The following is a 41,438-nucleotide window of genomic DNA, read 5'->3' on the forward strand; positions in this document are numbered from 1 at the left end:
ACTTCGGCCCGCCCGATCAACGGGTGCCGGTGCCGGTGCCGGTGCCGCCGCCCGTGCCCTGCCGGCGCGGCGCTCCGCCACCGGAGCGCCCGGCGGCCGGGGAGCGGCGGCGGCCGCGCCGCGCGGAACCCGAACCGCCGGCCGACTGCGCACGGCGCGGCCGTTCCGGGGCGGGGGCCGGCGCGGGGATGACGACCGGGATGCCGGAGGGGGCCTGCGCGCCGGTGATCCGGCTCAGCTCCTCCTCGCCCGGCCGGACCCGGGTGACCTGCGGGACGATCCCGGCGGCCGACACCAGCCGGGTCATCTCCCGGCGCTGACCGGGCGTGACCAGGGTGATCACGCTGCCGGACTCGCCCGCACGGGCGGTACGGCCGCCGCGGTGCAGGTAGTCCTTGTGGTCGGCGGGCGGATCGACGTTGACGACCAGGTCGAGATTGTCGACGTGGATGCCGCGGGCCGCGACGTTGGTCGCGATCAGCGCGGTCACCTGGCCGCTCTTGAACTGGGCGAGGGTGCGGGTGCGCTGCGGCTGGGACTTGCCGCCGTGCAGGGCCGCCGCCCGGACGCCGCTCTTGAGCAGGTGCTTGGTGAGCCGGTCCACCGCGTGCTTGGTGTCCAGGAACATGATCACCGAGCCGTCGCGGGCCGCGATCTCGGTGGCCGTGCGCTGCTTGTCGTCGTCGTTCACGTGGAGCAGGTGGTGCTCCATGGTGGTGACGGCGCCCTGGGACGGGTCGACGGAGTGCACCACCGGGTCGGTCAGGTAGCGGCGCACCAGCAGGTCGACGTTGCGGTCCAGGGTGGCGGAGAACAGCAGCCGCTGCCCGTCCGGGCGTACCTGGTCGAGCAGGGCGGTGACCTGGGGCAGGAAGCCCATGTCGGTCATCTGGTCGGCCTCGTCCAGGACGGTGACGGCCACGTCGTCCAGCCGGCAGTCGCCGCGGTCGATGAGGTCCTTGAGCCGGCCCGGCGTCGCGACGACGATCTCGGCGCCGGAGCGCAGCGCCCCGGCCTGCCGGCCGATGGACATGCCGCCGACCACGGTGGCCAGCCGCAGCCCGACCGAGCGGGCGAACGGCGTCAGCGCGTCGGTGACCTGCTGGGCCAGTTCCCGGGTGGGGACCAGGACGAGGGCCAGCGGGCGCTTCGTCTCGGCGCGCAGCCCCTGGGTGCGGGCGACCACCGCGAGCCCGAAGGCCAGGGTCTTGCCCGAGCCGGTCCGGCCGCGGCCGAGGACGTCCCGGCCGGCCAGCGAGTTCGGCAGGGTCGCCGCCTGGATGGGGAACGGGACGCTCATGCCCTCGGCGGTGAGGGTGGCCAGCACCCGCGGCGGCAGTTCGAGTTCGGCGAACGAGTCGACGGCGGGCAGCGCGGGCGTGATCGTCTTCGGCAGGGCGAACTCGCCGCCCTGGGCCGCGGCCGGGCGGCGGCCGCCGCCCTGGGAGGACTGCGGACGGCGCCGGGGACCGCCGCCGGAGCGGCGGGCGGAACCGCCGGAGCCACCGGAGCGGTCGTACGGGCGATCGGCACGTGCACGGTTCATACGGGAACCTTCCTTGACGCGGCGCGTGTCAAGGAATTCCCGCAGCGGTGAAACGGCGCAGAGAATCGCGAGAACGAGCCGGAATGACGGGGCGGGGAGGCAGGGTGAATTCCGGTGGAATTCACGTCTGTTCTTCTCCGGAATGCAATGAGCTGGGGCCCGCACCCCACGGTGCGGGCCCCAGCTGTGAAGTACGCGTCAGCTGACTGACGGCGTCGTCAGTTGGAGGGAACGATGTTCTCCGCCGTCGGGCCCTTCTGGCCCTGGGCGATGTCGAACGTCACCTTCTGACCTTCCAGGAGCTCACGGAAGCCCTGGGCGTTGATGTTGGAGTAGTGGGCGAAGACGTCGGGGCCGCCGCCGTCCTGCTCGATGAAGCCGAAGCCCTTTTCGGCGTTGAACCACTTCACGGTACCGGAAGCCATAAGAATCTCCTTAGGAGGACGGTGCACGAAGCACACCCTGTGTGTACTTCGGTCGCCGCGATGATCACCCCGTCGGAAAGACTGGCAACCAACTGCAACTGACGTCGACACTAGCACGGTGCGTTCGGCGAGTGGAGTGGGGATTTCCGCACGTGGGCGCGGTTCGGCGGGCCGCGCGCGGCGTTTTCGGGAATATTCCCCGGAGGTCGCGAAAATTTCTTACCTCGCCACCACAGATATTGCTCCGCTCGCGATGCAGGCTCTCCGGACCGGGGCCGGGACACCGCGGCCCCGTACCGCTGTGACCTCCCACGACGCCCGCGCGCCCCGGGCCGCCGGGGAAACAACCGAGCGCGTCCGGGAACCACCGCGGGGCTGCCGTGGAGCCACCGGAGAGACAAACGCCACAGACACCCACCTGGGTGACGGGTGGCGCACAGGGACCTCTCAGCGTCCCGGGACAGAGTGTGCGTATGCCTGCCGCGCATGGAGTCCCCGAAGCCCGACCGGGCACGGTCCGGGTGCTGATCGTCGACGACGAGCCCGAGCTGACCGAACTGCTCGCCTGGGCCGTCACCGAGGCCGGCTGGCGGCCGTTCCTGGCCCACGACGGCCGCGGCGCGCTCACCCTGGCCCGCGGCTGCGCCCCGCACGCCGTCGTCCTCGACTGGATGCTGCCCGACCTCGACGGCCTCCAGGTACTGCGCCGGCTGCGCTACGAGGACGCCCGGCTGCCGGTGCTGATGCTGACCGCCCGGGACGCGCTGGAACACCGTATCGACGGGCTGTCGGCGGGCGCGGACGACTACGTGACCAAGCCGTTCTCACTCCAGGAGGTCATGCTGCGGCTGCGCGGGCTGCTGCGCCGGGCCGGCGCCGAGCGGGAGACGGCGGCCGACGGGTCCGTCCTGACCCTGGGCGACCTGGTGGTGGCCGAGCGGACCCGGCAGGTGCAGCGCGGCGGGGAGCCGATCGCGCTCACCGCCAAGGAGTTCGACCTGCTGGCCTTCCTGATCCGGCACCCGCGCCAGGTGCTCAGCAAGGCCCAGCTGCTCGCCGGGGTGTGGAGCAGCGCCTCCGACAGTTTCGACAGCGAGGGCAACCTGGTCGAGGTCTACATCTACGGGCTGCGCGCGAAGATCGACAAGGGCCGGGCGCCGATGATCCACACGGTGCGCGGCGTCGGCTATGTGCTGCGGGCCGCGGACGACGGCACATGAGGTCCCCGCGGGTCCAGGTCCGGGTCCGGGTGCGGGGTCTGTCGCTGCGGACCCGGCTGGTGCTGTTCCTCTCCGTCCTGCTGTGCGCGGTGTGCGCGGCGATGGGGATCACCACGATCCTGGTGCAGCGCGCCCATCTGCTGGCCGACCTGGACCAGCGGGTCCAGGACGCCGTGGCGCGCGGCCAGGGCGGCGCCCGGCACCGCGCCGGCGGCGCCACCGACCTGAGCTTCCTCGGCGAACAGGGGCAGAGCGCCGGCACCGTCGCCGCCCGGCTGGCCGACGCGGCCGGCGGCTCGGTGACCGCCGCCGAGGTGGTGACCGAGGACGGCGGCCGCGAGGCGCTCACCGCCGCGCAGCGCGCCGCGCTGGCCGGGCTCAGCGCGGACGGCGCCCTGCACACCCGTACCGTGCCCGGTCTCGGCACCTACCGGGTGACCGCGGTGGCCGGCGCGGGCGCGCCGGTGCTGGCCGGGCTGCCGATGGAGCACGTCCAGGACGCCGTGCACCGGATGGCGGTCACCGAGGCGGTGATCGCCGGCGCCGGTCTGCTGGTCGCGGGCTGCGGCTGCGCGGTGGTCGTCCGCCGTGAGCTGCGCCCGCTGGGCCGGGTGGCCGCGACCGCCGCCGAGGTGGCCGGCGCCCCGCTGGAGTGCCCGGAGGGCGTCCGGCTCACCCGGCTCCCGGCCCGGGACACCGACCCGCGCACCGAGGCCGGGCAGGTGGGCGCCGCGCTCAACCACCTCATCGACCGCGTCGAGTCCGCGCTGGCCGGGCGGCGGCGCGGCGAGGAGCGGATGCGGCGCAGCGAGGAACGGATGCGCCGGTTCCTCGCCGACGCCGGCCATGAACTGCGTACCCCGCTCGCCTCGATCGCCGGGTACGCCGAGCTGATGGACCGGGGCGCGGCGGACCTCGAACCGGGGCTGGCCTGGCGCCGGGTGCTGGCCCAGTCGGCGCGGATGACCGGCCTGGTGGAGGACCTGCTGCTGCTCGCCCGGCTGGACGAGGGCCGCCCGCTGGAGGCGACGGAGGTCGACCTCGCCACGCTGGTCGCGGAGGCGGTGTGGGACGCGCGGGCGGCGGGCGCGGAGCACGAGTGGCGCCTCGCGCTGCGGGTGGCCGAGGCGGCCACGGTGACCGGCGACCCCGCCCGGCTCACCCAGGTCGTCGCCAACCTGCTGGCCAACGCCCGTGCGCACACCCCGCCCGGCACCCGGGTCGACGTCACCGTCGAGAGCACGCCCGGCAGCCGGCTGATCCGGGTCCGGGACGACGGTCCCGGCATCCCGCCCGCGCTGCTGCCCGCCGTCTTCGAACGCTTCACCCGGGCCGACACCTCCCGCTCCCGCAAGCCGGGCGAGGGCGGCGGCAGCGGGCTGGGGCTGGCCATCGCCGCCGCGATCACCCGGGCGCACGGCGGCCGGGTCACCGTCGAGAGCGCGCCGGGGCGTACGGAGTTCACGGTGGAGCTGCCGGGTGCGACCCCGTCAGGTGCGCCGCTGTCCCGGGCCGGTGCGTCCCGCGGGGGCCCGTGAAACCCGTCGACGCCGGCCGGCCCCGGACTCTCAGCACCTTCACAGGTACGGGCATCCGGGCAGGTAGGCGCCCTGTCGTGAGTCGGCCAACCGCGCCGGAGGGTCGCCGTGGACGGCTTTTCTCAGCTCACCCTCAGCTGGGCGCACCAAGGTTGCCGCCAGGCGGCCGGCCGTCAGTGGCGGGCCGGGACGAGAGGAGCAAGCGACGATGACCGAGCTCGACGGCGGAAACAGCACGGTGCGGGAAACGGCGCCGGAGACGGGCCGACGGGCCCACGCGGACCGCCGCAGCTTCATGCGCAAGGTCTTCTTCGCGTCCGGCGCCACGGCGGTGGCCACGATGGGCGGCGTGGGCGCATGGTCGGCGCTGGCCGACGACACCACCACGGCCGACGCCTCGGCCTCGGCCTCGCCCTCCGCGGCGCCCAGCGGCGACCCCGGCGCGGGCGCGGGCGGCCCCGGCAACCAGACCATCACCGAGGACTTCTTCGGCCTGACCACCGACGGCAAGCGGATCGACGACCTGTACTCGATCCACTCCACCAAGGTCGACACGGCCCCCGTCATCGCCGCCGCCGAAGCCTTCCTGGCGGGCCTCACCGACGACCAGAAGACGGCGACGCAGTTCACGGTCCACTCCACCGAGTGGCGGCTGTGGAGCAACGTCGACGGCTACTCGCGCCAGGGCGTCTCCCTCGCCGACCTCACCGACGCGCAGAAGACCCTGGGCACCGCTCTGATGAAGGCGGCGCTGAGCGCCGACGGCCTGGAGACGACGGAGAAGATCCGCCAGATCAACCAGGCGGCCGGCGAGGCGATCAGCAGCACCGACCGCTTCAACGAGGACGCCTACTACTGGACCGTCCTCGGCACCCCCTCCGCCACCGAGCCCTGGGGCTTCCAGTTCGACGGCCACCACCTGGTCATCAACTACTTCGTGCTCGGCGACCAGGTCGTCATGAGCCCCTGCTTCTGGGGCTCGGAGCCGACCGAGATGGACATCGACGGCACGACCGTCAAGGTCTGCCAGGAGGAGGTCGCGGCCAGCCTCGCCTTCATCAACTCCCTCACCGCCGCCCAGCAGAAGACCGCCATCGCCTCCGACACCAAGTCCGCCGAGTCGATGAAGGCGGGCGCCTTCTCCGACAACGCGGTCCAGGCGTACGAGGGCCTGCGCGCCGACACCCTGAACGGTGCCCAGCGCAAGAAGCTCCTCGGCATCGCCGAGGCCTTCGTGAACCGCGCCAAGGCCGACGCCGCCAAGGTCCGGATGGCCGAGATCAGCGACCACCTCGCCGACACCTACGTCACCTGGGCGGGCGGCATCGCCGACGACTCGGCGTTCTACGTCCGGGTGCAGAGCCCGGTGGTCTGGATCGAGGTCGACTGCCAGGCCCCCGGCCCGCTGGCCGGCGCCTACGACTCGACGGCGGGTACCCCCACCCAGAAGCACGTCCACTCCATCATCCGCACCCCCAACGGCAACGACTACGGCCGGGAACTGCTGCGCCAGCACTACCTGACGTCGCCGCACCACCGCTGAGGGATGCCGGTGGCGGTCTACGGCTGTCCGTAGGCCGCCACCATCAGGGCGTAGGCCACCTCGTTCATGCCCTCGCCCTTCGCGTCGGTGGAGTTGACGCTGTAGACGAGGGTGCGGGAGCCGTCGCGGGTCGAGGCGACGGCCGCGTTGTAGCCCCAGCGGCCGCCGGTCTTGCCCCAGACCTCCCGGCCGCCGAGCTTCTTCATCGACAGACCGGCGGAGTACGCCGCCGGATCGCCGCTCCCGTGGTCCGGCACGTCGGGCAGGGTGAACATCTCCGCCAGGAGTGGGCCGCGCACGATCCGCCCCCGGAACAGGGCCTCGGTGAAGTGTTCGAGGTCGGCGGTGGTGGAGATGAGGTCCCCGGCCGCCCAGGCGTCCGTCGCACCCCACACGGACACGTCGCGCAGCCCGGTGGTGCCGTCGTCCAGGGTCATCGTCTGGTAGCCGTGGTTGTGCGGGCCGGTGATGCGCGGGTCGGCGCCGGGGAAGTACGTGTCGTCCAGGCCCAGCGGGTCCAGTATCCGGCGGGTGACCTGGTCCGCGTAGGAGTCGCCGGTGACGCGCTCGATCAGCAGGCCGGTGATGGTGTAGCCGATGTTGAGGTAGTGCTGCTCGGTGCCCGGGGCGAACTCGCGCGGCTTCGCGGTCGCCGAACGGACCAGTTCTTCGGGTGTGTGGCGCAGGAAGCGGTTCGCGTACGCCTCCTCGACCGTGTCGCCGGGCAGGTCGGGGGCCGGGATGCCGTGCGTGTGGTTCAGCAACTGCCGTACGGTCACGCCCGCGTACCCGGCCGGGATCAGGTCCGGGAGGTAGGAGCGGGCGGTGCGGTCCAGGTCGAGGCGGTGCTCCGCGGCGAGCTGGAGCGCGACGGCGGCGGTGAAGACCTTGGTGACCGAACCGGCGCGGAAGCGGCCGGCCGGGTCGGCCGGGCGGCCGCTCACCAGGTCGTGCACGCCGGCGCTGCCCCGCCAGGTGCCGTCGGTGCCGCCGACCCGGACCAGCGCGGCGGTGGTGTCCGCCGTCGGCAGTCCGGCCAGGGCGTCGGCCAGGGTGTCGGCCAGGGCGGCCGGTACGGCCGGGCCGAGCGCGGGTGCGGCCGTGGCGGGCTGGGCCGGGGCGGGCCGGGCGGTGGCCGGGGCGGCCGTCACGCCGAGCAGCAGCGCGGTGGCGAGCAGGGCGGCGCGGGTGGTGTTCCGCATGGGTCAACTCCAGGGACGCGGGCCGTCGTTCGAACGGACACCACCCTGCTGAACAGCCGCTCCCGGCGGATCGCCCGCGCGAGGGAGCGTGCCTCGCCCGGACGGGGGATCACCCGCACCGCCCGCACCGTCCGCACCGTCGGCACCGTCCGCACTGCCCGCACCGTCCGCACTGCCCGCACCGCCCGCGTCACCCGCCGTCCCCGGCCGTCACCAGGCCCGTCTCGTACGCGCGGATCACCGCCTGGACGCGGTCGCGCAGGCCGAGCTTGGCGAGCACGTTGCCGACGTGGGTCTTGACCGTGTGGTCGCTGATCACCAGTTCCGCCGCGATCTCCGCGTTGGACAGGCCGCGCGCCAGGAGCAGCAGCGTCTCGCGTTCGCGCTCGGTCAGCAGTCCCAGGCGGGGATCGGCCGGGCGGGGCCGGGTGGCCGGCCGGGTGTACTGCTCGACCAGGCGGCGGGCGACGGACGGCGCGAGCAGCGCGTCGCCCCGAGCCACCACACGGACCGCGTGCGTGAGGTCGTCCCGGCGGACGTCCTTCAGCAGGAAGCCGCTCGCGCCGGCGTGCAGCGCGTCGTACACGTACCGGTCGGAGTCGAACGTCGTCAGCATCACCGTGCGGCAGGCGCCGCCGATCGCGCCGATCGCGCGGCACGCCTCGATGCCGTCGACGCGTGGCATGCGGATGTCGAGCAGCGCCACGTCGGGCCGGTGCCGGCGGACCGCCTCGACCGCCTCGGCGCCGTCCCCCGCCTCCGCGACCACCTCGATGTCCGGCTGGACGTCGAGGATCATCGCGAAGCCGCTGCGCACCAGTTCCTGGTCGTCGGCGACGACGACCCGGATCGGCGGTGTCGTCGTCACCGGGGCACCTCCACGGGCAGCGGCAGCAGGACGTCGACCGCGAAGCCGCGGCCGTCCGGGCCCGGTCCGGCGGTGGCCGTGCCGCCGTGGGCCGCCGCCCGCTCCCGGATGCCGGTCAGCCCGTGCCCGGTGGTGGGGGCGGCCGGGCGGGCGCCGCGTCCGTCGTCGGTCACCCGGACCCGGACCTCGGTCGGCCCGTAGCCGATCCGTACCGTCGCCTCGCGGGCGCCCGCGTGCCGGACGGTGTTGGTCAGCGCCTCCTGGACGATCCGGAAGACGGTGGTGCCGGTGGCCGCCGGCAACGGGCGGGGGTCTCCGGCCGTCTCGTACCGCACGCGCGGGCCGCCGGCCCGGACCCGGTCCAGGAGGGCGGGCAGGTCGTCGACGCCGGGCTGCGGGGCGCGCGGATCGTCACCCGGCTCGTCACCCGGATCGCCCGTCGGCTCCTCCTGGTTCCGCAACACGCCCAGCAGGTGGCGGAGTTGGGTCATGGCGTCCCGTCCGGTGGCGGCGATGGCCTCGAACGCGGCCTCCGCCTTCTCCGGAGCCGTCCGCACGGCCACCGGCCCGGCCTCCGCCTGCACCAGCATCAGGCTCACCGCGTGGGAGAGGATGTCGTGCGTCTCGCGGGCGATGCGGGCCCGTTCGCGCGCGGCGGCCCGCTCGGCCTCGACCAGGGTCGCCCGGCGGCGGGCGTCGGTCAGCCGCCCGAAGGCGTAGGCGGCCACGAACACGATGAGGGAAAAGCCCAGTTCGCGCGCCGAGCGAGTGTTGAACCACACCCCCACCGGCACCGCGACCAGCACCAGCACCCCGGTGGCCAGCCGTTTGACCGGCGTGGACAGCGCGGCGACGGTGTACACGGCGACCAGCCCGGCGTACGGCAGCGGCTGCCCGGGGCCGTCCACCGTCAGCCCGTACCCAGCGGTGGCCGCCAGGACCGCGAGCAGGACGGCGACGGGCGCCCGCTGCCGCCACACCAGCGGCAGCACGCCGAGCGAACTCACCCCGTACGCCGTCCAGGTCGCCGGTTCCAGTTCCGGGGCGCGCGGGATCACGAACGGCATCGTCATCGCGGCCTGCACCAGCAGGGCGACGCCCGCGTCGGACAGCGGTCTTCTCACCTGAGCCCCCCTGGACCGGAACCGACCGGAACCGCGGGTCCACACGGTAACCGACCCCGGGGGGAGGGGAGTCAGCGGCCGAAGAGCCGGCGGCTGCGGCCCAGGTCCAGGAAGACCGTCTCGCCGGTGGAGTCGTCCAGGCCGTCGTTGTCGGTGACGGCGTAGACGCGGCCGTTGCCGGCCACGGTCAGGCCCTCCAGCTTCTCCTGGGTCCAGCCGTTCGTCGCCCGCAGGTCGGGCAGGACGTCGTGGGCGAGGGTCTTGGTGAGGACCGGGAGGGTGCCGGAGGCGGCGGCGGTCTTCGGGAGCGGGACGGTGTAGATCCGCTTGATCTTCGCCGCCGGTCCGTTGAGTTTGTCGCGCTCGATGACGGCGAGCTTGTCGCCGACGACGGTGATCTCGGACAGTCCGATCCAGTCGCCGTCCGTGGTGGTGGCGGAGAGCCGGTAGCCGTACCAGCTCCAGGTGCCGGCCGTCACGTCGTAGCGGCCCAGGCGGACGGTGCCGGACGGGTCGGTCGCCACCTCGCGCTGCAGGGCGGTCCACAGGATCTCGTGGCCGCGCGCGTCGGTGGTGGCGGTGACGCCCTCGAAGCCCTGCGAGCCGAGTCCGGCGGCGATCTCGGAGGGAAGGGCGACGGTCTGCCGGGTGACCCCGTCGCGGTCCAGGCGGACCAGCTGGTTGCCGGTGCCGGTCTTGCCCTCGACGGCCAGCCAGAAGCCGCCCTGGGGACGGGCGTACACGCCCTCGGCGTCGTAGCCGGTGGCCTTGCCGTCGGCGTCCTTGACGGTCAGCGCGCGCTTGATGACGGCGCCCTGCTTGCCGTGGGTGTCGATGGTGAGGATGCGGGTGTCGGCGTAGGCGGCGTCCGTCACCGCGTACACCTCGTCGTCCCGGCCCGGCACGGCGGACAGGCCGCTGAGCGCGCCCCAGCCGATGGGGGTGGTTCCGGCCGAGGAGAGGGTGGGGGCGGTGTTCGCGGCCGTGTCCTTGCCCAGGCGGAAGAGGCTGACGGAGGCGCGCACGCCGGCCTCCGCGTCGTCCACCTCGCTGGAGACGGCGAGCAGGCCCCGGGACGGGATGGGCAGCAGCCCCTCGGGCCCGTTGGTGGTCTCCAGGATCTGCTTGAAGACCGGCTTGGTGGGCTCGCTGAGGTCGTACACGGCGACGAAGTTGGACCGCTCGGAGCCGACGAAGGCGTACCGGACGCCGTCGTAGGTGGCGACCGCGAGGCCCTCCGGCTCGGTGCCCTTGTTCTCGGAGCGGTCCTCGTTGAGCAGGCCGTAGCGGGCGGCGAGGTGCTCGTAGCTGTTGCCGGCGTCCCAGACCACCTTCCCGGTGCGGCTGTCGAAGACGGTCCAGCCGCGGGTGCCGCCCTTCCAGTCGCCCTCGTTGGCGGTGGCGAGGTAGCGGTCGTCGATCCAGCCGACGGCGTCCGGCTCGCGCGGCACGTCGGTGATCGAGCCGGTCTGGTCGATGACGCCGTCCTCGACGGTGTCGATGCCGGTGACGGTCGCCGTGCCGGCGCTGAACGCCTTGGTGATCCGGCCGGAGGCGAGGTCGATGGTGACGATGCCGTTGTTCTCCTGGAGCGTCACGACGAGTTGGCCGCGGCTGTTGACGGAGACGTACTCGGGCTCGGGGTCGGTGGGTTCGGTGATACCGGCGGCGGTGAGGGCGGGCAGCGCCGACCCGTCGGCGTTGGTCAGCGCGACCTTGCGCAGGCCCCATGCGGTGGGGTCGGTCCCCTTGAGGTCGACGATCTGCACGAACCCGGCGGGCGCCTGCGGCAGGTCGCCCTCCGCGCCGCCGGCCGGGGTGGCCTCCTCGTCGCGCTCGTTCTCGATGGCGATGGCGGCGTACCGCTTGTCCTTGCTCAGCGCGATCGAGTCGGGCTGCCCGCCGAGGTCGTGGGAGGCCACGCGCTCGCGGGTGCGCAGCGAGATGACGTCCAGGCGGCCGGACGGCTCGGTGTAACTGGCGCTGGTGTTGACGACGACCAGTACGTACTGGCCGACCACCGTGACCGAGGTCGGCTCGTCCTCCGCGTCGCCCAGCTCGGTGAGGGAGAGGGTGCCCAGGCCCTTGGGCTTGGCCGGGTCGCTGATGTCCAGGAAGCCGATCCGCTTGGCGGCGGCGTCGGTGTAGACCTGGGTGCGGCCGTCCTCGCTGACCGCCGATATCTCGGCGACGGTCTCGGTGGCCGGGTCCTCACCGGCCGGACGGTTCTGGAACACCGGGTAGGTGGCGGTGCGCGCGAAGGCGGCGGTGCTGCGCTGCCGCGAGCTGTGTTCCGCGCCCTCGCCGGTCCCCGCGTAGGCGGTGCCCGCCAGGGCGCCGGCGGTCACGGCCAGCGTGGCGAGCGCGGCACAGGTTCTCTTCGGGAGCATCGGTCCTCCGGTACGGGTGGGTACGTCCACTGCGGCCGGATCGTCCCACCCCGGGGCCGGGTCCGGTGGACGGGACGGTGAACGGACGGCGAAGATCACGTACCTCGCCGGTCACTACAGTGCTGTAGAAACTTCCTGCTGGAACGCGTGACGGAGACAAGGCGGCAGGATGCCCGAGCCCGAGCAGTACACCCCCATGACCGCACTGGCCCGGCGGTGCGGTGCCGTCGTCGAGGCGCGGTGGTTCGCCGCCACCGTCTTCGCGCTGATCCTCGCCAACGCGGCGCTGCTGGGTGTGGAGACGTACTCCGGGCTGGTCGCGCAGTGGCGGCCCTGGTTATGGCTGGCCGAGCACGTGTGCCTGGCGGCGTTCAGCGCGGAGATCCTGCTGAGGCTGGGCGCGCACGCCGACCGGCCCCGGGACTTCTTCAAGGACCCGTGGAACCTCTTCGACCTCGCCGTCGTGGTCTGCGCCTTCCTGCCGGTGGTCCGGGAGAACACCACCGTGCTGCGGCTGCTGCGGCTGGCCCGGGTGCTGCGCACCGCGCGCTTCCTGCCCCAGCTGCGGGTCGTCCTGGTCGCGGTGGCCCGCAGCCTGCCCGGCACGCTGAGCTTTCTGCTGGTGGGGGCGTTGCTGCTGTACGTGTACGCGATGGTCGGCTGGGTCTTCTTCGGCCGGCACGACCCCGGGCACTACGGCTCCATCGGCCGCGCCGTGCTCACCCTGTTCCTGCTGATGACCCTGGACGGCATCGGCGACGCGGTCCACGCCGGCCTGGACATCTCCCGCTGGAGCCTCCTGTACTACGCCTCGTACGTGCTGCTCGCCTCGTTCGTGCTGGTCAATGTGTTGATCGGGGTGGTCATCACGTCGTTGGAGGAGGCGCGGGAGATGGATCGCCGGGAGGCCCCTCCCGGGCCGGAACGGGAACGGCGGCGGGTGCTGCTGGCGCGGGTGGCGGAGACGCGGCGGGCGTTGGGGGAGCTGGAGGAGGAGTTGGGGGAGGAGTTGGGGAGGGAGGGGGCCGGTCAGTCGGTCTCTTCGGCTTCGCGCTGAGGCGGGTCGGCGGGAGGGTCTTCCGCGCGCACGAAGGTGCCCTTGACCGGAACGGTGATCAGCAGTCCCTGGTCCCGTAGCTCGCGGATGGCTCGACGCACGGTGTTGACGGCCACGCCGTACTGTTCGGCGAGGTCGCGCTCGGCTGGGAGGCGAGCGCCCGCCGGGAGTCGTCCTGACCGGATCTGTCCGGCGATGTGATGCACGACCTGCACGTACACGTAGACGTGGCTCGCCGGGTCGGGTGTCCAGTCGTGTTCGTCAGCCATATCTGCACGCTAAGGCGGCACGCCGCAGCAGGCCACGAACGGGTGCAACCATGAGCTTCCTATTGCTACCTAATGCGTCCTGTAGCAAAGTAGGCGCAGAACGCCCCGGCGGCCTGGCAGGGCCCCGGGGCACGGCCAACGCTTGATACAGGAGCGTCGACATGCATGACCTTATCCGTCGCCTCGCCCGAAGGCTGGGCCTTCTCCTCGGTCCGGGCACCGGCATTCACCGGGCGGGCGGCCCCCGCCACCGCCGTATCCCGCCCGCCACCGCCCCCGACTGCCTCAACCTCCCCCACTCCCCGTACTGCCGCCACGTCCCCCTCGACGGTGCCGAAACGCGCCTCGTCCGTCCCTACGTGCTGGAGGCGGCCGCATGACCGGACCCGTCGAACTGCGCCTCCTGCCCTGGCTGTCCGCCGAAGGCAAACCCTGCTTCCTCGACCCCGGCGACGACGGCGGGATCGTCTCGCGGCTCGCCGACGAGACAGAGGCCCGGCAACTCGCCGTGGGAGCGGAGGTGCTCGGCGCCGCGAGCAAGGTGCTGGGCGATCCGCTGACCCCGAACGCCGAGGTGCGGTACGCCGCGATCCGGCTGTGCGAGTGTCTGGCCGACGTACTGCGGGTGGCGGAGTCGCGGGGGCGGCGGCTGCCGGTTGCCTGCGAGCCGCGCGGCGCGTGAGGGCCCGCTCAGGAGGAGAGGAGCGGCAGCAAGCTGTTGAGGATCTCCAACGCCGGTTGGGCCACCCCCGCCGTGCCGGTGAGGAGTGTGCGCAGGGACTCCAGTCGGGATCGGGCGGCGGCGTGGTCGGGTTCCGGGGCGGCCAGGCTGTCGCCGGCCTGGGTGATGGTGCGGGCCGCCTGCTCGCGGTCCGCGTCCGGCAGGTCGGAGGCCAGCACCGCGTGCAGGAGGCGGGTGAGGTGCTCCTGGTGGGGGACGGTGGCGTGGGTGTTCTGGAAGTCCCGGACGACCGTGTCGACCGGGCGGTTGATGAACGTGGTCTGGCCGTGGAACGTGAACTGGTCGGCCACGGAGCCTCCTTCGTGTCGGATGAACAGCACGTTGTGACCGTGCAGTTCGTACTGCCGGGCATGGTCCCGGTCCTGGTCCTGGTCCTGGTCCTGGTCCTGGTCCGGCAGTGGACGCAGCGCGGCGAGGATGCGTTCCTCGGCGGCCCGCACCCGGTCGAACGCCTGGTGGGCGGGGTCGGCCGGGGTGCCGGTCAGCGCGCGCACGCTCGCCACCGCGTCCTGGGCGGCGGCGTCCGGGTCGGGGTCGTGGCGGTGGCTGAAGTCGTCCCGTCGCCGCCACATGCGCGGTCCGTCGGGGCGGGGCGCGTTCGGGCCGACGGCCTCGCTGATCGCGCCGAACAGGCGGCGGAAGTAGGCCGGTGTCGCCTCCGCGAGGGGGAAGACCAGCCGGTCGCGGGGCTCGGTCGCGCGGAACAGCGCCAGGCACGGCAACCGGTCGGGCGGAATGTCCAGCTCCCGGGCGATGTCGTGACTGCGGTGCCGGTCGTACGGCTGCCAGGCCAGCCAGCGCATCGCGGAGAACACCCGGAACAGCGGGGGGTCGAGCGTCTGCCGCCAGTAGCGGCGCACGGTGGACCACTTCGCCGGCCGCTCCAGCACCATGATGCCCAGCGTCGGACCGGTCAGGGCGTTGAGTTCGTCGAAGTGGGTGCGGATGTAGGTCGCGATGCCGGTGTCCGCCTCCGTGTAGAGCAGTACGCCCCACAGGCGCGGGGTGGCGGGGCCGTACGGCTCGGCCGCGGCGGCCTGCAGCATGGCGAACATGTGCTCGGGGGTGGGGGCGCCGACCATCAGGTGGTCCACGCTGCTCTCCTCCTCGAACACGTCGGCGCGTTCCCATGAGAGGAAGAACTGGAGGGTGTCCCCGTCGGCGAGCCCGAGTTCGGCCACGGTGACCTCCTCCCGCAGCGCCAGCCCCCGCTCGTCGAGCAGCCGGATGCCCGTCAGCACTCGCTCGTCGCCCGACAGCCGCAGATCCTCCCAGCGGATCCGCTCGCCGTCCGGTCGCCGGGCGTACGGCCAGGAGAGCCGCTCGCCGCCCGGCAGCAGCACACCGTCCGTGCCCGACAGGAGACCGGACCAGGGATGCGTGCGCTCGGCCCGGAGCCGCTCCAGCACCGGGCCCGCCACCGCGGGCGACAGCCAGGACAGCCCGGCCGCGTACATCGCGGGGACCACCGCGTCGAGGAGGTCCGCCGCCGTCATGCCGGGCTCGGCGGGTACGTCCACGCCCTCCCGGAAGTACGCGTCGTCCACGGCGTACCAGCGGCGCTCCAGCCCGGCGCCGTGCGGCGGCGGCTCCCGGCGGCCGGGCCGGGGCCAACCGTCGTCCTCGCCCAGCAGGTTCAGCACCCTGCTGTCGAAGTCCTCCCGGACCGCCGGTACCACGCGTACCCGCATGAACTCCCCCTACGTGAACCGCTGTCGGTCTCTCCGCTCACGTAAGACGCCGGGGCCACCGGCCCGGTTTCGGTTCAGTGCCGGGGAGCCGGGGACGCGGGTGCGTCGCTGCCCGCGAGGTAGCGCTCCAGTGTCTCGCGGCGCTCGGCGAGCTGCCGCTCCTGGTCGGCGAGCTGGTCGCGGACCCGCTCCACCCGGGACCGCAGGAGGCCGCAGTCGCTCTGCGGTCCGGCGTCCGTCGTGCACGGCAGGATGTCGCGGATGATCTCGGAGGACAGGCCGGCGCGGTACAGGTCCTGGATGAAGGCGACCTGCTGGACGGCCCGTTCGTCGTAGTCCCGGTAGCCGTTGCCGAGCCGGCGCGCGGGCAGCAGGCCCTGTTCCTCGTAGTAGCGCAGGGAGCGGGTGCTGACCCCGGTGACCCGGGCGAGTTCGCTGATCCGCATGTCGTCTCCTGCGCGCTTCCGTGTGGCTTGACATTGACGTCAATGTCAAAGTTTACCGTCCGGGACATGGAGATCACTGGACTGCCCCTGCCCGCCACCGCCCTGGTCACCGGTGCCGCCACCGGCATCGGTGCGGCGATCGCCGACCGGCTGGCCCGGCACGGCTTGGACCTCGTGCTCGTCGCCCGGGACGCCGTACGGCTGGAGAGCGCGGCGCGGCGGCTGCGTGCCGAGCACGGCGTCGAGGTGCTGGTCGTGCCGTTGGACCTGGCGCTGCCGGACGCGCCGGCCCGGCTGTCCGGGGCGCTGGCGGAGGCGGGGCGGACGGTCGACGTGCTGGTGAACAACGCCGGCGCGGCGGCGGTCGGCGCGGTCGCCGACGCGGACCCCGCCCGGACCGGTGAGCTGATCGATGTGAACGCCCGTGCGGTGGCGGCGCTCACCGCGCTGTTCCTGCCCGCGATGGTGGACCGGGGCCGGGGTGCGATCGTCAACGTCGCGAGCACCGCCGCCTACTCCCCGGCTCCCTACAACGCGGCCTACGGGGCGTCGAAGGCGTTCGTGCTCTCCTTCACCCAGGCGGTCTGGGAGGAGACCCGGGACACCGGTGTCCGGGTGGTCGCGGTCAGTCCGGGGCCCGTGCGGACGCCGATGAATCCCCGCGCCGGCCGGGGCAAGCGCCGGCCCGAGCAGGTGGCGGACACCGTGCTGGCGGCGCTGCGGTCGCGGCGGCCGGCCCTGGTCGACGGGCGGGTGAACACGGTCCAGGCGTTCGTGTTCAGCCGGCTGCTGCCGGTGCGGGCGGCGACTCGGGTGGCGGGCGCGTTCTTCCGCAAGAGCGCCTCGCGCGCCGCGTCGGCCGCCCCGGGCGAGCGCGCGGGGTCGGCGTAGCGCGGGCCCGGGAGCGCGGTCGTTAACGTCCCCGCCGCAGTACCGGCCGCTCGATGAACCAGTAGGACAGCAGCGCCAGCACGCCGGTCAGCAGGGCCGTCGTCGCCAGCCGGCCCTCCTTCAGGCCGAGGGAGGCGAGGAGGCGGACCACCGGGTAGTGCCAGAGGTAGAGGCCGTAGCTGAGGTTGCGGCCGGTCCAGGCGAGCGGGGTCAGGGAGAGCAGGCGGGACAGGCGGCTGCCGGGGTGCAGTTCCAGGTGGGCGACGAGGGTGGCGGAGACGGCGGCCACCGCGAGGAACCCGGCGGTGTACCAGAGGGCGGTCCAGGGACCGGCGTCCTGGGTGACCGGGACCCGCCAGCCCACCAGCAGCAGCAGGGCGAGGGCGGGCCAGCACAGCCGGGCCGTCCAGGTGCGCAGCAGGGCCAGCCGGGGGTCGTCGGCGCGCAGCCGGGCCAGTACCACCGCCACCAGGGCGCCGGCCAGCAGCTGGTCGGCGCGGGTGTCGGTGCCGTTGTAGATGCGGTGCGCGGCGTCGGGCGCCCACAGGACGCAGCGCCACAGGACCGGCAGCGCGCACAGGGCGGCCGTGCACAGCAGGACGGTGCGGGCGCGCAGCCGGTGCAGCAGGGCGAGCAGGATCAGCGGCCACAGGAGGTAGAACTGCTCCTCCACACCAAGTGACCAGGTGTGCGCGAGGGGGCCGGTCAGGTCGGAGTACGGTCCCGGCTGCGCGGCGCGTACCAGGTTGACGACGAACGTCGCCGCCAGGCCCGCCGCCCGCCAGGCGCCGTCGAAGGCCCACAGGGAGGTGGCCGCGCCGAGGACGGCGCAGACCGCGCACAGGACCAGCAGCGCGGGGACCAGGCGGCGCCAGCGGCGGCGGTAGAAGGACAGCAGGGCGATCCGGCCGGTGCGGACGTACTCGGCGAGCAGCAGCCGGGTGATGACGAAGCCGCTGATGGTGAAGAACAGGTCCACGGCGACCGAACCGCCCGGCATGAGGCCCGGCTCCACGTGGTACACGAGGACCAGCGCCACGGCGACGGTACGCAGTCCGTCCAGTCCGTCGACGCGGCCGCACCGGGCGAGCGCCGAGGGGAAGCCCCGGCGGGCACCCCGGGGGCCGGTGGGGCTCCGGGGCGCCGCCGGGGCGCTCGGGTCCGCGGTCGTCGAGTCCGGTCCCTCGGCCATGAAGGAGAACGCTTCCCATCTGCCGGCTGAATGAGCGGTGACCGGGGGCGCCTGCCCGGGAAGCGGAACCGTATTCCTCCGCTCGCTCAGACGCCGACGCCGAAGCCGGCCGCGATGCCCGCCAGACCGGGGGCGCAGCCTTGCCCGACCTACGTCACCAGCCCGTGCCGGTAGGCGTACACCACCGCCTGGACGCGGTCGCGCAGGCCGAGTTTGGTGAGGATGCGGGAGACGAACGTCTTGACCGTCTCCCGGCTGATCAGCAGGGCGGCGGCGATCTCGGTGTTGGACCGGCCGTCCGCGATCAGGCGCAGGACCTCCAGTTCCCGGGGGGTGAGGGGGAGGTCCCCGGCGGGGCCGGCGTCGGTGGGGCGGATGCGGGCGGCGTACTTGCCGACCAGTTGGCGGGTGACGTCGGGGTCGAGCAGGGCGGCGCCGGAGGCGACGGTGCGGATGCCGAGCAGCAGGCGGTCCGGCGGCGCGTCCTTGAGGAGGAAGCCGCTGGCGCCGGCCCGCAGTGCCTCGTAGACGTACTCGTCGAGGTTGAAGGTGGTGACGACGAGGACCTTGACGGGGTGCGGGACGCCCGCGCCGGCCAGCAGCCGGGTGGCCTCGATGCCGTCCAGGCCGGGCATCCGGATGTCCATCACCACGACGTCCGGGTCCAGTTCGGCGCACAGGTCGACGGCGGTCCGTCCGTCGCCGCACTCGCCGGCCACCTCCATGTCGGGCTGGGCGTCGATGATCGTCACCAGGCCCGTCCGGATCAGCAGCTGGTCGTCGCAGACCAGGACCCGGGTGGGCGCCGCGCTCATGACGGGCTCCCGGAGGGGATGCGGGCCCGGACCGAGAAACCGCCGCCGGTGCGCTCGCCCGCGCTGAACTCGCCGCCCAGCACGTCGACCCGCTCGCGCAGCCCGGCCAGCCCGCGTCCGCTGCCGCCGGGCGACGCCGACCGGGAACCGGCCGCGTCCGTGCTGACCTCCACGGTGATCTCCTGCTCGCCGTGACGCACCGCGACCGAGGTGCGGATGCCGTGGGCGTACTTGAGGGCGTTGGTGAGGGCTTCCTGCACCACCCGGTAGGCCACCAGGTGGGCGCTGCCGGCCGACTCCGGGGCGGTGCCCTCCTCGGTGAACTCCACCGGCTGACCCGCCCGCCGGGTCTGTTCGACCAGGTCACCGAGGGTGCCGACGTGCGGGGCGCGGGCCTCGGCCGGGCGGCGGCCGTGGTCGGGGTTGAGCAGGTCGAGCAGGTGCCGCAGATCGCTGATGGCCTGCCGGCCGGTGTCCGAGACGGCGGTCAGGGTCTGGTCGAGGCGGTCGGGCGCGGCAGTCAGATAGCGGGCCGCCTCGGCCTGCACCACCATCGCCGTCACATGGTGGGTGACCACGTCGTGCAACTCGCGGGCGATCCGGGTGCGTTCGGCGGTGCGGGTCTCGTCGGCGATCCGGCGGCGCCGCTCGACCTCCGCGAGGCGCGCGGTGCGCAGCCACGATCCCATGGCCCACACCAGGGACGTCACCACGTAGAAGGTCACGTATCCGCTCACCGACTCGCCCGGACCGAGCCGGGCGAGGGCGACGGCCAGTGCCGCGTACGCCACGGACAGGGTGAGGACGGTGGCCCGTCGGTGGCGGTCCACCTGGGAGCCGGCCGCCAGCAGCGCGAAGGCCAGGGCGGTGCCGGCCAGCGAGTGGTAGCCGAGCAGTTGGTCGAGGGCGAAGCCCGCGACGACCAGGGCCGTACCGGCCAGCGGCCACCGCCGGAACAGGGTCAGCGGCAGGCTCTCCAGGGCGATGACCGCGACCGCCAGCGCGTCGTAGGGGCGGTCCGCGACGCCGCCGAGCCGGGTGCCGTGGCTCTGCATGGAGGGCAGCAGCGCGGTGGCCAGCAGCAGCGGGCCGAGGGGGAGGAACCAGGCCGACATGTCGAGCCGGCGCCAGCCGCCGCGCCGGACGAGGGCTGCGCGCAGGGCGGTCACCGAGGTCACCGGGCGAGCTTAGCGAGAGCGGCCTGCCGGTCGGCGTGGCGGCGGGGGACGAGGTGGCCGCGGTTGCGGGCCAGCGACAGGAACACGATCGTCACGATCACGCCGAACAGCACCGAGTAGACGCTGCCCTCCGGGCCGAAGTCGCCGCCGGTGAGCGCGACCGGGCCGTGGGTGGTGGAGTCCAGCAGGCCCTGCTGGGTGTCGTTGCCGGAGACCTCGGTGCTGAACAGGCCGGAGGCGGCGAAGTTCCAGCCGAAGTGCACGCCGATCGGCACCCACAGCCGGCGGGTGGCGACATAGGCGGCGCCGAGCATGCCGCCGGCCTCGACCGCGATGGCGACGGCGCCCCACAGGCTGGCGTCCGGGTTGAGCAGGTGCATGCCGCCGAACACCAGCGCGGTCAGGAGCAGCGCGATCCAGGTGCCGGTGAGCTTCTCGACGTAGCGGAACAGCACGCCCCGGTAGAGCAGTTCCTCGGTGACGGCGGCAGCGGCCATGAAGCCGAGCAGGCCGGCCGCGCCGGACGGCGACGCCAGTCCGTCGACCTCGTAGTAGTCGGCGACGAAGAGGTTCGCGATGACGGCCGAGAACATCGCGGCGCCGATCAGCACGCCCCGGCCGAGCGCGGCCGGCGCGCCCTCCCGGCCCACCTCGGTGGACGGGCGGTGCTCGGTGCGCCGGACCACCCAGCCGTAGAGCAGGACGGCGAGGACGGCGGAGAGGCCGCCGATGACCAGCTGGAGCCACGGATTGCCGTCCACCGCGGCGGTGGCCTGGCCGCCGATCATGGAGATGACCACGACGGCCAGCAGCTGCCATATGAATCGCATGGGGAAAACCTTCAGGTCTGGGTGGTGGTCGGTCAGCGGGCGGCGTGGGCGGTGACGTCCCGGATGGCCTGGACGGCCAGGTCGGGGCGGTCCACGTGGAGGTAGTGGCCGGTGCCCGGGGCGGTGCGCAGCGTGGCCCGGGGGGACAGCGCGCGCCACTGCCGCTGGCCGGCGGTCCACATCTCCTCCAGGGCGGGCCCGTACTCGGGGACCTCGGCGTACTGCGACTCGTGCTTCAGGATCCGTACCGGGATGCGGCCGGCCGAGCGGACCCGGGTGTCGGCGATGACGAGCCGCTCGGGGTTCTGGCCCTGGTTGGCCGCGAGGGTCTGGTCGCGCAGGTCGGCCGCCATGCCGGTGGCCGACGGGGGGATCGCCTTGTTCAGGCCCGCGTTCAGGGCGGGGATGGTGGCGTCCAGCAGCACCAGGCCCTTGATCCGGTCCCGGTGGGCGGGGGCGTAGCGGGCGGCGAGGTAGCCGCCGAGCGAGTGGCCGGCCAGGACGACGGGGCGGTGGCCGGCCAGACGGTCCAGGACGCCGGTGAGGATCCGGCCGCTGTCGTTGACGGTCTGGAGGCCGGCCGGCTGGTCGCTGGCGCCCTCGCCGAGCCGGTCGTAGGAGCAGACCCGGGACTTCGCGCTCAGCGTCTTCTGGAGGCCGGCCATGGTGTCCAGGCCGTCGCCGCCGCCGGCCATCAGCAGCACGAGCGGGCCGCGCGCCCGGGCGTCACCCGAGCAGGAGACGTTGACCGAGTACGACCCGACCCGGATCTTCCCGGTCCCCGCGGCCCCCGGGCCGTGGGTGGCCGAGGCGGGGCCCGTCGCGGCGACGAGCGCGGCCCCGGTCACTGCGGAACAGAGGGCGGCGACGGCGGCCGACCTGGTCCTGCGCTTCACTTCTGCCTCCCGGACGCGGTGTGTTCCATGGCCCTGCGGCCACGAACAGAACGCTAGGGAAGGGGAGAGGGGAAAGCGTCACCCCCAGGTGCGCACCTCGGTGTGGCTCACCTGGGGGACAAGCGGCCGGTGTTCACACCGTGACGGGCAGGAGCAGGCGGGACGGGTGGTCGTGCGGGTGGTGGTCCAGGTCGCCCTCGCGGGTGCGCTCCTCGTCCAGTTCGCGGTGCGACGCCTTGAGGTGGGCGGCGGTTCGTCGGCCACCGCGCGGCGATGTGACGTGCGTCACCGTGCAAGAAGGCTGCAAGGAAAATGCCGTGCCCGCCGGGAAATCGCCCGTCGACTGCCTGTGCGCGACGAGCGATGGGGGATCGCATGTCCTTGGCGACCACAAGACCGGCGTTGATCGAGCAAGGCCACTGGCTGACCGTGCGGGACTGCAAGCGGGTGCTGGTGGTGGTGCACACGGTGACGTTCGCCCAACGGCTGCGGGAGGTCTTCGGACTGCTCGCCGACGACCTGCGGATCCAGGTGGTCTTCACCGCCGCGCCGCACGCCTTCGGCACCGGCGTCACGCAGTACCTGCGGGAGCTGGGCATCACCACCGTGCCCTGGGCGCAGGCCCTGCGCACGGAGTTCGACCTGGCGCTCGCCGCGGGCTCCCGGGGAGTGCACGAACTGCGCTGCCCCCTGGTCCGCGTCTCGCACGGCGCCGGGCACATCAAACCGCTCACCGACACCACCGCGCGGGTCCCGGGCGAACCCCGGGCGCCCGGCATGCTCAGCCCCGCGCACCTGCTGCACGAGGGCCGGGTGGTCCCGGCGGCGATCGTCTACGCCCATGACCGCGACCTGGCCGAACTGGCCCGGACCTGCCCCGAGGCGCTGCCGGCCGCCCAGGTCGTGGGCGACCCCTGTGTCGACCGGATCACGGCCGCCCTGCCCCGGCGCGCGGACTACCGGCGCGCACTGGGACTGACGGAGGGACAGCGGCTGGTCGTCGTCACCTCCACCTGGGGTCCGACGTCGACCTTCGGGCGACTCGACGCCCTGCTGCCGCAACTGCTGGGCCAGTTGCCGGGCGACCGCTACCGGATCGCGCTGTCGGTCCATCCCAACGTGTTCGCCGGGCACGGCCCGTGGCAGGTCTACGGCTGGCTGGCGGGCTGCCGCGGCCGGGGCATCGCGATCGTGCCGCCGGCCGCCGACTGGCAGTCCCTGCTGGTCGCGGCCGACGTCATCATCGGCGACCACGGATCGCTGGCGGCGTACGGCACCCTCACCGGGGCCACGATGCTGCTCACCGCCGGTCCCCGCCGGGAGGTGTCGGCGTACTCCCCGGCCGCGCTGCTGGCCGCCGCCGCACCGGTGGTCTCGCCGCTGCACCCGCTGGCCGAGCAACTCGAGTACGCGACGCGGACCCGGCGCCCCGGGCAGTACGACCAGGTGGCCGCCGCGCTGTCCTCCGCGCCGGGGGAGTTCCACGGCCGGATGCGGACGGTCGTCTACCGGCTGCTGGGCCTGGGCGAACCCGCCCGTCCACCGGCCGTCAGCCCACTGCCGACACCCCCGCCGCTGCGCCGCTGGGAGATGACCGAGGGCGAGGGGGCGGCGGGATGAGCGGCGGGGTGAGTGGTGGGATGAGCGGCGGGGTGAGTGGTGGGATGAGCGGCGGGGTGAGTGGTGGGATGAGCGGTGGGGCGATGGGTGGGGCGAGCGGCAGGTCGTTCGGTGGGGTGAGCGGCAGGTCGTTCGGTGGGGTGAGCGGCCGGACCGAGGGTGCCCATCGGCTGCCGGGACCGGACGCCTCCTGGACCACCGTGTGCTTTCCCGGCCCCGGCCCCGGCCCCGGCCCCGGCCCCGGCCTCGGCCCCGGCCCCGGCCCCGGCCCCGGCCTCGGCCCCGGCCCCGGCCCCCGGGCCGCGGCTCCCGGTGGCGGCACCTCGGCCCGCTCCGTGTCCGTGTCCGTGTCCGTGTGCGTCCGCTGGCGCACGGACACGGATCGCGGAACGGCCCTGGTCCGGCGGGGGTACGAACCCCCGTCGCCCTGCCGCCACGCGCCCGGCCGGCTCCCGTGCGACGCACACCTGTGGGCGGACCCGGACCCCTCCCGCCGGTCCGGCCTCGTGGACTGCGCCGACGTACTGGTGAGCCGCGCCCCGCTGCCCGTTCCGGCGGCCGAGGGACGGGTGCGTGAACTGCTCGCGGGGCATCCGGGATGCCTCGTCGCGGCGGCGGCGGCGGCGGCGGCGGCCGGTTCCGGCTCCGGCTCCGGCTCCGGCGTGGCGTGTGTCGTCGTCGGGGTGCGGCGGGCCGGGGGTGGCGGTCCGTGGTCGGTACGGGTCGCGGGGCAGGGGGCTCGGGGCCGCGCCGTCCCCCGGCTGGTCGCCTCGGTCGTGCATGCCTGGGCGGCGGCCGGACGACCACCGGACGCGCTGCGTTCGGTGGCCCTTGGCGGGCCTGCGCGGGAACCCGGGCCGTACGGGCGGGAGGTGGGGGGCGGGTGGCCGGACGCGCGGCGCGGACGGAGCGCGGGGCCCGGCGGCCGGTGAGTCAGTGCCGTCGGCCCAGCCGGTCGTCCAGGCGCCGCGCGTCCAGGGGGTTCAGCCGCCGGAAGAGGTCCCGGGCCGCCCGGAAGCAGCGGGCCGCCTCGGCCGGGTCGCCGTCCGCCTCGGCGGCCAGGCCGAGCCACTCCAGGCAGCGTCCCTCCCAGTGCTCCGACCGGGTGCCGCCCGACCGGAAGCTCTCCAGACCGTCCCGCAGGAGCCGTACCCCCTCCTCCCGGTCGCCGTCGCGCACCAGGACATGGCCGAGGAGGGCATGGACCCGGGCCGCCTCGTACGCCTCGGCCAGTGACTCCAGCTCGGTGCCCGCCCGGCGCAGCTGCCGGGCGGCCGCGGTGAGGTCGCCGCCCGCCAGCGCGGTCTCGCCCAGTCGCCGCCGGGAGAGCGCGGCGCCCCGGCGGTAACCGGCCGACTCCCGCAGCCGCAGGGCCCGTTCGAAGTGGACGCGGGCGTCGTCGAGGCGGTCGGTCAGCAGGGCGAGGTGGCCCAGTCCGCTGACGGCCTGCGCCTGCTGGCGTACGTCTGCGTCCGCGACGGCCAGCTCCAGCGCCTGCCGGTACCAGTCGCCGGCCTCGGCGTACCGGCCGGCGTCGCGCAGACCGATCGCGCCGGAGGTGAGCATGCGGCCCGCGCCCGGCGCCGAGCCGCTGCGGCGGGCCGCGGCGAGTCCGAGGCGGTGCGCCTCGATCCACATGTCCGAGGGGCGAAACCGCAGGAAAAGCGGCCAGAGCCGGTCGGCCAGCCGCCAGCAGGAGGTGTCCCAGCCGGCCCCGGCGCAGTGCCGTACGGCACCCAGCAGTCCGTTGCGGTGCGTGTCCAGCCAGGCCAGCGCCTCCTCGGGGCCGGCGAGCGGGGTGGGGGAGACGGGACGTTCCGTGCCGTCGGGGCCGGGCAGCGGGTGACTGGGGGTCAGCAGGCGTTCCGCGACGGCCGCGGTGGCCAGGCACCAGTCGACGTAGCGGCGCAGCACGTCCGTCCGTGCGGCGGGGCTCTCGCGCTCCTCGCCGAGCGCCTGGGCGTGCGGCCGGACGAGGTCGTGGAAACGGTAGGTGTCCGGACCCGTCTCCTGGAGGAGGCTCATCTCCACCAGGGTGTGCACGGCCGAGTCGACCGCGTGGGCGGGCGCGCCGCCGACGCCGAGGGCGGCGAGCATGTGGAGGTCGTGGCGGTCCGTGGGGAGCAGGCCCATCCGCCGGTAGAGCGCGGCGCTCTCGGCCGGCAGCAGGGTGTACGACGTGTCCAGCGCCGTACGCATCACGGCCTCGCCGTCGGCCCGCAGCGCGTCGACGGCGCCCCGCCCCCGGTGCAGGCTCTCGGCGAGGGCGGCCACGGAGCGGTGCGGCCGGACCGCGAGCTGGGCGGCGGCCAGGCCGACGGTGAGCGGCAGCCGGCCGCACAGCCGGACCACCTCGTGCGCGGCGTCGGGCTCCCGCGCCACCCGCGGCCCGCCGCCGACGGCCAGCAGTTCGACCGCTGACTCGGCCGGGAGCCCTTCGAGGCGGTGCACGGACGCGCCGTCGACGCGCAGCCCGGTGAGACTGTTCCGGCTGGTCACCACGGTGAGCCCGGTCGGTGTGCCGAGCAGCAGCGGACGTACCTGGGCCGCGGTGAAGGCGTTGTCCAGCAGGACGGCCAGGCGCAGGTCGGCCGTCACCGTGCGCCACAGGGCGGCGCGCTGCGCGGTGCCGGCCGGTACCGTTGCCACGCCGAGCGCGACCAGGAAGGCTTCCAGCACCGCGGCGGGGGACGCGGGGTCGTGGTCCGGGCCGGTGGCGTGGCCGCCGAGGTCGGCGTAGAGCAGGCCGTCGGGGAAGCGGCGGGCGTGTTCGTGCAGCCAGTGGGTGGCGAGGGTGGTCTTCCCGGCACCGGCGAGTCCGGTGACCACCAGCACCTGGGAGGCGTGCGCGGGCTGCCCGGCCCGTAGCTCGTCCAGCGCCCGCCGGTCGGCCTCCCGGTCGGTGAACCGGGCGGTGAGCGGCGGCAGTTGGCGAGGCGCGGGCGGACTGTGCCGGGCCGGCCCGGCGGGCGGGTGGAAGTGGATGCCGCCGTGGATGTCGCGGGCCTGCACGCTGGGCCCGTGGAGCACGGAACTGCCACCGATGACGTTGGCGGACAGGGGCGCGGGCTGGCCTGCAGGGGACGCGGGCCGGCTGGCATCGGGCGCGGGCTGGCCGGCAGGGGACGCGGGCTGGCCGGCAGGGGACGCGGGCTGACCGGCAGTGGGCGCGGGCTGACTGGCATCGGGGGCGGGCTGACCGGCAGTGGGCGCGGGCCGGCTGGCATCGGGGGCGGGCTGACCGGCAGTGGGCGCGGGCCGGCTGGCATCGGGGGCGGGCTGACCGGCATCGGGGGCGGGCCGGCCGGCAGGGGACGCGGGCCGGCTGGCATCGGACGCGGGCTGACCGGCAGGGGACGCGGGCTGACCCGCATCGGACGCGGGCTGACCCGCAGCGGACGCCGACGGCCCCCCATGCCGCCGTAACCAGTCCGTCAGCAGTCGCTCGGTCTCCTCGTCGCGGCGGGCCAGTCGGTCCAGTTCCTGGGCGAGGTGCCGCCCCTGGGCCGGTGTGCCGTCCGGGGGCCAGCGGAGAGCCACCGCCTCCACCACACGGGCCGCCGCCGCCACGACCCCGGCCAGCTCGCGCCAGGCGGCCGAGTCCCGGTCGGCGCCGGCCGCGACCATGGCCGTAAACAGCGCCTCCGGCCTGCCCGGTGGAGAAGCTCGCACGTGTGTGACCCCCTTCGACGCGGTCGGTACCTCGGGAATCCCTCCCCGTTCTTCCCGAGAAATGAACGGAGGTACCTGCTTATCGGTCAAACTCGGTCGTCACTCGCTCAGATATGGCCGTGCAGAGCAGGTTCATGACACGCTCGAACACCGGGCCTTGAGGAGGCCCTGCCGGCGGGAGGACGCTGGTGGAGTTCGAGATAGGACTTTCCGGGTCGGTCGACGTGCGGGTGGCCGGCCGGCGCAGCGATCTCGGGTCGACCAAGACCCGCCTCACCCTGGCCGCCCTCGCCTGGGACGCGGGCCGCACGGTGAGCGTGGACACCCTGGTCCACCGCATCTGGGACGAGCATCCGCCCGCCAAGGCCAGGGAAGCGCTGCACGCCCACGTGTCACGGATCCGCCGCGTGCTGCGGAGCGCCGGGGACGAGGCGCCCCCGATCGTCAGCCGTACGAACTCGTACGTGATGCACGTCGACCCGGCCCGGGTGGACCTGCACCGGTACACGTGCCGCGTGCGGCAGAGCCGCGCGCTGCGGGACGGCGGCGACGAGGAGGCGGCCCTGCGCATGCTGGACTCGGCGGACCGCCTCTGGCGCGGCGAACCGCTGGCCGGCATCACCGGCTCCTGGGCCGGGCACCTGCGGTCCACTGTCGGTGAGACCAGCCTGACCGCGGCGCTGACCCGGGCCGAGATCCTCATCGGCCGGGAGCGGTACGCCGAAGCCGTCGCCGTCCTGCTGGCACCGGCGCGGGACCACCCCGAGGACGAGGCGCTGGCCGAGCGGCTGGCCGTCGCCCTGCACGGCAGCAGCCGTACCGCCGAGGCCACCCGGCTGCTCCAGCGGACCCGGCAGCGGGTGGTCCGGGACATCGGCCTCGACGCCGGCCGCCGGCTGCACCGCGTCCACCAGGGCATCCTGGCCGGCAAACCGGCGGCGGAACTGCTCGGCGACGCCCCGGCCGAGCGGCCGTCGGCCCGGCCCGCGCACCGGGTGCCGGACAACCTCCCGCGCGACGTCCCCTGGATCGGCCGGCGCGACGAACTGCGCCGGCTCGACGCGGCGGTCCGCGAGGGCGGCGCCGGGCACGGCGCGGTGGTCACCGTCGAGGCGATCGACGGCATGGGCGGCATCGGGAAGACCGCGCTGGCCGTGCACCTCGGGCACCGGCTGCGGGACCACTTCCCCGACGGCCGCCTCTTCCTGCGGCTGGGGCACGTCCCCGGCCGGGCGGCCCGGACCCCCGCGCGGGCGCTCACCGAACTGCTGCGGCTGCTCGGCGTGAGCGCCGGGGAACTCCCGCAGGACACCGACGAGTTGGTGGCCCTGTGGCGGTCGACGGTCCGGGACCGCCGGATGCTGGTCATCCTGGACGACGCCGTGGCGCCGGAGCAGGTGCGTCCGCTGCTGCCCGGCGACTCCCCGACGGCGGTCGTGGTGACCAGCCGGCGCCGCCTTTCCGGGCTGCCGGGGGTACGGCCGCTCTCCCTCGACGTGCTGCCCGCCGAGGACGCGATCGCCCTCTTCGACCAGCGGCTCGGGACCCGGGGCGGGGACCGCGGGACGGCGACCGCGGAGATCGTCCGCCGCTGCGGCCGGCTGCCCCTGGCCATCGAGATCGCCGCGAGCCGGCTGCTCGCCCGCCCCTCGTGGACCACCTCCGACCTGCTGCGACAGCTGGGCGACAGCGGCGGACGGATCGCCGAACTCCGCGACGGCGAACGGTCGATGACGCATGTGTTCGCGCTGTCCTACCGTGAGCTGACCGCCGAGCAGCAGCTCGTCTTCCGGCGGGCCGGGCTGCACTTCGGGGCGGACTTCGGCCCCGGCGCGGTGGCCGCGCTGACCGGACTGTCCGTCGCCGCGGCCGAGCGCGTGCTCGAGGAACTACTGGCGCACCACCTGATTTCCGAGCCTGCGCCACACCGTTTCACCATGCATGATCTTTTACGGGAGTTCGCCGGCGCACTCGACGAGACCGTTGCCGCCACCCCCGACGAGCGACCGCTTCGACCGCTTCCGCTTCCCCCTCCTCGGCCGATACGGGACCTCGTCGATTACTACGTCCGCTCCGCGGACCGCGCCGACCGGCTGGCCTATCCGTACCGCTCGCGGCTGGAACTCACCACCGCAACCCCTCCCGTACCGCCCGGCGCGGCGGAAATGGCCGACGCGCACGAGGCCGAGCAATGGCTCAATACCGAGGCCGCCAATCTCCTGGACACGCTGAACTGGACCGCGAACCACGGAACGGAACAGCAACTCGCCCTGACCGTCCACGTGTTGGCGGAATTCCTGGACACGGAGGGACACCTGGCCGCGGCCGAGCCGCCGTTGCGGCGCGCCGTCGCCCACTGGGCCGCCGAGGGGGACGGCGGCGCCCGCGCCCGTGCCTTGATCGACCTCAGCGCCGTACTGACCCGCGCGGCCCGTTACGAGGACGGTGTCGCGGCGGCGCGGGAGGCGCTCACGACCGCGCGGGCGCTGCGCGATCCGGAACTGGAGAGTGAGGCCCTGCACCGGATGGCGCTTCCGCTGTGGCAGACCGGACAGTATGCGACGGCCCGTACGCTCCAGCAGCGCTCCGTTCATTTACTTTCGCAATGCAAGAATGCTTTCCGGGTGGCCCGCGCCTGCAACTTGCTGGGCATAATCCACCTCCACCTCGCCGAGAACGACGAAGCGCTCTCCTGCTTCCGTTCGACCCTGGCCGGATTCACCGCCCTCGGTTATGAGCGGGGAAGATACAGCGTGCTGAACAACATGGCGGAACTCACGAAGAAAATGGGCGATCCGAAAGCTGCCGAACTGGCCTACCGGGAAGCGATCGCCATAGCCGAGAAAAAGGGCGGCCGGGGAGACCGGCCGACCCTGTACATGAACTTGGCGAGTGTGCTGCTCGTACTCGGTGACCCCGAGCAGGCCCTCGCGCTGTACGAGCGGACCCTGCCCGAGGTGCGCGCGGCGCTGGACCGGCGCGGGGAGGCGATCGCCCTCAACGGGATCGGCCGCGCCCACCGTGCGGCCGGCCGCAGCGAGCAGGCCCTGCCCCAGCATCTCGCCGCACTGGCGGTGGCCCGTGAGATCCACGCCGTGGGCGAGGAGATCGACGTGCTCCACGACTTGGCACAGGCGGAACACGACACGGGCCGGGTGCCGGAGGCGCTGGCCCACCTGAGGGAGAGCCTGCGCCTGAGCCGAGCGGCCGGCGCACCGGCCGAGGAAGCCCGCGCGGAACGGGCCCTGAGGCAGTTGAGAGCGCGCCGACCCGCGTAGATTTCGGCCGAGGGTCGTTTGTTTGCTTGATGTGGTGCGGACGGCGCCCGTGCGCCTTAGGGTGATCGCTGCGGCACGGAGGTCACCATCAACTCGGAGGTGACTTCGCCGTGCACGTGCATCTGCAATGTAAGCGAACCAGATAGGCACGATGTAAATGTCTAAGTTCATCGCTCCCGCGGTCACCCTCACCTGTATCGCCTTCTCCGTACTGGCGATATCGTCCCGCTTCCCGGGAGCCTGACCGAACCGGCGTCCGGTACCCTGTCGCGAACCCATCGCGGCCCGGTATCGGACGCCGTTGGCCGGGACGCGTGGACGCCAACTGAGGGGGAGGCTCACGCATGGACTCGATCTCGGCGGGACTGCTGGTGGCGGTGGCGACCGGAGCGGCCGGTGAGGCGGGCCGGCAACTGTGGTCCGCACTGGGCAGCTTGGTACGACGTACCCCCGACCCCGGCGAAGGCCCCCCCGACGCACCGGCGCCGACGACCGGCGAGGCCGAACTCGCTGCCCTGGACGAAGCCCCCGACGACCTGACCCGAGCCCACCGCCTGAGCGAGGCCCTCGGCCAACGCGCGCTGCGGGACCCGGAGTTCCGTACGGCACTGACCCAATGGCAGCAACAGGCCCAGATCACGCGCACCGGAGACGGCGAGACCAGCAACACCATCACCGGCGGCGTCCAGCACGGCCCGGTCCTCCAGGGACGCGACTTCTCGGGGATCACCTTCAACGGGCCACCGGACAACAACTGACCGCACTTTCCCGCCCTCGGTGTCGTCGGACCACTTGTCCCGTTCCGGCCGTCGGTCAGTCGGTCCCCAGGGCTTCCGGTGACGCCAACGCATCCCGGCCGCCGCGGGCGTGACTCATCCGCTGGGCGGGGAAGTCCTCGGGATCGCGTCGAAGTCGTACTCCAAGATGTACGAGGCGGCGTCCAGCGTCATCTCGTTGACCTCGACGGGACGGCCCTCGGCCGTGAAAGCGGTGCGGCAGATGAGGATGGCGGGGGTACCCGAGGACATGCCGAGCGCTGCCGCCTCGTCCTTCGACGGCATGCGCGAGCGGATCTCCTCCCGGAAGTGCACGGGCTCGTGGCCGAGTTCGGCGAGCCTGGCGTACGTACCGCCCGGGCCGGTGTCCTCCTGGGTGATCGCCGATCCGGCGACCAGCGCGGCGGGGAGGTAACTCGTCGCGAGGAGCACCGGTTTGCCGTCCAGCACGAAGCGTCGGCGCCGCACGCAGGTCGTCTCCTCGCCGTCCAGGTTCAGGACCGCGCCGATGCGGTCGGGCGCCGCCTCCTCGGTCACGGTGATCCGGTCGACCTCGAGCTCGCGGTCCTCGATGTCAGCCGACCAGACGGAACGTCCGTTGCCCCACTGGTCGTGGCCCAGCCGCTGGATGCCCCGGCGTCGAAGCGGGCGGAACTCCCGGACGAACACGCCGGCGCCCTTCCGGGCTTCGGCGACACCTTCGTCCCGCAGGACGCTCAGCGCCTGCCGGGCCGTCATACGGGCCACGCCGTGCGTGGCCATGAGGTCGTTCTCGCCCGGAAGCCGGTCACCGGGACCGTACTGGCCGGACTGGATCGCCTCGCGCAGGGAGTCCGCGATCCGTTGGTACTTGGGCCGACGGTCGTCGTCGGTAGTGGCCATTCCGGAACCCTCCTCGCTTCTCTAGACACCTTAGGCCATAGGTCGGGCGCCCGCTCGCTGCGTGTAGCCGCACGAGACGACCCATAAAGGCCCGGTACCGGGCAGCGTTGACATCTCTAGAGAGGCTCTGGAATTCTTAGATGTCTAGAGAGGTGCCGCCGTCTGGCGCACCGACCGAGACGTTTTGACGCCCGGAATCAGCGCTGCCGCGATCACGCCGCAGCGGCGAGGGAGTGAGCACGGATGACCTTCGTGATCGACCGGTACCCCTGTGCGGAGTCGCCGCGGCTGGGGGCGATGGCCCTGCGCCCGGCCCCGGAGTCCGTCCCCCGGGCCCGGCACTGGTTCCGGCGGTTCATCGCCCCGTACCGGCCGCTCTGCTCGGTCGACGACTGCGTGCTGATGGTCTCGGAGTTGGTGACCAACGCGGTCCTCCACGGACGGTCGGACGCGACGTGGCTCGTACGGGTCGAGTGGTACCGAGAGGGGACCGCGCTGCGTGTGGAGGTGCACAACCCGGGCCTCCCCGCGTCGGTGCGCCTGCGCCGACCGGACGCCGATGACGCACACGGACGCGGACTGCTGCTGGTCGACTCCCTCGCCGCTTGCTGGCATTGCGGCCCGAGCCATTACGGGGGGACGGTCGTCTCCTTCGCGATGGCTGATGCCTGGTCTCCCGAGCCCTGGTGTCCGGCAGCCTCCTGACCCGGACCGGACCCGGACCGTACGCACCGCCGCCCTCCACCGGGGGACCGTGGAGGGCGGCGGCCGTTCGCGGGCGGTCAGATCGCCTTGAGCTGCCTGAGCATGTGCAGGGAGTCGGAGTTCAGCCAGTACTCGGTGAACCGGCCGTTCCGGATGCGGAGTGTGTCGGTGCCGGTGAAGGTGACCGTGGTGCCGGGGGCCGCCTGGGCGCCGGGGAAGCCGCCGCCGTAGGTGCCGGTGGCCGTCCAGCGCACGGACAGGCGGTCGTCGTCGAACAGCGGCGGGACGTCGATGGCGAACGTCAGGTCCGGGAAGACCGCGCGGCCCTCGCTCACGAAGGCCACCAGGCCGGCGGCGCCCTGGATGGCGTCGCTGTCGCCGCCGGCGGCGAGGACGGTGTGGATGCGGAAGTCGTCCGCTACCAGGCCCGGGGCCAGGGTGACATCGCCGTTCCAGAGGGCGAGCCAGGTGTCGAGCATGGCGGTCGGGGTGGGCGGCCGCTCGGTGGTCCGGTCTGTGGGCATGGGAGTACCTCGTCAGTCGGTTCAGGTGGCGGGCGGGTCAGCAGGAGCTGCGGGCCTCGGCGGCGGCCTTGAGGTCCTGGAGCCAGACTTCGAGACCCGCGCCCAGTGCCTGGGTCGAGAGGTCGACGTCGGCCTCGGCCTGGTCGCCGGTCCAGGTCTCCTCGGTGCGGACGAGGGTGCCGCCCTTGACCTTGGTGAAGGTCCACACGTGGGTGCCCTCGTCGATGTTGATGGCGTCGCTGTTCGCGGGGCCGGTCCAGCGGACGCACTTGTCGCGCTGGAGCTGCTGGACGGTGGAGGTGACGGTGAGGGTGGTGGCGGGCGTCACGGGGGTCGCGGCCACCGGGGTGGTCCAGCGGAAGGCGGAACCGGGGCGCAGGCGGCCGGAGTCGAGGCGCTCGCTGGTGGCGACGGCGTCCTGCCAGGACGGCCACTGTTCCACGTCGGTCTGGGTCTTGAAGACGGTGCTCGGCGACGCGTGGATCAGGATCTCGGAGCCGTAGCGGACCAGGGCGTCCGGGTCGGTGCCCTGTCCGCGGCACTCGACGGCGGCCGCGGGGCGCCCGCTGTGCGCCTGACCGGAAGCGGTCTCGGCGGGAGCGGCCTGGGCGGGGGCGGCGGTGGCCGCGAGGACGCCGCCGGCCGCGGCGAGGGAGAGGGTGAGCGCTGCGAGGTGCGTACCGAGGCGGGGGCGGGTGGCGAGCATGGGAGGGGTTCCTTCCGGGTGGGCAGAGGGCGCGCGGGGAACTGTGGTGCCGGTGTCCCGCGCGGTCGTGCTTACGGATGTAAGGCTACGGGTGTTAGGGGAGGATGGCAAGAGGGGATTGCGGGTTGTCGTTCGAACGCGTCCCCCGGCAGAGCGGGCCGAGGTCGTAAGAGAAGCGTCAAAGGTGCTCGCGCCGCCGTAAGGGAGCCATCAACGACGGTACGAATCCGGCCAGAGAGGGGCTTTCCTCGACGTGGCAGATTCTTCTCCGGACCTCACTAGGAGCTCGCGATGGCCGACCTGGCCTTCGTCGTCACCACGATCGCGGTGTTCACGCTCGTGGCTCTCGTCGCCAAGGGGGTGACGAAGCTGTGACCGCCGAGAACATCGTCGGCCTGATCGTGGCCGTCGCCCTGCTGGGTTACCTCGCCCTCGCCCTGATCCACCCGGAGAGGTTCTGAGCAGCACATGAGCCCCGTCCTCGCCGGCGTGCTCCAGCTGCTCGCGCTCATCGCCGCGCTGGCGCTCGCCTACGTCCCCCTCGGCACCTACCTGGCCAAGGTCTACTCCTCGCCCAAGCATCTGCGGATCGAGAAGTGGATCTACCGGGGCATCGGCGCCGACCCCGACACGGAGATGCGCTGGCCCGCCTACCTGCGCGGGGTCCTCGCCTTCTCCCTCGCCGGTGTCCTCTTCCTCTACCTGCTCCAGCGGCTCCAGGGCGTGCTGCCCGGCTCGCTGGGCTTCGCCGCGATCGACCCGGACCAGGCGTTCAACACCGCCGTGTCCTTCGTGACCAACATCAACTGGCAGTCGTACTACGGCGAACAGGCGATGGGTCACATCGTGCAGACCGCCGGTCTGGCCGTGCAGAACTTCGTCTCGGCGGCCGTCGGCATCGCCGTCGCCGTCGCCCTGGTCCGGGGATTCGCCCGGTCCCGTACCGGTGAACTCGGCAACTTCTGGGCCGACCTGGTACGCGGGGTGGTCCGCGTCCTGGTGCCGATCGCGGCGATCGCGGCCGTGGTGCTGGTGGCGTGCGGAGTGATCCAGAACTTCTCCGGCATTCACGAAGTCGGGCAGTTCATGGGCGGTTCGCAGCAGTGGAACGGGGGCGCGGTCGCCTCCCAGGAGGCCATCAAGGAGCTGGGCACCAACGGCGGCGGCTACTTCAACGCCAACTCCGCCCACCCCTTCGAGAACCCGACCCCCTTCACCAACCTCTTCGAGATCTTCCTGATCCTGCTGATCCCCTTCGCCCTGACCCGCACCTTCGGGCTCATGGTCGGCTCGGTGAAGCAGGGCTACGCGATCCTCGCGACCATGGCCGGCATCTGGCTCGCGTTCACCGCCCTGATGATGTGGACCGAGTTCGCCCACCACGGCCCGGCGCTGGAACTCGCGGGCGGGTCGACGGAGGGCAAGGAGGTCCGCTTCGGCATCGGCGCCTCCTCGATCTTCGCGGTGTCGACCACCCTGACGTCGACCGGCGCGGTGGACTCCTTCCACTCCTCGTACACCGGGCTGGGCGGCGGCATCACCATGCTCGGCATGATGCTGGGCGAGATCGCACCCGGCGGGGTCGGCTCCGGCCTGTACGGCATGCTGGTCATGGCGGTCATCGCGGTGTTCATCGCCGGTCTGATGGTCGGCCGCACGCCCGAGTACCTGGGCAAGAAGATCGGCACCCGCGAGATCAAGTTCGCCGCCTGCTACATCCTGATCACGCCGGCGCTGGTCCTGGTCCTCACCGCGTGCGCGATGGCGCTGCCCACCCCGGGCGACTCGATGACCAACAGCGGGGCGCACGGGTTCTCCGAGATCCTCTACGCCTACACCTCCGCGTCGAACAACAACGGCTCGGCCTTCGCCGGTCTGAACGCCGACACCCAGTGGTTCAACACCACCCTCGGCCTCGCCATGCTGCTGGGCCGCTTCCTGCCGATGGTGTTCGTCCTGGCGCTCGCCGGTGCACTGGCCGAACAGAAGCCGGTGCCGGTCACCGCGGGCACCCTGCGCACCGAGAAACCCCTGTTCGCCGGGTTGCTGGTGGGTGCCGTACTGATCATCACCGGGCTGACCTACTTCCCCGCCCTGGCACTGGGCCCGCTCGCCGAAGGGCTGGCGGCATGACCACTGGAACCGACAAGCAAGAGGGCGCCGTGTCCACCGCCACCCAGCAAGCTCCGGCTCCCCGCCAGGAGGTCCCCGCCGGTCACGGAGAGGGCCGGGCAGGCGCCGGCCTCTTCGACCCGAAGCAGCTCGTCACGTCGCTGCCGGACGCCTTCCGCAAGCTCGACCCGCGGGTGATGGTGAAGTCGCCGGTGATGTTCGTGGTGCTGGTCGGCTCCGTGCTGACCACGGGGTTCGCCTGCACCGACCCCGGCGACTGGTTCGGCTGGACGATCAGCGGCTGGCTCTGGCTGACCGTGCTCTTCGCCAACCTGGCGGAGGCGGTCGCCGAGGGCCGCGGCAAGGCGCAGGCCGACACCCTGCGCAAGGCCAAGACCGACACGGTCGCCACCCGGGTCGACGGCAGCACGGTGCCCGGCACCGAACTGCGCGTCGGTGACCTGGTCGTCTGCGCGGCCGGGGACGTCATTCCGGGGGACGGGGACGTCGTCGAGGGCGTCGCCTCGGTCGACGAGTCGGCGATCACCGGGGAGTCGGCGCCGGTCATCCGGGAGTCCGGCGGCGACCGGTCCGCCGTCACCGGCGGCACCAAGGTGCTCTCCGACCGCGTCGTCATCCGGATCACCACCAAGCCCGGCGAGACCTTCATCGACCGGATGATCGGCCTGGTGGAGGGCGCGGCCCGGCAGAAGACGCCCAACGAGATCGCCCTGGACATCCTGCTGGCCTCGCTGACCGTCGTCTTCCTGCTGGCCTGCGCCACCCTGCCGCCCTTCGCGGACTACGCCGGCACCCATCTGACGATGGTCGTGCTGGTGGCGCTGCTGGTCTGCCTGATCCCGACCACCATCGGCGCGCTGCTCTCCGCGATCGGCATCGCGGGCATGGACCGGCTGGTGCAGCGCAATGTGCTGGCCATGTCGGGCCGCGCGGTCGAGGCCGCCGGGGATGTGTCCACGCTGCTGCTGGACAAGACCGGCACCATCACCCTCGGCAACCGGCAGGCGGCCGAGTTCGTCCCGGTGCGCGGCACCACCGAGGCCGAACTGGCCGACGCCGCCCAGCTCTCGTCGCTGGCCGACGAGACCCCCGAGGGCCGCTCCGTCGTCGTCCTCGCCAAGGAGAAGTACGGGCTGCGCGAGCGGCACCAGGGCGAGCTGGCCGGCGCCGCGTGGATCGAGTTCACCGCGCAGACCCGGATGTCCGGCGTGGACGTGGCCGGCCGCAAGGTCCGCAAGGGCGCGGCCGGTTCGGTCCTGGCCTGGGTCGAGGAGCGCGGCGGCCCGGTGGCCGGGGACGCGGCCGCGACCGTCGCCCGGATCTCCGAGGCAGGCGGCACCCCGCTGCTCGTCGCCGTCGAGGACGCGGACGGGGCCCGGGTCCTCGGCGTCATCCACCTCAAGGACGTCGTCAAGGACGGCATGCGGGCCCGGTTCGAGGAACTGCGCCGGATGGGCATCAAGACCGTCATGATCACCGGCGACAACCCGCTGACCGCGAAGGCGATCGCGGACGAGGCCGGCGTCGACGACTTCCTCGCCGAGGCCACCCCCGAGGACAAGATGGCCCTGATCAAACGGGAACAGGCCGGCGGCAAGCTGGTCGCGATGACCGGCGACGGCACCAACGACGCCCCGGCGCTCGCCCAGGCCGACGTCGGCGTGGCGATGAACACCGGTACGTCGGCCGCCAAGGAGGCCGGCAACATGGTCGACCTCGACTCCGACCCGACCAAGCTGATCGAGATCGTCGAGATCGGCAAGCAACTGCTGATCACCCGGGGCGCGTTGACCACGTTCTCCATCGCCAACGACGTCGCCAAGTACTTCGCGATCATCCCGGCGCTGTTCGCGGCGGTCTACCCGGGCCTGGACAAGCTCAACATCATGGGCCTGTCCTCGCCGGACTCCGCGATCCTGTCCGCCGTGATCTTCAACGCGCTGATCATCGTCGCTCTCGTCCCGCTGGCCCTCAGGGGCGTGCGGTACCGGCCAGTCAGCGCGGACCGGCTGCTGCGCCGCAACCTCGCCGTCTACGGGCTGGGCGGGCTGATCGCCCCGTTCGCCGGCATCAAAGTCATCGATCTGATCGTCTCGCTCATCCCCGGGATCGGCTGAAGGACATGAACACCTCCATCACCAGCACCGCCCGACTGCTCGGGGCGGGCCTGCGTGCCCTCCTCGTGCTGACCGTCGTCACCGGCATCGTCTACCCCCTGGTGATCACCGGCATCGCCCAGGGCTTGTTCCCCGGCCGGGCGAACGGCTCCGAGACCGAGGCGGCGGACGGCCGGGTGGTCGGCTCGTCGCTGATCGGGCAGGCGTACAACCTGCCGCTGAAGCACGGCCAGGAGACCCCCGAGCCGGACTTGAAGTGGTTCCAGGGGCGCCCGGCGGGCGGCCTCGGCAGCAACAGCGTCAACACCCAGTACGACCTGATCCTGTCCGGCGCGACCAACCGCTCCGCCGACAACGCGGAACTGGCCCAGTGGGTGAAGGACGCAAAGGCCGCCGTCGTCAAGGACAACTCCGTGCCCGGCTACACCGTCAGGCCCGCCGACGTACCCGCCGACGCGGTCACCTCCTCCGGCTCCGGCCTGGACCCGGACATCTCCCCCGAGTACGCCGAACTCCAGGTCCACCGCGTCGCCGAGAAGAACGGACTGCCCCTCGCCCGGGTCGAGAAGCTCGTCGACGAGCACACCGAGGGCCGCACGCTCGGCTTCCTCGGCGAACCCCGGGTCAACGTGCTCGAACTGAACGTCTCCCTCAGGGAACTCGTGGCCGACGACTGACGGGCCGGGCGGGGCGGGGCTCAGCGCGCCGGGAAGCCGAAGGAGTACCCCTGGTCCTTGAGCCAGGGCAGGACGCGGCGCAGTGCCTCGACGGTCTGGGCGCGGTCGCCGCCGGCGTCGTGGAAGAGGAGCGTCGGCCCGTTGGGGAGTTCCTGCTCGACGGTGGTGACGATGGCGTCGGTGCCCGGCAGTTCCCAGTCCCGGGTGTCCACGTTCCAGCCGAGCGGACGCATGCCCTCGGACGCGGCGAGCGTGCGGCTGTAGGGGGTGAAGGCGCCGCCGGGGGCCCGGTAGTACATCGGCCGTACGCCCCCGGACGCCTTGGTGATCATGCGCTCGGCGTCGAGGATCTCCTTGGCCTGGTAGGACTCGGACTTCTGGTCCATGGCGGTGTCGTGCGACACCGTGTGGTCGCACAGCCGGTGCCCGGCCGCGACGACCTTCTTCACCAGGTCCGGGTGGGCCTCGGCCTGCGTCCCCACCATGCAGAAGGTGGCCTTCACCCCGTACTCGGCCAGCAGGTCGAGGACCTGCGGGGTCCACACGGGGTCCGGGCCGTCGTCGATGGTGATGTTGACGCCGCGGGTTCCCTGGTCGGAGGCGTGCACGATGGACGCGGCGACCGGCTCGACCACGCTCTTGCGCGCGGCGGACGCCGTCGCCTTCTGGGGCGAGCCGGCCTGCGCGGTCCACATCGACGCGCCGACGGTCAGCAGCGTCACTCCGAGGGCCGCCCCGGCCACCTTGCCGTACCAGCCCCGTCCACCGTTGTGCCGTGCCATGTCCGCCCCGCCTCCACGCAGTTGCCCGTCGTCCCTCGTTCGCGTCGGGATCACTGGTCAGGACGGTGGCCGGCGGCCGGGGGATGCGTCCGTTACCGATCACGGACGATCCCGGGGGAGTTCGCGGACAACCCGGCCCGGTCGCGGGCGCCCTTCGGTCAGGCCGGCGGCGCGGAAGGAGGGCCGGCGGCATCCGGGCCGTCCCCGGCGCCGGGCAGCAGCGCCGCGATCTGTGCCGCCGGCCGGCCGGTGTGCAGGCCGATCAGGTCGGCGATCAGGTCGTCCAGGGGCGGCCAGGGCATGTTCCCGTGGTCGTTGTAGAGGCTGACCAGGCCGTGCAGCGCGGTCCAGAGCATGAGGCCGGCCTGCCACTGCCGGGCCACCGAGGGCTGCCGGCGTTCCCCCGCCGCGGCGGCCGCCAGGGCGGTCACGACCGCCTCCAGCAGTTCCGCCCCGCCGCCGTGCGCCGACCCGGGCACGAGATCGTCCGGCATCCGCCCGCCGAACAGGGTGCGGTAGTGGCCGGGCTGGCCGACCCCCCAGCGCACGTACGCGGTGCAGCGGGCGACGAGTTCGGCGAGCGGGTCCGCGGCGGACCGGGCGGCGGCCCGGTCCATCAGCTGGGCCAGTTCGTCGTAGCGCAGCCGCAGGACGTGCTGGATCAGCGCGCGCAGGTCGGGGAAGTGGCTGTAGATGCTGGCCGGCGCCACGCCGACCTCCCGTGCGACCTGCCGCAGGGTCAGCGTCTCCGGCTGGTCCAGGGTGGCCAGCAGCCGCGCCGCGGCGTCCACCAGCTGGGCCTTGAGCACCTGCCCCTGCCCCCGCGGATTGCGGCGCCGCGGAGCGGACCGCTGCCGAGGCGACGCCTCCGACGCCTCCGACGCCTCCGACGCCTCCGACATCTTGGCCCCCTTCTGACCAGTGCGAACGGTTGGACAACAGGTGTTCACCGGTGTTCACCGTACAGGGAGCGGTCGTCTCGGCTCCTGCTTCGCCGCCGCCTTGACTCCTCTAACCAACAGTTGTTTACTTAAGTAGCCAACAGTTGTTCAGTCAAGGGGAACGATCATGCGCATCGCCATACTCGGAGCGTCCGGACGGACCGGCGGCACCCTGCTGGACCAGGCGCTGGAGCGAGGTCACGAGGTGGTGGCCCTGGTCCGCACGCCGGACAAGGTCACGGTGCCCGCGCCGCGCCGGGTCGAGGTCCGGCGGGCGGACGTCACCGTCCCGCGGGACTTCCCCGCCCTCGGCGACGTCGACGTGGCCGTGTCGGCCATCGGCATCGGCAAGGGCGACGGGCCCGGCGCACTGGTCGCCGGGGCCCGGGCGCTCGCGGCGGCGGACGTGCGCACGGTGTGGCTCGGCGCGCTGGGCGCCGGCGTGTCGAGCCGGTCCGGCGGACTGATCTACGCGGGGGTGATGCGGATGTTCGTCGGCAAGGAACTCGCCGAGAAGGCCGAGGCCGACCAGATCGCCCTGGCCGCCGGCGCCACGGTGTTCCACGCCCCGGACGTCACCGACGGCCCGCTCAGCCCCACCCGCCGCACCGTGCCGCTGGCGGAGCTGCGCCGCCCCCTCCTGCCGCCCCGCATCTCCCGGGCCACGCTGGCGTCCCTGCTGCTGGACGAGGCGGAGGCGGGCCGGCACGGCGCCGGGATCGTCGTACCCCTGAGCTAGTCACCGCACGTGAGCCAGTCACC

37 protein-coding genes are annotated in these 41,438 nt (G+C 73.2%); 16 read left to right on the forward strand and 21 right to left on the reverse strand.

The genetic code is table 11. From position 1 onward, the window contains the following. Window positions 1-16 precede the first annotated feature (16 nt). On the reverse strand, window positions 17-1,546 hold the full coding sequence (locus ACTT8P_RS01335; protein WP_442829609.1) for a DEAD/DEAH box helicase: 1,530 nt from the start codon (window positions 1,544-1,546) through the stop codon (window positions 17-19). 218 nt (window positions 1,547-1,764) lie between these two features. After that, complete coding sequence (locus tag ACTT8P_RS01340; protein WP_361158498.1) at window positions 1,765-1,971, reverse strand: cold-shock protein; 207 nt, start codon at window positions 1,969-1,971, stop codon at window positions 1,765-1,767. 473 nt (window positions 1,972-2,444) lie between these two features. Here ACTT8P_RS01340 and ACTT8P_RS01345 point away from each other — a divergent pair, with 473 nt between their 5' ends. The 3 genes from ACTT8P_RS01345 (at window position 2,445) to ACTT8P_RS01355 (ending at window position 6,272) form a co-directional block, all read left to right on the forward strand. Then, on the forward strand, window positions 2,445-3,191 hold the full coding sequence (locus tag ACTT8P_RS01345; RefSeq protein WP_442829610.1) for a response regulator transcription factor: 747 nt from the start codon (window positions 2,445-2,447) through the stop codon (window positions 3,189-3,191). Then, window positions 3,188-4,729 carry a sensor histidine kinase gene (locus tag ACTT8P_RS01350; protein WP_442829611.1) on the forward strand — a complete coding sequence of 514 codons (1,542 nt, stop codon included), beginning with the start codon at window positions 3,188-3,190 and terminating at the stop codon, window positions 4,727-4,729. The genes ACTT8P_RS01345 and ACTT8P_RS01350 overlap by 4 nt, the downstream gene beginning before the upstream one ends. 208 nt (window positions 4,730-4,937) lie before the next feature. Then, window positions 4,938-6,272 carry a DUF3500 domain-containing protein gene (locus ACTT8P_RS01355; RefSeq protein WP_442829612.1) on the forward strand — a complete coding sequence of 445 codons (1,335 nt, stop codon included), beginning with the start codon at window positions 4,938-4,940 and terminating at the stop codon, window positions 6,270-6,272. Between the two features lie 17 nt (window positions 6,273-6,289). On the opposite strand, the gene ACTT8P_RS01360 is transcribed toward ACTT8P_RS01355, so the two are convergent. From ACTT8P_RS01360 to ACTT8P_RS01375, 4 genes are all read right to left on the reverse strand, one after another. Beyond that, on the reverse strand, window positions 6,290-7,474 hold the full coding sequence (locus ACTT8P_RS01360; protein WP_442829613.1) for a serine hydrolase domain-containing protein: 1,185 nt from the start codon (window positions 7,472-7,474) through the stop codon (window positions 6,290-6,292). A gap of 190 nt (window positions 7,475-7,664) precedes the next feature. Then, window positions 7,665-8,342 (reverse strand): response regulator, encoded by a 678-nt coding sequence (locus ACTT8P_RS01365; protein ID WP_442829614.1) that lies wholly within the window; start codon window positions 8,340-8,342, stop codon window positions 7,665-7,667. Beyond that, the gene (locus ACTT8P_RS01370) at window positions 8,339-9,466 is read right to left on the reverse strand and encodes a sensor histidine kinase (RefSeq protein WP_442829615.1); all 1,128 of its coding nucleotides are present in this window, start codon (window positions 9,464-9,466) and stop codon (window positions 8,339-8,341) included. The genes ACTT8P_RS01365 and ACTT8P_RS01370 overlap by 4 nt, the downstream gene beginning before the upstream one ends. 71 nt (window positions 9,467-9,537) lie before the next feature. Beyond that, the gene (locus tag ACTT8P_RS01375; protein WP_442829616.1) at window positions 9,538-11,856 is read right to left on the reverse strand and encodes an esterase-like activity of phytase family protein; all 2,319 of its coding nucleotides are present in this window, start codon (window positions 11,854-11,856) and stop codon (window positions 9,538-9,540) included. 169 nt (window positions 11,857-12,025) lie between these two features. Here ACTT8P_RS01375 and ACTT8P_RS01380 point away from each other — a divergent pair, with 169 nt between their 5' ends. After that, entirely contained in the window at window positions 12,026-12,913 is an 888-nt protein-coding gene (locus tag ACTT8P_RS01380; protein WP_442829617.1) for an ion transporter, read from the forward strand. Here ACTT8P_RS01380 and ACTT8P_RS01385 read toward each other — a convergent pair. Then, window positions 12,886-13,182 carry a winged helix-turn-helix domain-containing protein gene (locus tag ACTT8P_RS01385; protein WP_442829618.1) on the reverse strand — a complete coding sequence of 99 codons (297 nt, stop codon included), beginning with the start codon at window positions 13,180-13,182 and terminating at the stop codon, window positions 12,886-12,888. The genes ACTT8P_RS01380 and ACTT8P_RS01385 overlap by 28 nt on opposite strands. A gap of 376 nt (window positions 13,183-13,558) precedes the next feature. On the opposite strand from ACTT8P_RS01385, the gene ACTT8P_RS01390 reads away from it, so the two are divergent. Then, complete coding sequence (locus tag ACTT8P_RS01390; protein ID WP_442829619.1) at window positions 13,559-13,864, forward strand: hypothetical protein; 306 nt, start codon at window positions 13,559-13,561, stop codon at window positions 13,862-13,864. 8 nt (window positions 13,865-13,872) lie between these two features. Here ACTT8P_RS01390 and ACTT8P_RS01395 read toward each other — a convergent pair whose 3' ends face one another. Then, window positions 13,873-15,615, reverse strand: a complete 1,743-nt coding sequence (locus ACTT8P_RS01395) for a hypothetical protein (protein ID WP_442829620.1) — start codon at window positions 15,613-15,615, stop codon at window positions 13,873-13,875. A gap of 74 nt (window positions 15,616-15,689) precedes the next feature. Continuing rightward, window positions 15,690-16,061 carry a MerR family transcriptional regulator gene (locus ACTT8P_RS01400; protein ID WP_442829621.1) on the reverse strand — a complete coding sequence of 124 codons (372 nt, stop codon included), beginning with the start codon at window positions 16,059-16,061 and terminating at the stop codon, window positions 15,690-15,692. A gap of 66 nt (window positions 16,062-16,127) precedes the next feature. Here ACTT8P_RS01400 and ACTT8P_RS01405 point away from each other — a divergent pair, with 66 nt between their 5' ends. Beyond that, on the forward strand, window positions 16,128-16,952 hold the full coding sequence (locus tag ACTT8P_RS01405; RefSeq protein WP_442829622.1) for an SDR family NAD(P)-dependent oxidoreductase: 825 nt from the start codon (window positions 16,128-16,130) through the stop codon (window positions 16,950-16,952). 22 nt (window positions 16,953-16,974) lie between these two features. Here ACTT8P_RS01405 and ACTT8P_RS01410 read toward each other — a convergent pair whose 3' ends face one another. The 6 genes from ACTT8P_RS01410 to ACTT8P_RS01435 all read right to left on the reverse strand — a co-directional run bounded on the left by ACTT8P_RS01410 (window position 16,975) and on the right by ACTT8P_RS01435 (window position 22,152). After that, entirely contained in the window at window positions 16,975-18,144 is a 1,170-nt protein-coding gene (locus ACTT8P_RS01410; RefSeq protein ID WP_442829623.1) for an acyltransferase family protein, read from the reverse strand. A 149-nt stretch (window positions 18,145-18,293) separates the two neighbouring features. Next, entirely contained in the window at window positions 18,294-18,959 is a 666-nt protein-coding gene (locus tag ACTT8P_RS01415) for a response regulator (protein WP_442829624.1), read from the reverse strand. Further along, window positions 18,956-20,074, reverse strand: a complete 1,119-nt coding sequence (locus ACTT8P_RS01420; protein ID WP_442829769.1) for a sensor histidine kinase — start codon at window positions 20,072-20,074, stop codon at window positions 18,956-18,958. The genes ACTT8P_RS01415 and ACTT8P_RS01420 overlap by 4 nt, the downstream gene beginning before the upstream one ends. 59 nt (window positions 20,075-20,133) lie before the next feature. Continuing rightward, window positions 20,134-20,967, reverse strand: a complete 834-nt coding sequence (locus tag ACTT8P_RS01425) for a CPBP family intramembrane glutamic endopeptidase (RefSeq protein WP_442829625.1) — start codon at window positions 20,965-20,967, stop codon at window positions 20,134-20,136. 32 nt (window positions 20,968-20,999) lie between these two features. After that, entirely contained in the window at window positions 21,000-21,863 is an 864-nt protein-coding gene (locus tag ACTT8P_RS01430; RefSeq protein WP_442829626.1) for an alpha/beta fold hydrolase, read from the reverse strand. A 133-nt stretch (window positions 21,864-21,996) separates the two neighbouring features. Beyond that, on the reverse strand, window positions 21,997-22,152 hold the full coding sequence (locus ACTT8P_RS01435; protein ID WP_442829627.1) for a hypothetical protein: 156 nt from the start codon (window positions 22,150-22,152) through the stop codon (window positions 21,997-21,999). A gap of 86 nt (window positions 22,153-22,238) precedes the next feature. Between ACTT8P_RS01435 and ACTT8P_RS01440 the strand changes: the two genes are divergently transcribed. Together ACTT8P_RS01440 and ACTT8P_RS01445 are read left to right on the forward strand one after the other, a co-directional pair. Continuing rightward, entirely contained in the window at window positions 22,239-23,483 is a 1,245-nt protein-coding gene (locus tag ACTT8P_RS01440; RefSeq protein ID WP_442829628.1) for a hypothetical protein, read from the forward strand. Between the two features lie 140 nt (window positions 23,484-23,623). Next, on the forward strand, window positions 23,624-24,415 hold the full coding sequence (locus ACTT8P_RS01445) for a hypothetical protein (RefSeq protein ID WP_442829629.1): 792 nt from the start codon (window positions 23,624-23,626) through the stop codon (window positions 24,413-24,415). A gap of 1 nt (window position 24,416) precedes the next feature. Here ACTT8P_RS01445 and ACTT8P_RS01450 read toward each other — a convergent pair whose 3' ends face one another. Beyond that, window positions 24,417-26,513 (reverse strand): ATP-binding protein, encoded by a 2,097-nt coding sequence (locus tag ACTT8P_RS01450; protein WP_442829630.1) that lies wholly within the window; start codon window positions 26,511-26,513, stop codon window positions 24,417-24,419. 830 nt (window positions 26,514-27,343) lie between these two features. On the opposite strand from ACTT8P_RS01450, the gene ACTT8P_RS01455 reads away from it, so the two are divergent. Both ACTT8P_RS01455 and ACTT8P_RS01460 read left to right on the forward strand, forming a co-directional pair. Next, window positions 27,344-30,433: an AfsR/SARP family transcriptional regulator gene (locus tag ACTT8P_RS01455; protein ID WP_442829631.1), complete on the forward strand. Its 3,090-nt coding sequence runs from the start codon at window positions 27,344-27,346 to the stop codon at window positions 30,431-30,433. A gap of 344 nt (window positions 30,434-30,777) precedes the next feature. Next, complete coding sequence (locus ACTT8P_RS01460) at window positions 30,778-31,191, forward strand: hypothetical protein (RefSeq protein ID WP_442829632.1); 414 nt, start codon at window positions 30,778-30,780, stop codon at window positions 31,189-31,191. A gap of 114 nt (window positions 31,192-31,305) precedes the next feature. Here ACTT8P_RS01460 and ACTT8P_RS01465 read toward each other — a convergent pair whose 3' ends face one another. Continuing rightward, window positions 31,306-32,091, reverse strand: a complete 786-nt coding sequence (locus tag ACTT8P_RS01465; protein WP_442829633.1) for a GntR family transcriptional regulator — start codon at window positions 32,089-32,091, stop codon at window positions 31,306-31,308. Between the two features lie 243 nt (window positions 32,092-32,334). Between ACTT8P_RS01465 and ACTT8P_RS01470 the strand changes: the two genes are divergently transcribed. After that, window positions 32,335-32,796, forward strand: coding sequence for an ATP-binding protein (locus ACTT8P_RS01470; protein WP_442829634.1), 462 nt, complete (start codon window positions 32,335-32,337; stop codon window positions 32,794-32,796). Between the two features lie 77 nt (window positions 32,797-32,873). Here ACTT8P_RS01470 and ACTT8P_RS01475 read toward each other — a convergent pair whose 3' ends face one another. Next, window positions 32,874-33,320 (reverse strand): ester cyclase, encoded by a 447-nt coding sequence (locus ACTT8P_RS01475; protein ID WP_442829635.1) that lies wholly within the window; start codon window positions 33,318-33,320, stop codon window positions 32,874-32,876. Between the two features lie 37 nt (window positions 33,321-33,357). Then, window positions 33,358-34,026, reverse strand: coding sequence for an SRPBCC family protein (locus tag ACTT8P_RS01480; RefSeq protein WP_442829636.1), 669 nt, complete (start codon window positions 34,024-34,026; stop codon window positions 33,358-33,360). A gap of 371 nt (window positions 34,027-34,397) precedes the next feature. On the opposite strand from ACTT8P_RS01480, the gene kdpF reads away from it, so the two are divergent. From kdpF to ACTT8P_RS01500, 4 genes are read left to right on the forward strand one after another with little or no spacing between them, the layout of a single operon-like run. Continuing rightward, window positions 34,398-34,487 (forward strand): K(+)-transporting ATPase subunit F, encoded by a 90-nt coding sequence (gene kdpF / locus ACTT8P_RS01485; RefSeq protein WP_359395799.1) that lies wholly within the window; start codon window positions 34,398-34,400, stop codon window positions 34,485-34,487. 7 nt (window positions 34,488-34,494) lie between these two features. Continuing rightward, complete coding sequence (gene kdpA / locus ACTT8P_RS01490) at window positions 34,495-36,159, forward strand: potassium-transporting ATPase subunit KdpA (RefSeq protein ID WP_442829637.1); 1,665 nt, start codon at window positions 34,495-34,497, stop codon at window positions 36,157-36,159. Beyond that, complete coding sequence (gene kdpB, locus ACTT8P_RS01495) at window positions 36,156-38,276, forward strand: potassium-transporting ATPase subunit KdpB (RefSeq protein WP_442829638.1); 2,121 nt, start codon at window positions 36,156-36,158, stop codon at window positions 38,274-38,276. The genes kdpA and kdpB overlap by 4 nt, the downstream gene beginning before the upstream one ends. A gap of 5 nt (window positions 38,277-38,281) precedes the next feature. Then, window positions 38,282-38,953, forward strand: coding sequence for a potassium-transporting ATPase subunit C (locus tag ACTT8P_RS01500; protein WP_442829639.1), 672 nt, complete (start codon window positions 38,282-38,284; stop codon window positions 38,951-38,953). A gap of 20 nt (window positions 38,954-38,973) precedes the next feature. On the opposite strand, the gene ACTT8P_RS01505 is transcribed toward ACTT8P_RS01500, so the two are convergent. Next, window positions 38,974-39,735 (reverse strand): polysaccharide deacetylase family protein, encoded by a 762-nt coding sequence (locus ACTT8P_RS01505; protein ID WP_442829640.1) that lies wholly within the window; start codon window positions 39,733-39,735, stop codon window positions 38,974-38,976. Window positions 39,736-39,893: 158 nt separating this feature from the next. Further along, window positions 39,894-40,637 carry a TetR/AcrR family transcriptional regulator gene (locus ACTT8P_RS01510; RefSeq protein WP_442829641.1) on the reverse strand — a complete coding sequence of 248 codons (744 nt, stop codon included), beginning with the start codon at window positions 40,635-40,637 and terminating at the stop codon, window positions 39,894-39,896. A 166-nt stretch (window positions 40,638-40,803) separates the two neighbouring features. Between ACTT8P_RS01510 and ACTT8P_RS01515 the strand changes: the two genes are divergently transcribed. Beyond that, window positions 40,804-41,415, forward strand: a complete 612-nt coding sequence (locus ACTT8P_RS01515) for an NAD(P)-dependent oxidoreductase (RefSeq protein ID WP_442829642.1) — start codon at window positions 40,804-40,806, stop codon at window positions 41,413-41,415. Window positions 41,416-41,438 lie beyond the last annotated feature (23 nt).

The sequence above is a fragment of the Streptomyces sp. JW3 genome, assembly GCF_052216785.1.
GTDB lineage: Bacteria > Actinomycetota > Actinomycetes > Streptomycetales > Streptomycetaceae > Streptomyces.

Bases quoted from the DNA above. Each gene is read 5' to 3' on its own strand.
- ACTT8P_RS01335 (WP_442829609.1), bottom strand. From the start codon at position 1,546: ATGAACCGTGCACGTGCCGATCGCCCGTACGACCGCTCCGGTGGCTCC.
- ACTT8P_RS01340 (WP_361158498.1), bottom strand. From the start codon at position 1,971: ATGGCTTCCGGTACCGTGAAGTGGTTCAACGCCGAAAAGGGCTTCGGC.
- ACTT8P_RS01345 (WP_442829610.1), top strand. From the start codon at position 2,445: ATGCCTGCCGCGCATGGAGTCCCCGAAGCCCGACCGGGCACGGTCCGG.
- ACTT8P_RS01350 (WP_442829611.1), top strand. From the start codon at position 3,188: ATGAGGTCCCCGCGGGTCCAGGTCCGGGTCCGGGTGCGGGGTCTGTCG.
- ACTT8P_RS01355 (WP_442829612.1), top strand. From the start codon at position 4,938: ATGACCGAGCTCGACGGCGGAAACAGCACGGTGCGGGAAACGGCGCCG.
- ACTT8P_RS01360 (WP_442829613.1), bottom strand. From the start codon at position 7,474: ATGCGGAACACCACCCGCGCCGCCCTGCTCGCCACCGCGCTGCTGCTC.
- ACTT8P_RS01375 (WP_442829616.1), bottom strand. From the start codon at position 11,856: ATGCTCCCGAAGAGAACCTGTGCCGCGCTCGCCACGCTGGCCGTGACC.
- ACTT8P_RS01380 (WP_442829617.1), top strand. From the start codon at position 12,026: ATGCCCGAGCCCGAGCAGTACACCCCCATGACCGCACTGGCCCGGCGG.
- ACTT8P_RS01385 (WP_442829618.1), bottom strand. From the start codon at position 13,182: ATGGCTGACGAACACGACTGGACACCCGACCCGGCGAGCCACGTCTAC.
- ACTT8P_RS01390 (WP_442829619.1), top strand. From the start codon at position 13,559: ATGACCGGACCCGTCGAACTGCGCCTCCTGCCCTGGCTGTCCGCCGAA.
- ACTT8P_RS01395 (WP_442829620.1), bottom strand. From the start codon at position 15,615: ATGCGGGTACGCGTGGTACCGGCGGTCCGGGAGGACTTCGACAGCAGG.
- ACTT8P_RS01400 (WP_442829621.1), bottom strand. From the start codon at position 16,061: ATGCGGATCAGCGAACTCGCCCGGGTCACCGGGGTCAGCACCCGCTCC.
- ACTT8P_RS01405 (WP_442829622.1), top strand. From the start codon at position 16,128: ATGGAGATCACTGGACTGCCCCTGCCCGCCACCGCCCTGGTCACCGGT.
- ACTT8P_RS01410 (WP_442829623.1), bottom strand. From the start codon at position 18,144: ATGGCCGAGGGACCGGACTCGACGACCGCGGACCCGAGCGCCCCGGCG.
- ACTT8P_RS01415 (WP_442829624.1), bottom strand. From the start codon at position 18,959: ATGAGCGCGGCGCCCACCCGGGTCCTGGTCTGCGACGACCAGCTGCTG.
- ACTT8P_RS01420 (WP_442829769.1), bottom strand. From the start codon at position 20,074: ATGTCGGCCTGGTTCCTCCCCCTCGGCCCGCTGCTGCTGGCCACCGCG.
- ACTT8P_RS01425 (WP_442829625.1), bottom strand. From the start codon at position 20,967: ATGCGATTCATATGGCAGCTGCTGGCCGTCGTGGTCATCTCCATGATC.
- ACTT8P_RS01440 (WP_442829628.1), top strand. From the start codon at position 22,239: ATGTCCTTGGCGACCACAAGACCGGCGTTGATCGAGCAAGGCCACTGG.
- ACTT8P_RS01460 (WP_442829632.1), top strand. From the start codon at position 30,778: ATGGACTCGATCTCGGCGGGACTGCTGGTGGCGGTGGCGACCGGAGCG.
- ACTT8P_RS01465 (WP_442829633.1), bottom strand. From the start codon at position 32,091: ATGGCCACTACCGACGACGACCGTCGGCCCAAGTACCAACGGATCGCG.
- ACTT8P_RS01470 (WP_442829634.1), top strand. From the start codon at position 32,335: ATGACCTTCGTGATCGACCGGTACCCCTGTGCGGAGTCGCCGCGGCTG.
- ACTT8P_RS01475 (WP_442829635.1), bottom strand. From the start codon at position 33,320: ATGCCCACAGACCGGACCACCGAGCGGCCGCCCACCCCGACCGCCATG.
- ACTT8P_RS01480 (WP_442829636.1), bottom strand. From the start codon at position 34,026: ATGCTCGCCACCCGCCCCCGCCTCGGTACGCACCTCGCAGCGCTCACC.
- kdpA (WP_442829637.1), top strand. From the start codon at position 34,495: ATGAGCCCCGTCCTCGCCGGCGTGCTCCAGCTGCTCGCGCTCATCGCC.
- kdpB (WP_442829638.1), top strand. From the start codon at position 36,156: ATGACCACTGGAACCGACAAGCAAGAGGGCGCCGTGTCCACCGCCACC.
- ACTT8P_RS01500 (WP_442829639.1), top strand. From the start codon at position 38,282: ATGAACACCTCCATCACCAGCACCGCCCGACTGCTCGGGGCGGGCCTG.
- ACTT8P_RS01505 (WP_442829640.1), bottom strand. From the start codon at position 39,735: ATGGCACGGCACAACGGTGGACGGGGCTGGTACGGCAAGGTGGCCGGG.
- ACTT8P_RS01510 (WP_442829641.1), bottom strand. From the start codon at position 40,637: ATGTCGGAGGCGTCGGAGGCGTCGGAGGCGTCGGAGGCGTCGCCTCGG.
- ACTT8P_RS01515 (WP_442829642.1), top strand. From the start codon at position 40,804: ATGCGCATCGCCATACTCGGAGCGTCCGGACGGACCGGCGGCACCCTG.